Origin of the sequence: Oceanicaulis sp. UBA2681 (genome assembly GCF_002354675.1) — a bacterium.
Lineage (GTDB): Bacteria > Pseudomonadota > Alphaproteobacteria > Caulobacterales > Maricaulaceae > Oceanicaulis > Oceanicaulis alexandrii.
Genome location: NZ_DEMB01000008.1, coordinates 169,295 through 211,005 on the forward strand (window position 1 = coordinate 169,295; position 41,711 = coordinate 211,005).

The window sequence follows — 41,711 nt, forward strand, 5'->3', positions numbered from 1 at the left end:
ATCTCCGGTCCCTCCGGCTCGGGCAAGGAATTGATCGCTCGTCTGATCCACACCCAGTCCACCCGGGCCGATGGTCCCTTTATTCCGGTCTCGGCGGCGATGATGGCGCCTGAACGGGTTGAAGCGGAGCTGTTCGGCGCGGAATCTGAAAGCGGTGTTGAGCGCGTCGGCTTTCTTGAACAGGCCCATGGTGGGACGCTTTTCCTCGATGAGGTCGGCGACATGCCGATCGCGACCCAGGCCAAACTGCTGCGCATGCTGGTCGAGCAGCGCTTTCGCCGGATTGGCGGCGCTCAGGATGTCCAGGTCAATGTGCGCGTTCTGTCCTCCACGGCGCGGGATCTGCAAGGCATGATCGAGCAGGGGCAGTTCCGCGAAGACTTGTTTCACCGTTTGGCGGTCGTGCCGCTGGACGTGCCGTCTCTGTCCCAGCGGCGAGAAGACATTCCGCTTCTGGTCAATCACTTCCTCGAGCGTCTGACGGCGATGTCAGGCCTGCCCATGCGCAAGATCGGCGAGGACGCCATGGCGGCGCTGCAGGCGCATGACTGGCCGGGCAATGTGCGTCAACTGCGCAATAACGTCGAACGCCTGCTTATTCTCGCCACCGGATCGCCCGATGAGCCTGTGACGCTGGATTCCCTGCCGTCTGAAGTGGCGGGACGCGCGACCAGCGCAGAGACCGGTCTCGACGCCGAGCGCATGATCGCCTTGCCCTTGCGCGATGCGCGTGAGAATTTCGAGCGTGAATATCTCAAGGCGCAGATCAACCGGTTTGGCGGCAATATCTCGCGCACGGCCAATTTCATCGGCATGGAACGCTCAGCGCTCCATCGCAAGCTGAAGACTCTGGGCGTAGCGAGTTTGAACCGCAAAGGTGATGACGTCGATACAGAGGACGCTGGCTAGAGGCCGGCTGAAATCATCTCATGAAAGCTGTTGTGTGTGGGGCCGGCCGTGTGGGTTACGGCATCGCCAGAGAGCTCGCCTCCGAAGGCAACGCCGTCACCGTCGTGGATTGGTCTCGTGAACTGATCGACAAGGTCACCACCGATCTCGATGTGCGCGGCGTGGTGGGCCATGGCTCACACCCCGATGTCCTGGATCGCGCCGGCATCCGGGATGCGGATTTGCTGGTGGCGGTGACGTATTCTGACGAGACCAACATGGTCGCCTGTCAGGTGGCGCACTCACTGTTCAACACCCCGACGCGTATCGCGAGGGTGAGAGCGCAGAGCTATCTTGATAAACGCTGGGGAGATCTCTTTTCGATGGGCGCCTTGCCGATCGATGTGACGATTTCCCCTGAGCTTGAGGTCAGCCGCTCGATCTTGCAGCGGCTCGAGACGCCAGGCGCCTTCGCAACCGCGCCTTTCGCCAATAGCCGCGTTCAGGTGTTGGGCCTGCGCGTGGACGAGCAATCGCCTGTCGCCGCCAGCACGCGCGCACAGATGGCGGAGCTGTTCCCTGATCTGGGCTTCGACATTGTCGGCGTACAGCGTGACCAGACCCTCTTCATTCCTCAGGACGATGATCCGTTGATGCCGGGCGACAGCATTTATGTCAGCCTGGCCGCTGGGCATGTGAAGCGGGCTCTGGACGTGTTTGGCCGCGCTGCGCCACGGGCTCGCCGGGTGGTGATCGTCGGCGCGGGTAATATCGGGCTTTATGTGGCCAAGGCGCTCGAACGCGTCGGCGGCGTTCGGGTGAGGTTGATCGAGAATGACAAGGCCCAGGCTGAACAAGCCGCTGACGCGCTGCGCCGAACAGTGGTGCTGCATGGTGATGGTCTCGACCGGGACGTGCTGCGAGAAGCTGGCGTTGAAGACGCTGAATTGGCGCTGTGTCTGACCAATGACGACAAGGTGAACTTGCTCAGCGGGGTCATGGCCAAGAAAGAAGGCGCGGCGCGCTCGCTGTGTCTGGTGAACAATCAGGCGTTCCATCCCGTCCAGGAAGCGCTGGACGTAGACGTGATGATCGACCCCCGCGCGGTCACCGTCTCCACCATCCTGCAGCATATCCGGCGTGGACGGATCACGGGTCTTCAGACCATGGGCGACGGCATGGCTGAAGCTCTGGAAGGGGTCACCCTGTCCACATCGCCTCTGGTGGGACAAAATCTCAGCACGCTTGAGCCGCCAGAAGGTGTGGCGATCTGCGCCATGGTGCGCGGGGACCGCGTTTATTTCCGTAGGGACTCCGTTGTCATTCAGGAAAATGACCGCGTGATCTTTTTCGCGCTGAAGGCTTCAGTGCCGAAGGTGGAGCAATTGTTCCGCGTCAGCCTGGAATATTTCTAGGTCCATGAAATGGTCGCCACGCTTCTTTCGCGCTCTGGCCTGGTGCATGATTTTCATCAGCCTGGCCGCTCTGCCCTTCATCTTGTTCGCAGGGCTTGAAGGACGAGGGGATATAGCGCGCGGCTTTACCGTGACGGTGGCTTCGGGCGCGTTTATCGGCGGCATCGTTCTCGCCGGGACCGGGCAGGTCAATCGCCCGGCCGGCGCCAGCGCCGCCTTGCGGCTGGCGTTTTTTGGTTGGGTTCTGGTGCCTCTGCTGGCGGCGCCGCCGCTGATCGCCGCGACAGGCTCCATGTCGTCAGGAATCTTCGAAGCCTACTCGGCTTTGACCACCACGGGCGCGATTATAAAAAGCCCGGAAGAGGCGGGCGTTTCAATCACGCTATGGCGGTGTGTTTTGGCCTGGCTGGGCGGATTGGGAAGCCTGGTTCTGGCTGCGACTGTGTTTGCAGCGCTCGATCGCCGCGGGGTCGGCTTGCGCCGGACTTACCTGCTGACGGTCGAGCACTCTGACCTGTTCACAAATTTCGGACGCGCGCTTCGACGGTTCGGCGCGATCTATGTGGGTGTGACCCTGGCGGGCTTTGTGCTGCTGATGCTGCTCGGCACGGATCCGTTTGATAGCCTGTGCCTGGCGCTGTCAGGCATCGCCACAGCCGGGCTGGCTCCACAATCTGGGGCGCTCGATGTCTGGTTATCGCCCGCCGCCCAGGGCGTTCTTGCGCTTTTGTGCCTGATGGGCGCCTGGAACATGGCGGTGCAATATGATCTGGCGTCGCGCCGCCGGATCAGCCGAGGGACAGGCGAATTGCGCGCCATGTTGGTGCTGGGGCTGGGGGCGGCGCTTTATGCGGCTGTGACAATCGATATCTCCCACGCATGGGCGTCCGGCCTCGATATGCTGTTCGCCATCACCACCACGGGATACCAGACGGCGTCGCAACCGGTTTTGCCCCTGACCTTGCTGGTTCTTCTCGCCATGGCGGGCGGCTCGACGATCTCGACGTCTGGCGGAATAAAAATGCCGCGCATTCTGCTGCTTCTGAGACGCGCGGGCGGTGAGCTGTCCAGCCTCAGCCATCCGTCTGCGGCCGTGCGCACCCGCTTTATCGGCAGGCCAGTCAGCGATTCGGCTCTGACGGGTGTCTGGGTGTATGCGCTGGCCTATCCGGCGGCTTTAGGTCTTGGGGCGGTCGCTCTTGGGATGACCGGCGCAAGCTTTCATGACAGCTGGGCGGTGTCGGCGGCTTCACTGGTCAATGCGGGCCCCCTGGCAGGCGTTGATTTTGCTGCGCTTTCCCCTGCCACGCTTGCGGTTTCCGCCGCCATCATGGTGCTGGGGCGCCTTGAAGTTCTGGCCGCAGCGGCCGCCATTTACGTGATTTTCGCCCGCGACTGACTGAGGCCCCTGCGGGCAAGTCGGTTGCAGCCGGGCCAAGGTATGTTTACCTAGCTTTTGGGGGCGCACGGACTGCGCCGGGAACTTTTGTGCGATAAGGCCAATGTCTAACGATAAGAAACAAAACCTGCAGGACGTTTTTCTCAACACCGTTCGCAAGGGCAAGACTCCGCTCACCATCTTTCTCGTCAATGGCGTGAAGCTTCAGGGTGTTGTGACCTGGTTTGACAATTTTTGCGTGCTGTTGCGCCGCGAAGGTCAGATTCAGCTTGTCTACAAGCACGCTATTTCCACCATCATGCCAAGCCAGCCCGTCCAGCTTTTCGACAAGGACGAGGCTGAAGGAGACGCCGAGGATTGATCGACCGAAAGCCCGCGCCGCAAACCGCTCTCATCCTGTCTCCGCAATATCCGGGGACGGACGCCAACCGCGCTCAGGCGCGTCTGGAAGAGGCCATCGGGCTGGCGCAAGCTCTGGATCTGGTCACCGCTGAAGCGCGTATCGAGCCCTTGCGTCGTGTTGAAGCCGGCGGGTTCTTCGGCTCGGGTAAGATCGAACAGATCGCCGAGCGTGTTGAGGAGCTTGAGGTCACGGTCGTTATTGTTGACGCCGCCCTCAGCCCTATTCAGCAACGCAATCTCGAAAAGAAGCTCAACGCCAAGGTCATTGACCGGACCGGTCTGATCCTGGAAATCTTTGGTCTGCGCGCGCAGACCCGCGAAGGGCGCTTGCAGGTCGAGCTGGCGCGTCTGGCGTATGAACGCTCGCGTCTTGTACGCACCTGGACCCACCTTGAGCGTCAGCGCGGCGGTCGCGGCTTTCTGGCCGGGCCGGGTGAAACCCAGATCGAGACCGACCGTCGCCTGCTGGCGGACAAGATGGCCAAGCTCCGTCGGGAGCTCGACGAGGTCAAACGCACGCGCAAGCTGCATCGCAAGAAGCGTCTGGCCGCCCCTTGGCCGACGGTCGCGCTGGTTGGCTACACCAATGCGGGCAAATCCACATTGTTTAACCTGCTGTCCAACGCGCAGGTTCTGGCCAAGGACATGCCTTTCGCAACGCTCGACCCGACCGTGCGCGGGGTGAAGCTGCCTTCGGGCCGGCGTGTGCTTATGAGCGACACTGTGGGCTTCATCACAGATCTTCCGACCGAGTTGATCGCCGCATTCCGGGCGACGCTGGAAGAGGTCATCGAGGCGGATGTGCTGATCCATGTGCGCGACATGGCGGATCCTGACCATGAGGGGCGCAAGGCGGATGTGGAAGAAGTACTGGCCGCCCTTGGCGCCGGAGCCGAGGCGGACCAGCCTGTAATCGAAGCCTGGAATAAATCGGATCAGCTCCCCTTGGAGGACCAGGAAGAGCTGGTCTGGCGCGCCAAACTTCCCAAGTCGCAAGACGCACCTGTCTGTATCGTGACCTCGGCGGTGACGGGGCTGGGCGTTGACGCCTTGCTCGACCAGGTCGAGCTGGCGCTTTCAGTGAATGATGTGGCGCTGAGGTTGGAGTTCGGCCCTTCAGACGCAGAAGCGCTCGCTTTCGTGCACCGCCACGGCGCGATCTTGTCAGAACAGACGGATACGCAGACGGGGAGAGTGAGCGTTCACGCCCGGTTGAGCGTCGCCGATGCGGGCCGTTTGCGTCAGCGCTATGGCGCGCTTGACGGACTGGAAACGCCTGCCGAGTGAAGCGCCTATTCGGTGGTTTTCACTTCAAGCCAGAGGCTTTCCATCGTCTCAAGATCCGCTTCCTGAACAGATGAGCCTTGCGTGCTCAGCCGGGTTTCGATGGCGCGAAAACGCCTGTCAAATTTGGCGTTGGTCCCGCGCAGCGCGGTTTCCGGATCGATCTTGAGCTTACGTGCAAGATTGGCGATCGCAAAGAGCACATCCCCGATCTCTTCTTGAATATGGTCAGGATCACGCTCTTCGATCGCCTCTTTGACCTCATTGATTTCTTCTTCGATCTTGTCGAAAACCGAGCTCAGATCAGGCCAGTCAAACCCGACACGGGCCGCGCGTTTTGACAGCTTTTCGGCTCGGAGGAGTGCGGGCAGCGCGGTTGGAAGGTTGGCCAGTACAGACGTGTCGGTCTTGCCGCTTCTGGCGCGTTCTTCCGCTTTGACAGCTTCCCACGCCTGTATCTGGGCCTGAGCGTCTCTGGGGTCCGCGCCGGCGAATACATGCGGGTGGCGTCGCAGCATCTTCTCACTGATTGAATCCGCCACGTCTTCAAAGCGGAACTCGCCGGCTTCTTCCGCCATCTGGCTGTGAAAGACGACCTGAAACAGGAGGTCGCCCAGCTCGTCCCTCAGGTCCGCCATGTCCTGGCGCTCAATGGCGTCGGCGACTTCATAGGCTTCTTCAATCGTATAGGGAGCGATGGTTTCGAAGCTTTGCTCCACATCCCACGGGCATCCGCCATCGGGATCCCGAAGCCGATCCATGATGGCTAGCAGTCGGTCTAGAGCGCTTGTCTGGTTTGAATTGATCGCTTCACGGTTTCGATGAGGAAAGCCGTTCGTCGTGGTCGGTGTGTGGGTCATGGACGCCTTCAAGGGAGGTTTCTGGCCCGGTGTTCCGGGAAGTTTGGGGAGCGGAATTCGTGCGCGAGAGCGGAATGTTTTGATGGTTTAATGTTTATTCAACGGCGCAAACGACTCTGAGCGCGTTCACTGGTTGTGTTCGTTGCAGGTCTGTTTGTTCTCATGTCCGTTTCATTGCGCACCAGGATATTGGTGTTGGTGGTCACAGTCACCGTATCGGTGGCTATGGTTGTCGGCTTCGCCAATTTCATTCAAGCACGATCAATGAGCCGTGCTGCGGCTGAGGCTGAATTATACGCTGAAGCGAGAGCGATTTCTGCACATCTGGAAAGCGCGTTTCAGATCGCGAATGATCATGCATTCATCCTCAGAAACACCCCTCCCATTGATGGCATGATCCGGGCGCAGGCGAATGGCGGCGTCGATCCATACGACGGCAGTTTGTATGAGACCTGGCGTGAACGGCTCGAAGCGATTTTCACTTCGCACCTTCAGGTTCAGAGCGAGTACACCCAATTACGATTCATAGGATTGGCGGATCAGGGACGTGAAATTGTCCGCGTGGACCGGATGAATGGTGAGATCCGCGTTGTTCCCCGGTCAGCGCTTCAGCGCAAAAGTGACGAATTCTACTTTCAAGCCGCACTCTCAACGAGACCATCCTCGACCTACACCTCTCCAATAACCGTCAATAGAGAGCAGGGGGCGCCAGCTCCTGATCAGGTGCCCACAGTCCGCACGGTTCTTCCCGTCGCGAGGCCCGATGGCCAACTTTATGGAATGCTGGTGATCAATGCCGACATTCGCATCGTCCTTGAGAATGCGCTGGCGGCCGCAACGCCCACCTATGACGTATACATCTCGGATTCCTACAACAATTACATTCATTACAGCCCATCCGACGGGATCATGAACTCGCAGTTTTCTTTCGAAGAGGGGTTCGATCCGCCTGAGCTTCTCAGTCGGGATGGCGATGACCTCTTTGATGCGGAGGGGGTCACATATGCTTCTTATAGATTTCAGACGGGCCAAGATGGTCAAGGAATCGATTTCCGCGTCTTGATCGGCGAACCCACGCATGAACTGATGATCGGGGCGTACGCCATTCGCCAACAATCCATTTTACTCGCTGTCAGCCTGGTTGTGCTGACGGCGATCGGCTCCTTGTTGTTTGTGACCAGTCTGACACGTCCACTGGGACAGTTGACCGATGCGGTTCGCAGTTATGGTCAAAACCGCACCCCGATGGATCTGGACGTTAGCGATAATGATGAAATCGGCGAACTCGGGCGGGCTTTCTGCGACATGATCCGGGCGTTGGAAGAGAATGAGCTGACCGCCAACACATTTGAAAATATCATTGATGGACTGATCCTGATCACGCCGGACGGCGCCATTCAGGCGATGAACCCCGCCGCGAGCTTCATGTTCGGTTACGCTGAAAACGAGCTGGTCGGGCAAGATGTTTCAGTGCTGCTTCCTGACGGCGCGAGCCTGGAACGTGACGGCGCTTTCAAACAGATTCCCTGCTTCATAGATCATCATCTTGTGGGAGAGACGTTTGAGGCTGTCGCCAAACAGAAAAACTCCACGCCTCTGCATGTGGAGCTGACGCTTAGCGAAGTGCAGAAGCCTGACACATTGCTGTTCAGTCTGCTGATGCGCGATATCAGCGCGCGAAAGCAGATGGAGGTGATGAAGGATGAGTTTGTTTCAACTGTGAACCATGAGCTGAGGACGCCTCTGACATCCATGCTCGGTTCCCTCAGTTTGCTGAAAAAGCGGCTCGAGACAAAGCTTAACGATGACGACAAGGCCTCGATGCTTTTGAACATGGCGCAGCGCAGCTGCGATCGCCTGACTCTTCTGGTCAACGATATCCTGGATCTTGAGAAGATCGCCGCCGGAAAACTTGAATACCGCATGCAGATCATCCCGTGCGATGATCTGGTACAGGATGTGGTTGAGAGCCATCGCATGCTTGGCGAAGAGCATGGCGTGACGTTCAAGCTGGATCTGCAGGCGGATGATCCGCCGGTGCGGCTTGACGTTTCGCGCTTCAACCAGGCGCTTGTGAATCTATTGTCGAACGCAGCCAAATACTCGCCGAACGGCGAGGTGGTCACTGTTTCGACGCAAAACATGGCCGGTCAGAGCATTCGCATCTCTGTGTCTGATAATGGACCCGGCATTCCTGAAGATTTTCAGTCTCGCCTGTTTGACCGGTTCTCCCAGGCGGATAGCTCCACCACCCGCCGCGTCGGCGGAAACGGGTTGGGGCTGAACATCACCAAAACTCTCATCGAGGCTTTTGATGGCGAGGTCAGTTTCGACACGACTGTTGGGGTAGGGACCGTCTTTCACATCACATTGCCGATCGCCTCCCCGGAGGCCGCGCAATCCCCAGATGAGATGGATGAGAATTTCGTAAAGCTCTATCAGGGCATAGGTTAAGGCATACAGGCAATGGTTGAGCTTGAACGCATATGTTGTGTCGAAGACGATTTCGACATCCGGACCATACTTGATCTCTCTCTGAGCGATATTGGCGGGTATCAGGTTGAACTGTTCGAGGACGGACCGAGCGCACTGAAAGGTCTGCCCGCGATCCAGCCTCAACTGATCATGCTCGACATGATGATGCCCGGAATGAATGGTCTAGAGGTCCTTGGCGCGCTTCGCCAGAGCGAGCAGTTTGCGCAAACGCCTGTGGTGTTCATGACGGCTAAGGCGCAATCCCATGAACTGGACTCTTATATCAGCGCCGGTGCGCAATCGGTGATCGTCAAGCCTTTTGACCCGATGACTTTACCCGATCAGGTGGAAGATATCTGGAAGGAGCTCGAGGCCGCGAACCTCTAATGTGATCTTTGGTGTTGCTGCGCAATCCGTGCAATCGCGCGCATCACCACAGCGCGATTAAAGGGTTTGACCAGGACATGGTTCGCGCCATTGCGAATGACCGTATGAATCTTTTCAGCGTTGTTTTCAGCGGTCAGAAAAATGACCGGTGTCTGGGCGTTGACCGGCGTGGCGCCTGAGCGGATTTGCCGGAGCAGAGACAAGCCGTCCACGGGCTCCATATGCCAATCGGAAATGAGAAGTGTCGGAGTGAAGCTGCGCATCGCGTCCAGCGCTTCCTGACCGGAATTGGCCATACAAATATCGCCTACGCCAATGTCGGACAGAAGTTCACGGACCAGGTTGCGCACAGAAATATCATCTTCAACAAACAGAACGCGTTGCGAATTCAGCAACTGCCTGAGGGCGGCTGCGTCGGCGTCTCCCAGTGTTTGCTGGGCCGGGTTCTCAAAACTCTGCAGGAGTTTGGATTGCTCGGGGGCCACAGTTCGGCGCAGTTTGGCGACCTTTGAGAGATCCAGATAAATACGCTCCATCAATTGGGGCGTGACGTCTTTCTTGGATTCCAGCAGTCGTTGCGTATTTTGCTCGAGTTTGAAAAATGCTGCGCCAATGCTTGGGAATCCCATGCAATAGGCGGCGCCTTTGAGGCGGTGGCTTTCCTCATGCAGTTTTTTCAAGTTGCGCTTCAGCTGGAACTGGGAGGCTTTTTCATCGCCTATGATACGAGTCAGACTCACCAGCTGGTCTGGAAACTTTGTGCAAAACTGTTCAACAACACGTCTTGGATTTGCGGCAGGCATACATGTCTCCACCTTTTTCAGTGAAACGTAAGCCAATGTTCTATTTTAAAGGTTACACACAATGACGAGTTATGTCTTCAAGGCGCGTGACAGCACGCCATGCAGACGTTGCGCATCAAAGGGTTTGAGCAGATAGCCGTCAGGCCGGTACAGGCCTGCGCGTTCTATGGCTTGTTTCGAGGAGGGGACCGTCATGAAGATGAAGGGCGTCTCTTTCGGGGGGCGCAACCCGCCAGACCTGAGCTTTCTCAACAGATCCAGGCCAGTATCGCCTTCCAGCTGCCAGTCGCAAATGATCGCGTCTACATGATGCTCTGCGAGATGGTCCGCCGCATCCTTCGCGCACGTTTCACATGCGATATCAGCGTAGCCTTCTTGCTTGAGATACAGTTGCGCCAGCCCGTGCAGGGCAACGTCATCATCGACAAAAAGAATACGCTTGTGATCATCGCGGTCCACCAGCGGAGTGTGCTCGGTTTCGACCGGATGCGGCTCATAACCCAAAGTATCCAGCAGGCTGGCTTGCTGCATCATGTCCGCGATCAGGCCGGGTAGCCGGGTCTGGTCCATGACAGGGAGCGTAGCGCTTTGCGCAGAGACATGGCTGAGCGCGACTTCTTCGATCAATTCAAAATTGCGGGCCATAGCGGGAAAGCCGAACGAACCGTAAGAGCCCATAAGGCGATGAGAGAGCTGGGCGATATCGGTGAGGAGCTCGTGTGAGGTCTCGCTTTCACAGGCGCGTTCCAGCCGTTCATGAAGCGCCTGAATGTCTTCATGCGCCCGGCTCAAAAAGGCTCGGCGCAGTTCAGAGATTTGGGTGGATGATGTCATGCGCGCCTCCAGACCCGGTAAACCTGACCGAAAGTGTCGAGGGTCATCTGCAAATATCAAGATAATGATTTTGCTTAACACCCGGTTTGGCACTCGGGAGGTGTGCATTTCCGACAACTGTGAGGCGTTTATAAATGTGCGCCTGACCCTGGCGAAAGCCATTACCGACGAGTCCGCATAATATTCCAAAAATAACGGGAGCGTTTTTTGATCGATAATGATGCATCTACTGCGGGCTGAAGATTTGGGATCAGTTGTTGTCAGCCCTCTTTTGAAGAGTGCGTAGCTACGTTGAGCCAGTGTTTAGCGTATATTCTACCTTAGGGTGCGGGGTCTCAAATATTCAGCTTCTCGTGGCTCTAGAAAACGACCAGTATCAAGACCTTGAATAGTGTCGAGGACGAAATGATGGCCGGATTGCTGGAGCACGGAAGTCTGAAATTTCTCGACCTGTTGAGTGATGACGTCAAAGCGGCTCTGGAATCCGTTGAGCGCAGACTGACTTTTGAAGATGGTCAGATGATTTATTCAGCTGGAGATGACGACCAACGCCTGATGATTGTCCGCTCCGGGGCGGTCAAGATGGGCCGGATCAGTCCCGAAGGGCTGGAAACGATACTGGCTGTTTTTGGTGAAGGGCATTTCATCGGCCTCATGAGCGTCATGGTGGGCCGAAAACGCGAGCAGAACGCTGTGGCCGTAGGCAAAACCGTCATCGGCTATATTCAGCATTCAGAGTTCAATGCTCTGATGGACGTCTACCCGGAAATCGCCCGAGCGGCTTTACCCGCGACCCTGAGTCGCCTGAAAGCGACTCTGAACATGGTGGACGACCTGCGGAGATTGCCTCTGGCTGCCTACACGGCCGTGTTCCTGCACGGCATGCTGGAGTCGGCGGAAGTTCCGGGTGTCATTCCCTGGAGCCAGTCAGATCTGGCGGTAGCCATTGGCGCCTCACGGGTGTCGATCGGAAAGGCGCTCAAGCAACTTGAGGCGGATGGACTGATCACTCTGAAATACAGGGCGATTGAAGTGACCGATGCTACGGCTCTGGCTGACTGGATTGACGCAGCCAGAGCCGAGCATCTTTCGTCCTGACCCCTCAGGATTACTGATCTGAGGCGGGTATCAGAGGCGGCAAGGCGAGTTCCCCGTCGTACAGGGACTGGGTGGTTTCCGGTTTGGGTGAGTAAATCCGGAAAGTGACCCGGAACGGGCGACCTTCGGGAGAGGGGAGCCAGTTGGAGTCCAGTTCCCCGCCCGGCGCTTCAGGCTGGATATAGAGATCCAGCGAACCGTCGTCGTTAAACTGGAGGTTATGACGACTGCCGATGGAGTACCGGTCGATGGGGTTGTCGACCAGAAGGAAAGTCTCGCCATCGTACATGGTCACCGACCAGAACCCGAGTGAAGTGATCTCGGGCAGATCCTCGGGTTCGAAATGCATCCTGTAGGACTCACTGCCATCAAGCGGCGCGTTCTCTGAGTCAAAAAAGGTGTAGAAGTAGATCGCCTCTTCAGGATCGTTGCCCAAAAGCCCGACCAGAGAAATCGCGGCGCGGGCCGCATAATCGAAAACTATGTCATCAGCATAGCGCGCCGTATCCCAACCCGTCGGGAAACGCTGGCCTCGATTGCGGCGCAGATATTCCATCACCGCCGGGCCGTCTTCGATCGCGCGCAGGATGCCGGCGCGGGTGTCCGGGTCCAGGGCGTCGGGATCAAACCCCTGACCGGGCTCCAGACCCAGGCGCCACAGCGTGGCGTTCATCGCCGCATGCTGCGGAGGGGGCGGGTTTTCAGCCAGTAGAACGGCCATCTGATGAAAATGTGCGAATGGGCCTTCAAAAGTCTCTCGCTCGACAGGGGCGGGGATGGCGGGTTCCACTTCTGTCGGGCCATTGTTCCAGGCTGAAAGCGGGGTGAGGGACATCTGGTTCTGATATCCGCGTACAGTGGCGAGATCGGTTTCGTTGCGTTGAACGGCCAGACGAATAGCCAGGGCGCCTGACGGAGTGTCGATATCAACCCGTTGGACGCCATCAGGCAGCTCGCCTTCCCAATCAGGTCCGACAAACGCCAGGTGCGCCCCTTCACCCCCATTCACGCGTGGGGAGTAGTGATAGGTCTGGTTTTCCATATAGGCGTTGACCGACTGCACGACGGCGTAGCGATCCTGGATCTCGGGCATGTCGAGAATGATCGGTTCGGCTCGAAGGTCGAGAGATACGCCCGTATAGACCGTGTCATTATTGGGGCTGTAGGGCATGTCGCTGTTGGCGTTCGCCAGCCAGTTCATGTGCCCGAGCCGGTTGATGGGGGCGATCGGACCGCGGGTCTGAGCTTCTCTCAGGTTTTCCCGACGCAACCGTTCGCGCTCCCAGATGAAAAGCGGATAGGTGTACAGATAAGCCTGAATGGCGAGGCTGTATGCCAGCGCTTCGCGGCCTTCTGCGTCCACTTCGCTTGTCACGACGGTTTGGGGCGCGGTTTGGGCCTGAGCGGCGACGGGCGTGAGTCCCAAGCCGAGTATCGAGATGGCCGTTAGGAGTGCTTGTTTCATCATGAGTTTTCGAGCCTCTGGCTTAGAATGTGGTGGACAGGCGGACGCCAAACGTACGGGGCGCACCTGTGTTGCAGCGGATGAACGTCCCGCCAGTGGAGGCGTTGTTCAGACCCAGCTGACCGCTCAGCGGCTGGTAGAAGCTGACGCCGCAATAGCCTTCATCAGTGAGGTTTTCGCCATAGACGGCGACATTGAAACGGTCGTTGGGAGCGCTGAGCGTCAGGCGGGCTGACACCAGCGCATAACCGTCTTGCAGGACCTGTGGATTGTTATCGATTACGCCCCCGACGAACTGTTCGCCCACATAGTTGGCGCCAGCCGTCGCGCGCCAGCCCCATTGGGCGACTTCGCCATCGACGGTCACGAACAGATTGCCAGTCCATTCCGGAGCGAAATGGTTCTTGCCTCCGGTCAGGTCCTGAACGCGACGATTGCCGCCAACCGGACCGCAACCGGGAATGTCAGGGCTGGCGGCTGAACAGCCGGGCAGGGCCTGAGCGCCGGTGAAGGAGGTGAACTCGGAGTCCAGATACGCAACCCCGCCGGTCACTTCGATATTGCTGGCGATCAGCAGCGCGCCATCAAGTTCGAACCCCTGGTGAACCAGAGTGCCGGCGTTCCGGGTGATGAAGCTTGAACCGTCAAAGCTGCGGGACTGGAAGTCCTCAAGCTCGGTCCGGTAGGCGGTCAGCGCCAGATCCATGCGGTTGTCGAGAAAGCTTCCCTTGAAACCCAGCTCGAAATTGTCCGCAGTTTCACTGTCAAAGGTGCGCTCCTCAGCAGTCAGGCGTTCTGCGCCGCCGCCTGAGTTGAACCCGCCAGATTTGTACCCGGTGCTATAGGACGCAAACACGGTGTGGTCCGGGCTGACAGTATAACTCAGCGCCACGCGCAAGGTCGGCGTCTCGTCCGAGAAGTCGAGCTGGGTGTCTGCGGGGGCCCTGAAGGCGCGCGCAGACAGCGGGTTGGCCGCCAGCTGCAGGAAGCGTCCCTCACGTTCGTCTGACGTGTACCGCGCTCCGAGCTGAAGCGTCAGCTCGTCTGTTAGCAGGTATTCGCCTTGAGCGTAGACCGCCAGGCTGTCCGAGCTTTGCGTCATGCGCAGATCAGACGCTTCCGCTTGAGGGCTGTTCAGGCAGGGCGCGCGAAGCGGGGCGGGCGCGAGCACCATGCAGGTTCGGGGCGTGAAGGACAGAACCTCGCTAAACGCGGCGTCTTCATGGGAGGCGTAAAGCCCGGCCACAAAGCTGAACCGGCCATCCATCAGATCGTCTGGAGAAACCAGACGCAGTTCATGGGACCAGCTTTCACTGTGCAATCCGGCGATGCGGCCGGTCAGAGGCATGGTGAGAAAGAAGATGTCTTCATCGTATTGCTGGTTCTCGTAGTCGCGCCATCCGCTGATGAGCCCGAGCGAGTAACCATTATCGAGATCATAGTTGAACGTGCTCGACAGGCCCCATTGGACATCAGACAGGTCACCCCCAACGATGTGGCTTACCCGGTGATCATACGGATCATCCAGTTCGGGCAGGTTTCCGGCGCCCAGAAACCCGGTCAGGATCGCGCGTCCCACCGGGGTCAGCGTATCTCCGAGGGCCTCCGCCGCACTCGCGCCGTCGCCAGACAGACGCGTGTGATCCAGTCGAACCGACCAGCTGAGACGGGGCGTAAGATCGATATCCGCGCTCAGGCGCGCCGCGACGGTTTCGTCGCCGCCAAAACTGGAGCCGTCCGGAATGGACTCGCCATAGCCGTCAAACTCTGAGGCCTGAGCCGCAAAACGCAGGCGAACCGCGTCGTTCACAGGAAGGTCCACAGCCGCTTCTATCTGTTGATGGCCATAGTCGCCGAATTCGAGGGAAGCGGTCCCATGAAACTCCTCACCTGGCGCCCGTGAGGTGAGGATTACGCCGCCAGAGGTGGCGTTCCTGCCAAACAGCGTGCCTTGCGGCCCGCGGACGACCTCGACGCTGCCGATATCAAGAAATGAAGCGTAGAGAATGGAGGGGCGAGGAATGTACACGCCATCAAGGAAGAACGCAGTGCTTTGGTCCGCCGCCGTGTTGCCGGCCGTCCCGATGCCGCGAACAACGATGCGGGTGTTGGCGGCGGCAGCCCCGCGGGTAGCGTAGAAGTTTGGAACGGTGCGTCCCAGGTCCATGGCGTTCGTGATGTTGCGCTCTTCCAGGTCTTCGCCGCTCACCGCGACGATGGAAAGCGGCACGTCCTGAATGTTCTCCTCGCGCTTTTGAGCAGTGACAGTGATCACATCCCGGACGACTGCCGGGTCAGTCTCTTGTGCGAGCGCAGGCGCCCCCGCACTTATGAGCGCGGCAAGCGCCGAGCCTCCAAGCCAGATGGCTTTCATGATGTTTCCTCCAGGTATTTTTTGTTTTTTATTTTGATTGGTTCCGGCTCATCGCGTCGGGCACGGGAACAGCGCTTCGACCTGATTGGTCTGCAGATACTGGGTGCGCGGCATGTAGGGGCCGAGGATCGTCTCCAGGTCATCCTGGCGGTCTACGCGTTCGATGGAATTGTCGAAATCGTCCGCGCCTAGCATGTGACGGATCTGGACAACGGTGACGTCCTCATCGAACATGCCGTCGCCATCATCGGCCATCGGCAGCCAGCTCAAGCCGCATTCCGGGCGTGCATTGCGAGGGCGATCTTCTTCACGGCTCACGATGACGGTGAAGAAGCCGCGCGGATCTAGAGGAATTTCTTCATCGAACAGGCAGTCATTGACGCGCGTATTGACGAAGCTCTGGTTGGAGCAGATGGACCAGTATCGTAGCTGGCCTTCGCCCATCGTTTCGTCGCCCTGATAGGTGTTGGGCGTTGTCGGCGCCTTGGCGCGGACCATGAAGACCGGCCCATGCTTTCGATTGACGATCGTCCGGATGTAGAAATTGTCCGGATTGGGATAGAAGCCGCCCTCAGATCGACGCGCATCTTCGTTGATCTGGCCGGTATAGATCCCGAGCAGGCTTTCACGATCGAGCTGGATGTACCAGTCCGCAGGAGATCGCGCCGGCCAGGTGTCGGGGCGGTTCGGTTGCGTGATCAGGGCGCGATACTGAGCCGCCGTGATGCTGGCGGCTCCTGCCGCCATGACAGCCGGTTGCAGGGTCCGAAGCGCCTCGCAGGCTTGCTCGCCGCGAAGTATGTCTCCGGAGGGCAGGGTCAGGACAGGTTGGGGCAGGGCTGCGCCGCCATCAGGCGCGGCGCCGCCGTCAGGCAGGTATATCCGGTACAGAATGGTTTGAGGTCCGCCCGGTTGATCCGCGGGAGCATGGAGGATGCTGGTCGGGCCCTCAGCACTGCGCGAACCGATATCCCGCAAGGTTTCCGGGGGCGCGTTGAGCACCTCCACCGTGTAGCGGTTTGTTTCTTCGGAACGTGTGGCGCCTTCAAGAAACGGATTGTCGCCCTGTTCGGGTTCGATCAGAAAGTCAGGAAGGGACTCAATGGGTTGGCCCGAAGCAGTGTAGGATACGAAAGACATGTATCGGCTGGCGGGAAAGGCGCCTTCCAGCGTGAGTTGTGCGCCGTCGGGAATGCTGAAAACGCCCGCCCAGTAAAAGACATTGGCATCAGGGTAGGCCATGTTGATGTATGGGTCCGCCCCGAACGGACCCCGTCGCCAGAAACAATCCCGGGGACCGGGAATAATGCTGGTGTCGACATCTGTCTGGGCGCTAGCAGTCTGCGGTGAGACTGCCTGACTATCAGTGCATGCGGCGCCCAGCATCGTGAGTGCGAGTATCGCGCCATAGCCTTTAAGAGACATGGCTTTCCTCCCCATGGTGTTGCGGGAGGCTTGTCCTCCCTGCGTGTTGATCCGAGAGGAAAGAGCAAGTCGTTCTTTGAGACTGCTAACTTGTTTGCATTTCAGAATGTGCTGGGCCGTGAAAGGCTGGCTGTCGTGTCAGAGCGGGGCAAGGTTGAACGACTGGCTGATAAGCCTGGGCGGGTACCGGGCCTGATCGCCGCAACGCCCTCGTCCAACTGCTTGAAGACTCCCGGATAGGGCTTGTCGAGCCGGTCCGACACGCGAATCCAGGTCTTTGCTACGCTTGTGTTGGCCAGAAACCTTCGTGCGGTTGCAGTGCATTGCGCACTGCAGGAGAGGGTTAGTCCGCCGGGGCGATCAGCGTCAGTTCCATCTGCCGGCCGTCCAGGAAGCGGACCTCCCGGCCGTCGAAGAAGGCGTCTTCCTCGGTGCGGAAATCCACTACCTGGCCACCCCATTCGGGCACGGCGCTGTAGGAGGTCAGCTCGATTGACCAGGCGGTGTTCTCATTGATCAGTCCCGCGCCGCGCGGATCTGCGTCCTGGTTGTCCCAGAAGCCGATGGCCGGGCCCGCGCCATGACCGTGCGTGCCGATTGGGTGGGAATAGATCGAAGGGTCGAGCCCTTCGCTGATCGCTTCGGCGCGCGCACGCGCCAGAACGTCATTGCCGCTCAGCCCCGTTTGGAAGTGCGACATCAGAATGTCCTGGACGCGGTTGCTGGCGGCGAGGCCTTGCTGCAGGCCTTCGGGCGCTTCGGTCTCGCCGGGCTTGAGCACGTAGGCCAGGTGCTGGGTGTCGGTGCTGAGGCGCAGATAGGTGATCCCGAAATCGGTCCAGAGCAGATCGCCCGGCATGATCACGGTGTCGCCGCGCAGCATCGTCTCGGTTCCCTCGCGCTGGATCCCCACAGACGGGTGGAACCAGGGCGTCAGGCCCAGGCGGGACAATTCCTCGCGATACCACCAGACCACGTCATCGGCGGTGGTCTCGCCCGGCGTGATCACCACGCGTGAGAAAGCGCGGTCGATCAGGGCGTGGGCGATGCGCACTATGCCGGGATAGATCTCCACCTCTGACGGGGTGCGAGTTTCCAGCCAGCGTATGGCCAGCGTTTCGCCGGAAATGATCCGGTCTTGATAGGTGGCGGGCAGGGCGGCGATCATGGCCCGGTGTTGGCTCAGCGTCATGCCGTCTCCGAAGGCGGTCAGATCGGAAAAGTTGATGGCGATGTTGGCCGGGTCGCGCTCAGCGATGATGTTGGCCACGGCCTGCCACTGGTTGGGTTCTTCGTCGGGATTCCAGGACGGCTCGAAGAGGCCGGCGAGCCCATAGCGGCTCACCGTCAACCGCTCGACGGGCTGCCCGTCACCGGGATCAAAGAAGATGAGGATGGTGCGCCGGCGGGCGGCCATGCTGCGTGCGTCCAGCATGCTGTTTACGACGGGTTCCTCGAAATACTCCCGCGCCATGAGCACCCACATGGATACGCCCTGTTCGCGCATGATCTGCGGGATGATCGTGTCCAGCCGCTCTTGCAGAATGCGGTCGATAACCACGGCCCGGTCACGCAGCGGCAGAATGGTCGGAAGTGCGGGCAGGGCCTGTTCTGTCTCGCTCATGGGAAGAATGGGGGGAGACAAGGTCTGCGCTGACGCGCGCACATCCGCTGTGAGCTGCGAAAGCATCGCCGTTAGAGCGACTGCCAGGATGGTCTTCAAACGTGTCATGTCTCGCCCTTCTGGTCTTCGCAGCAAACCGTTCAGGGCGTGCCGTCACCCCAGCGCCAAATCGTGACCCGATTTTCAAACGGGCTTGGTCGGCATTCAACCCGCATCAGTCTCAGCTGAGTCAAATCGGTTCGGGGAGTATGGTTCATGCGGCGAACAGATCGAGCAAAAAGCTTGGCTGCCTAAACGTCTAAATGACGCATAAGATATATTATGAGAAATTGGGCATGCTGTTATTAGGCGCGTGACGCTTCGATGATGCCGCCCTCAGATAAGGAGAGCGTGACTTCCAGGCCGTCATAGGCTGGCCTGACGCCTTTTGGCAGGCGCTGTGAAAGCGCTTTGTAATCGAGATCGATGTGAAGATTGGTCAGGATGCCCAGAGTTGGTTTGATATGGGCAAGCCAGTCGAGCGCCTGGCTGACATGAGCGTGGCTGGGATGGGGTTTGTCCCGCAAGGCGTCAACGATCCAAACGCTGGCGCCGCTTAACGCAGCCATCGCATTGGCGTCCAGGCCGTTGACGTCCGGCGTGTAAGCCAGCGGGCCGATGCGCACGCCGCTGCAAGGTTCGCGGCCATGGACCACATCAAAAAGTGAGAGCTCGATATCGCCGCCAGGTCCTGACACGATGGCGAGTTCACCGGGATCGAGCGCCCGGTCAAGCATCAGGGGCGGATAGCCCGATCCGTCCGGAGTTTCAAAAATATAGTCAAAGCGCGCTCGCAAGAGCCGACGTGTCTGAGGACTCATCATGGCGACAAGCTGCGCGCCGCGGCGATAGACAAAAGCGCGAACATCATCAATGCCATGCGCCTGATCCGCATGCGTATGCGTATAGACGACGCCGTCCAGTGAACTGACACGGGCTTCGAGCATTTGGTGGCGCAGATCAGGCGACGTATCGATCAGCAGCCGTGTGACTTCGCCCGTCTTCAAGGCGTTCCGGGTTTCGGCGCGCTCAATCAGCAAGCTGCAGCGCATGCGTCGGTTTTTGGGGTTTTTCGGATCGCAATCACCCCAGTCGCCATCAATGCGCGGCACGCCGCCGGATGACCCGCAGCCCAATATGCGGGCGCGCAGAACGGGCCCGTCGCTCACGAGACCGAAATCCGGTCAAACAGTCTCAAGGCGGCTTGTGTCGTGCGCTCCGCGCCTTCCTCCACGCCCCAGCCCTTTACCTCGCACAGTTTCTCAAGAACATGCGGCAAGTAGCTCGGTTCATTGCGCCTTCCTCGATAAGGAACGGGAGCCAGATATGGACAATCAGTTTCAATGATGATGCGGTCTTCGGGCACGATCTCGCGAAACACGGCGCGGACATCCTCGGCTTTCTTGAAGGTGATGATGCCGGACGCAGAGAAATACGCGCCCAGGGCTGACGCACGTCGCGCCAACTCGGCCCCGCCGGTATAGCAATGAAGCAGCGGACGAAACGCCCCCTTCCCCATTTCCTCTTCCAGTAAATCCGCCATCTGCGTGTCCGCCTCCCGGCAGTGCAGGATGATCGGCAGATCCGCCCGCCGCGCCGCCTCGATATGGGCGCGCAATGACGGATACTGATCCTCGGCCGGGCTGTAATTATAGTGAAAATCCAGTCCCGTCTCGCCGATCGCAACCACTTTGGGGTGCTGCGCGATCTCCAAGAGCTGGTCCGCGGTGATGTCGGGGCGATCCTTGGCGTGGTGAGGGTGCGCGCCGATGGTGCAATAGACATCATTGTGTTTTTCGGCGATCGCTGCGACCTCTTCAAACTCGTGAAGCCGGCAACAGATCGCGATCATAGGCGACACGCCAGCCGCCCGGGCGGCGTCCAGAACCTGATCGAGATCCTCGGCGTATGCTTCGCCATGTACGTTAATATGAGTGTCGATCAGCATTGGGCGCCTTATTGGGTCCGAGCCGCATCCTGCATCAGGCCGAAGGCGGCGTAGAGTGTTTGTTTGGCGTCGAGATAGAGCGTTTCGCTTTCTCTCGCCAGACGGGTCAATTGATCGGCTGCATCCACCCACGCGCCGGCTTTGTCAGCCCCATCGCTCTCAAGCGCCATGGCGCGCGCCCGGTTCTGGGCGTTCGCGATCAGAAAATCGAGGGTGATCGGCTTGATTTGCTCGCCCCCCTTGCGGCTCGCGGCTGCGGTGATCTGGGCGATCGCGCCTCGATCCAGCCGCGGCAGACCTTCAAGCGCGGTATCAATTGTCGCCTTGATGGACGGCGCGTCAGTTTCTGCGAGCGCCAAGGCGCGTCCGGGCGCGCCATTGGCCAGCGCCGCTGCCCGTTGGGCGTCATCAGCGTTCATGGCGTGGGTTTCTATCAGCCATTGCGTCGTGGCTTCGATGCTGGGCGCGCGCAAGATCAGACGGCGGCAGCGAGAGCGTATCGTCGGCAGCAGCCGTCCGGGCGTGTTGACGATGAGAATGAGAATGCCGCGTTTGGGCGGCTCTTCAAGAGTCTTCAGCAAGGCGTTGGCGGAGTTGGTGTTTAGTTCATCGGCGCTATCAACGATGCAGACCCGCCAACCCTTCCCGCTCGCGCTTTTGGAGAAAAACTCCGGCGCGCGCCGTGCTTCCTCGACCGGAATTTCACCCTTCACCTTGCCCGTCTTGTCATTATAGGGGCGGCGGATCAGCAAGAAGTCCGGATGCGAGAGCGCTTCAAGCCGACGACAGACCGGATCGTCAGGGGCGCTGGCCAATCCGCTTGCACCCTGGGCTTGCGCGCCCAACAGGCGACGGGCCAAGCGGTAGGCGAAGCTGGCCTTGCCCACGCCTTTGGGGCCAGAAACCATCCAGGCATGGTGCATTCGGCCGCTGTCGATCGCAGCTTGCGCCTCTTCCAGCGCCGCGTCCTGACCAAAAAGGTCATACACCCGTCTGGGATGAGGCAGCCCCCCTTCCCGGTCCGCTTCAGGCCTTTCGTCATCACTCACGCAGGGACCTCCAGACGGTCCTGAATGACCATCATCGCGCGCTCAAAGACGATGTCGGGGCTTTGAGCCCCATCCAGGATCACACAGCGGTCAGGTTCGGCGTTTGCGATCTCAAGAAACGCCTGACGCAGAGCATGGTGAAAGGCGCCGGGCTGACGTTCAAACCGCGTCGCCTCTTCGCCGCGCGTTCGGGTGCGCTCGAGCCCCTGCTCAGGGTCGAGATCGACCATGAAGGTCAGATCCGGTCCAAAGCCGTCAAGACAGGCGGCGTCGATCTGGGCGATGCGCTCAGCGGCGAGTCCGCCTGCTGCGCCTTGGTAGGCGCGTGTTGAGTCCGAAAACCGGTCGCAGATGACCCATTTTCCAGAATCCAGGGCCGGTTTGATCAGGCGTTCCACATGGTCCGCGCGCGCCGCGTAGAGCAGCAAGGTTTCCGCCAGCGGCGACCAGCGTCCCGTCTCGCCCTCCACCAGCAAATGGCGCAGCGCCTCCGCATTGGGCGTGCCGCCGGGCTCGCGGGTGATCAGGGTTTCGAAGCCCCGAGCCTGAAGGCCGGCCGCGAGCGCTTTGGCGAGCGTGGTCTTGCCAGCGCCCTCGCCGCCTTCAAGCGTGATGAAGCGTCCTTGCGTCATGCCGGCTAGCCGCCGCGAATGAGGCGCGCGAAGGCTGCGCCTGCTCGCCCAAGCGCTCCTTTGCGGGCCACGGACTGAGCCGCTTCGACCGGTACGCTCAGTTCGCGGCCATCAGGCAAACTCACTTCAAGATGACCCACGAGGTCACCTTCCTGAACCGGGGCGTTCAGCGGCCCCTCATAAACCAGCTCGGCTGTGACGCCGTCACGATCGCGACGGTGCAGGCCAAAGGACAAAGCCTCTGAGGCACGCAGCTCGACGGACGGTTCCAGCCCGAGATAGATGTCGGCGCGGCCCAGAACCTCGCCCGCAGCCACCAGGTCTATAGTCGAGAATTCAGAGAAAGCGGCGCGCATCAGGCGCTCGGACTCGTCGGCGCGGTCCCGATTGGAGTCCATGCCGTTGAACACCACGATCCGGCGTTCGCCATCGCGCTCCGCCGAGGCGACCAGCCCATAACCGGATTCTTCTGTGTGGCCGGTTTTCAGGCCATCAGCGCCTTCAAACACGCCGAGCAACGGGTTGCGGTTGAATTGACGGATGCCGTTATAGGTGAACTCACTTTCCGCATAGATGTCATAGTATTGCGGGTATTCGGTGATGATGTGGCGGGCCAGTCGGGCCAGGTCGAGCGCGGAAATTCTGTGCTCGGGATCAGGCCAGCCCGTCGCGTTGGCGAAGCTGGCGCTATCGAGCCCCAGCTCGTGCGCGCGTTCGGTCATCATCTGGGCGAAATTCTCTTCGGTGCCGCCAAGCGCCTCTGCGACCACGATGCAGGCGTCATTGCCGGACTGGACGATGATGCCGCGGATCAGGTCGCCCACCGCTGCGCGTGAGTTCACTTCCAGAAACATCGTGGATGAGCCAGACGCCGCCCCGCCCCGGCGCCAGGCGTTTTCGCTCACTGGCAGGGTCGTCTCCAGCGTCAGGCGTCCGTCTTCGAGCGCTTCAAACACCATCAAGGCGGTCATCAGCTTGGACATGCTGGCGGGCGGCATGGGCGTGTCGCCATTCTTGGAGAACAGCATGTCCCCGGTCTCATGATCCAGGATCACCGCATGTGAGGCGCGTGTATCGAACGCGCTCTGGGCCAGCGCTGTTGCGGGCGTCAGGCTCAGGGTGATCAGGGCGAACAGGCAAAGCAGTCGACGCATGAGTGGAGTCCCGGGTTGGCGGTTGCAGCGGAATCGGTGAGCGAGTGACGACACCCTAGCCTTCATCGGAACCAGGCTGAAGCGTATCACCCAGATTTTGGGTGTTTACCGGATTGTGGGCGCCTGGCGGCCCGATGTCCGGGTCAAAGAAGACGGGCGGCGCTTCGCGATCCTCGGGGTCGGCGGGGCCGAGCCCTTCCACGCGCACTTCAGCCAGCCCGTCATCTTCAAAGCCCAAGGCCTGAGCGGCGGCATGGCTGAGGTCGATCAGGCGACCGTCGATATAGGGACCGCGATCATTGACTCGTACGATAATGCTCTTGCCGGTGTCCAGCCGTGTCACGCGGGCGCGACTGGGCAGGCGCATGGTCCTATGGGCGGCGGTCAGAAGCGAGGAGTCGAACACCTCGCCATTGGCGGTCTGTCGGCCTTCAAAGCCCGGGCCGTACCAGCTGGCGACGCCAGTCTGCACGCTTTGCGGAGCAAGGGCCTGATTGGCGTCAGGGAGTGAGGACGGCGCGTGTTGTGCGACGGGCGCTGGCGCGAAGTCCGGCCGCGTTTGTGGCGCAGGCTGGCCTGAACATGCCGATAGCGCCAAAGCGCTGACAAGCCAAAGACATTGAAAGGTCCGTGTGCGGAGATGTGCGTGCATGAGCTGACCCTGAATGCTGACACCAGTCTAATTCATGGTCAGTGTGGCGAAAGTGCGCAACACACGAGGCCTGAATGCAGCAAGGGCCGCGATCACAGATCGCAGCCCTCGCCGTGTTCAGATGCAGATGCGTGACTAGCCGTTGGCGAGATCGAACCGATCCAGCTGCATGACTTTCACCCAGGCGTCTACAAAGTCGCTCACGAAGCGCTCTTCCGCACCGTCAAACGCATACACTTCCACGACAGCGCGCAGTTCTGCGTTGGAGCCGTAGACAAGATCCGCTTCGGTGGCGGTCCATTTCAGATCGCCGCTCTGACGGTCACGGCCTTCAAAGACGTATTCCGCATCTGTGGCGTTCCAGACGGTGTTCATGTCCAGCAGGTTGACGAAGAAGTCATTGCTGAGCACGCCTGGCTGGTGTGTCAGCACGCCATGCTCCGCACCGCCGGTATTGGCGTCCAGAGCGCGCAGGCCGCCCAGAAGCACCGTCATTTCGGGCACGGTCAGGGACAGCGTATCCGCCCGGTCTACCATCAGTTCTGACGGCGACCGGCGGTTCGCGGGATCATAGTAATTGCGGAACGCGTCGGCCCGAGGTTCGAGATAGCTGAACGCGTCGGCATCCGTCTGGGCCTGGGACGCATCGGTGCGGCCCGGTTCAAACGGAACCGTAATGTCATGACCGGCCTGTGAAGCCGCGCGTTCAATACCCGCAGCGCCGCCCAGCACGATCAGGTCTGCGAGTGAGACGCGGACATCATCGGCCTGGGCGTCATTGAAGTCGGATTGCACGCTTTCAAGCACGGACAAGACACGCTCGATCTCTTCGGGATTGTTGACCGCCCAATTGCGTTGCGGGTCCAGACGCAGACGCGCGCCATTCGCGCCGCCGCGCATGTCGGTGTCGCGATAGGAGGACGCCGCCGCCCACGCGGAGCGGACCAGCTCGGCATTGGTCAGGTCTGTGTCCAGAATGGCGTCCTTGAGCGCGGCGATATCGCCTGCACTGATCAAGGCGTGATCCACGCTCGGCACCGGATCTTGCCAAAGCAGTTCCACATCCGGGACATCTGCGCCCAGATAGCGGGCGCTCGGCCCCATATCCCGATGAGTGAGTTTGAACCAGGCGCGCGCAAAGGCGTCTTCAAACTCTTCCGGGTTCTCCAGAAAGCGCGTGGTGATCTCGCGATACGCCGGATCGACTTTCAACGCGAGGTCGGTCGTGAACATGATCGGGGTTTCAAATTCGTCCGGATTATGGGCGTCCGGAACGATCATCGCCTCTTCCGCATTCGCCGGAACCCACTGAATGGCGCCGGCCGGACTGCGGCTCTGAACCCATTCAAAGTTATAAAGGTTTTCCAGATACTGCATGGTCCACATGGTGGGGGCGGCGCTCCAGGCGCCTTCCAGGCCCGAGGTCACGGTGTCTGCGCCATTGCCGGTTCCGCATGAATTGTCCCAGCCCAGGCCCTGGGCTTCGACGCCATTGGCGGCTGGCTCCGGTCCCGTGCATTCCTCAGGGCTGTGAGCGCCGTGCGCCTTGCCGAAGGTGTGGCCGCCTGCGATCAGCGCCGCGGTTTCCTCGTCATTCATCGCCATGCGCCCGAAAGTATCGCGGATGGCGTCAGCGGCCAGTTGCGGGTCGGGAACGCCATTCGGGCCTTCAGGATTCACATAGATCAGCCCCATCATGGAGGCGGCGAGCGGACGCTCGAGCTGACCTTCCTCCGAGTAGCGTTCTTCGTTGCCAAGCCATTCTTGTTCGGCGCCCCAATAGACAAGCTCGGCCTGCCAGTCGTCTTCACGGCCGCCTGCGAAGCCAAGCGTGTCAAATCCCATGTCTTCCATGGCGACGGTGCCCGCCAGGATCATCAGATCAGCCCAGGAAATGTTCTCGCCATACTTCTGCTTGACCGGCCAGAGCAGGCGTCGCGCCCGATCCAGGTTTGCGTTGTCTGGCCAGCTGTTGAGCGGCTCAAAGCGCTGTTGGCCGCCACCGGCGCCGCCACGCCCGTCAAAGGTGCGATAGGTGCCCGCGCTGTGCCAGGCCATGCGGATGAAGAACGGGCCGTAATGCCCCCAGTCAGCCGGCCACCAGTCCTGGGACGTGGTCATCAGCTCGCGTAGATCCGACTTGACGGCGTCAAGGTCCAGAGACTGGAAGGCAGCGGCGTAGTCAAAATCCTCGCCGAGCGGATTGGAGCGGGTGGTCTCGTTCTGTCGCAATTGCGTCAGGTCCAGTTGTTCCGGCCACCAGGCGGAGTTGGGACGCGGCTGTTGAACGCCATGGCCCATGGAGGCGTGCGGATAGTCACGAGCCTGCATGCTCTCGGGAGCCGGTTCATTCACCTCAGACTGGATTCGCGTGCCGGGGAAGCTGGCGCACGCCGAAACGCTCAGCGCAATGAAAGCGCTAGAGGCGAGCAGAACCCCTTTGTTAAACAGCGTCATATTGAAGTCTCCCTGTGTAAAGAATGACACGCAAAATCAAGTCCAGATGATCGATTGCGCACTATGGGCGTGTTGAGACGGCCCAAAAATAGCTGACACCATAGTGCATGCTCGATCTCTGACAGATTTGTGCGTTTTATATTACAGGAAATACAGGGTCTGCCTCAAATTCGTCAAAATGATTGCTTTGATGGCTGCGATTAAAACTTTTTATGGGGCGCCGCAGCATTTGCTGCATGATTTACTGCACGGCGCTCCTGCGCCAGCTTGTGTCCAGACCCCGTCGCAGGCTAGAAACTGTGTGACGGAGGGGTGGCAGAGTGGTCGATTGCGGCGGTCTTGAAAACCGTTGAGCCGCGAGGTTCCGGGGGTTCGAATCCCTCCCCCTCCGCCACATTTTCCCGTTCAGGACCTTTTGTCTCACCATCGCTTCTGCGGGTTGCGAGGCCCTCTTGATCGAGACAATCTCCGATTCTGTTGCGGTTGATCAGCCAATGAGGACGAGCCGTGTCCCGCCTGCATACTCATGCCGAACATCACCTTGTCTCTCGTGTGGGCTGGCTGCGTGCGGCGGTTCTGGGCGCCAATGACGGTATCGTCTCGACCGCCAGCCTGATCGTCGGGGTCAGCGCAGCGTCTGCGGCGACCTCAGATGTAGTGATCGCCGGTGTCGCAGGACTGGTCGCAGGCGCCATGTCCATGGCGGCGGGTGAATATGTCTCCGTCAGCTCTCAGTCAGATACGGAAAACGCCGACCTCGCGCGTGAGCGCGAAGAATTGTCGACGCAACCCGAATTTGAACGCGAGGAACTGGCCGAAATCTATATGAAGCGTGGGCTCGATCCTGATCTGGCGCGCAAGGTCGCTGATCAGCTGATGGCGAAAGACGCTCTGGGCGCCCATGCGCGCGACGAGCTGGGAATCTCTGAAATCAGTACGGCCCGCCCCATCCAGGCGGCTTTCACTTCGGCTGCGACTTTTGCCGTTGGCGCAGCTTTGCCCCTGTTGATGGTTTTTCTGATGCCGTCCCAGTGGTTAGCGGCGGGCGTGTCTGCCGCATCACTGGTCTTTCTGGCGCTTTTGGGCGGAGTCGGCGCACGCGTGGGCGGCGCCAATGTCACCAAGGCCGCTGTCCGTGTCACATTCTGGGGCGCGCTGGCGATGGCGTTGACCGCCGGGATCGGGTCCTTGTTCGGCGCTGTGGTCTGAACGCAGAGACGGGCGGACTCAATGCGCCTTAGAACTGGCTTTCAAAGCTGGCTTGCGCCGCTGCATAGGCGCTGGCCCAGGCCCATTGAAAATTATAGCCGCCCAGCCAGCCCGTCACATCCACGCATTCGCCGATGAAATAGAGCCCCGGACATTGACGGCTTTCCATCGTCTTCGATGACAGGCCCGCCGTATCAACGCCGCCGAGCGTGACTTCAGCGGTGCGATACCCTTCGGTGCCGGCCGGTTTCAAACGCCAGTGCGACAGGGCGTCAGACAGCGCTTCAAGGTCGGCATGGGAGACATCAGCCAGACGTGACCAGTCCGGCAATTGACCGCTTTGGTCCAGATGCTCGACCAGACGCTTGGGCAAGATTGCTTCGAGCGCCTTGCCCAGGGATTTCATGGGCATGTCTTTTTTCAGGGCTTTCAGGCGTTCCGCGCCCTTCCCGCCCGCGAACAGATCGATCTCGATCTCCTCACCCGGACGCCAATAGGACGACACCTGCAAGATCGCAGGGCCTGACAATCCGCGATGGGTGAACAGCATCCCTTCTTGAAACGCACCGTCGCCAGCGCTGGCGACAACCGGGGTGGAAACCCCGGCCAGGCTGGCGAATTCGGCTTTGGCCTCGCCTTCAAATGTCAGCGGCACAAGCGCGGGTTCAGGCGTGATGAGTTCATGTCCGAACTGACGCGCCAGATCATAGGCGAAGCCGGTCGCGCCGATCTTGGGGATGGACAGGCCGCCGGTTGCGACCACCAGCCGGCGAGCCTGTACGCGGCCGTCTGACGTGGTCAGCTCAAACAGATCATCATTTTTGACGACGTCCGAGATCTCGACACCGAGCTTCAGGACCGCGCCTACATTGCGCATTTCATCGAGCAGCATTGTGATGATCGCGCCCGATTTCTGATCGCAGAACAGCTGACCCAATGTCTTCTCGTGCCAGCTCAGGCCATGGCGCTCCATCAGCGCCAGGAAATCGGTCGGCGTATACCGGGCCAAAGCCGATTTGGCGAAATGAGGATTGGCCGACAGAAAGTTGGCCGCTCGGGTTCCCAGATTGGTGAAATTGCAGCGCCCGCCGCCTGAAATGCGGATCTTTTCGGCGGGTTTTTGCGAATGGTCGAGCACCAGAACGGACAGTCCAAGAGCGCCAGCCTGCCCGGCGTAGAACAGCCCGGCGGCGCCGCCGCCCAGAACCACAGCGTCATAAAGGGGAGAAGGTCGGGTCATACGCAGTGCGATGGCGCATTCAGACGGTTCGCGCAAGACGCAAGCCTGCAATGAAAGTCTTGCTTCTGGCTCTGGTTTTCCTTCATGCGGCGCTCTGACTGGGTTAGACTCTACCCACTTTAAGACGCAAAGAAGGACTTGATGATGCGCCGCCCTGCCCGTTTCGGACTTCGCGCGCTGGCGCTGTCCCTGATTATGTTAGGGGCGCTGGTCTGGGGCGCAGACGGCTTGGCGCGTCAGGCGGAAGTGGATCAGGCGCGTGTGATGAGCGCCGAGATCATCGGACCGATTGGTCCGGCGACGTCCGCCTATATCCAGCGCGCCATAACACTCGCGGGTCAGGAAAACGCACAGGCCCTGATTGTGGAAATGGACACTCCGGGCGGTCTGGACACTTCCATGCGCGACATCAATCGCGCCATTCTGTCCAGTGAGACGCCGGTCATTGTCTTCGTTCACCCTTCCGGCGCGCGGGCGACCAGCGCAGGCGTCTATATCCTCTACGCCAGCCATCTCGCCGGCATGGCGCCCGGCACCTCCCTGGGGGCGGCGACGCCTGTTCAACTGGGCGGTTTGCCGGGCGGTGATCCGGCCCCGGCCCCCGAAGGAACCGATCCCGCGCTTGAACGCGCTGCTGAAGGCGCAGGGGAAGAGACAGGCTCAACACCGCAAAACGCGACTGGAAACGCGCAAGCCTTGCGCAACAAGGCCGTCAATGACGCCGTGGCGTATGTCCGGTCACTGGCAGAACTGCGCGGTCGCAATGCGGACTGGGCGGAACGTGCGGTGCGCGAGGGCATAAGCGCGACGGCGGATGAGGCTCTGACGCTAGGCGTTATTGAAATCCGGGCAGATAATTTGTCAGACCTGCTCGCGCAGGCGGACGGCCAGCTCGTATCTCTGGGGTCTGGGGAGGAGCGCATCCTGTCGGTCGCTGAGGCGCAGCTCATCCGGATCGAGAAAACCGCCGCCGAAGACATTCTCTCGGTGATCACAGATCCCAATATCGCGTTCTTGCTCGTAAACCTGGGCTTTGTCGGCCTTCTGGTGTCTTTCTATAACGGGCTTGAGCCTGTCACGGCGATTGCCGGCGTGATGTGCCTGATCGTCGGATTTTACGCTCTGAACACCCTGCCCGTGAACTATGCTGGCGCTGCCCTGGTGGTGCTGGGGCTCGCCCTTTTGGTGTCTGAAGCCTTTTTCGCGTCTTCAGGTCTATTGGCGCTGGGTGGGCTGGCTGCGTTCGTTCTGGGCGCTTTGATGCTGATCGAGACAGACGCGCCCGCCTTTCGTATTGACTGGCGATTGATCGCCGTCATGGCCGTGGTGCTGGGCGGGACGTTGTTTGCGATGCTGAGCTATGGCCTTGCCGCCCAGGCCCGCAAAGTTACCACAGGCGGTAAAAGCCTCATTGGCGCTCAGGGGCATGTGCTTGAATGGTCGGGACAGTCCGGCTTTGTGCAGGTTCAGGGCGAGCGCTGGAAAGCGGTGGCTAAGACGGCGCTGAATCCAGGTGACGCCATCGTGGTCACAAAGCTGGTCGGACTGACCCTTTATGTGAAGGCGAACGGATGAAGCCTCAGCAAGCAATCGAACCCGCCGCTCAACTGACGCAAGACGGAGTATTGAACATGGCTGAACTCGGCGTGAATCTCGGCGTTTGGATCGCCCTGGCGTTTGTCGCCTTCGGTGTGATTTCCTCAGCGCTGAAAATCCTGCGCGAATACGAGCGGGCGGTGATCTACACGCTTGGCCGCTATACCGGAACCTCCGGGCCGGGGCTGATCATCCTGATCCCCTTCATTCAGCAAATGGTGCGGGTGGATATCCGGACCGTGGCTGAAGACGTGCCCAGCCAGGATGTGATCAGCCAGGACAATGTCTCGGTGAAAGTGAATGCGGTGCTCTATTACCGCATTATTGATCCGGCCAAGGCGATCAACCAGGTCGAGGATTATCGCATGGCCACCAGCCAGCTCGCCCAGACCACGCTTCGTTCAGTCCTGGGCAAGCATGAGCTTGATGAAATGCTGGCCGAGCGCGACAAGCTCAACTCTGACATCCAGCAAATCCTCGATGACCAGACCGAAGCCTGGGGCATCAAGGTCGCCAATGTCGAGATCAAGCATGTGGATCTGGACTCTTCCATGATCCGGGCGATTGCGCGGCAGGCCGAGGCTGAGCGCGAACGGCGCGCCAAGATCATTTCAGCAGAGGGCGAACAGCAAGCCTCCATCAAACTCGCGGAAGCCGCACAAGTGCTGTCATCCCAGGACGGCGCTTTGCAGCTTCGCTATCTGGGCACGCTGACGGAAATCAGCAGCGAAGGCACGCAAACCATCGTCTTCCCCATGCCGATCGATCTCTTGGGCCAACTGTCAAACGCTCCGATCCCGACGAAACCGGACGCATCTGAAGCGTAAGCCTGAGCTTGCGGTCAGCGGCAGGCTCGCTAGTTTCGAGCCGAGTCAGCAAGAAAGACCACGCCCATGACCGCTTATGTCATCAACCCGCCGGTTGAAACACTTATTCCGGTGGAAGGCGGCGGTCAGTTTCCTGTCCGGCGGATTTACTGCGTCGGTCGAAACTATGCAGATCACGCACGTGAAATGGGCGCTGATCCTGATCGTGAAGCGCCCTTCTTTTTCTCCAAACCCCGCGATGCGGTGACCAGCCGCAGCGAAGTCGCCTACCCGCCCGCGACTGAAGACCTTCATCATGAGGTGGAGCTTGTTCTGGCGCTTGGAGCCGGCGGCGCGGATCTGAGCCCGGAACGCGCGAAGATGATGGTCTATGGCGCGGCGGTCGGCGTGGACCTGACACGTCGAGACCTTCAGGCCGCCGCCAAGAAGCAGGGACGTCCCTGGGACGCGTCGAAAGGCTTTGACCAGTCGGCGCCCATCGGCCTGATCCGTCCGGGGCACTCTCCGTCCGAAGGTCCTATAACGCTCAGCGTGAACGGTGAAACCCGGCAAACGGGCGATCTGGCGCAGATGATCTGGTCCAGCGCTGAAGTGATCTCACATCTGTCGAGCCTGTTTCGCCTGGAGCCGGGCGATCTCATCTATACCGGCACGCCCGCCGGTGTGGGGCCTGTTGAAAGAGGCGATCAGATCGAGGCCTCCATTACGGATCTGCCGCCCCTGCGCTTTAGCCTAATCTAGACAGCCATACCGGGCGAGCGGACTGACCGCGCAGCAGTTTGCGGCTGTGGCGAAGATGAGCCCTCTTGGCTTGCCCGGCTGGCTCAGCCTGTCTACATGCGGGGCGATGTGGCGGCGAACGGAACCGGTATGAGCGATCAGTTCAAGACATCTGTCGACCTTCAGGGCGAGGATATCCATTGGGATCCTGATGCGGGGCTGTCCTATGGCCGGTATCTGGGTCTGGATCAGGTGCTCAGCGCACAGACGCCGCTGACCGATGAACATGACGAGATGATGTTCATCATCATCCATCAGGCGTCTGAGCTTTGGCTCAAACTGTGCCTGCATGAGCTCAACGGCGCTCTCTCCCATCTGCAGAACGATGAAGTCCGGCCAGCGATGAAGATGCTGGCGCGCATCGCGCGCATCCAGGAGCAACTGACTCAGTCCTGGTCGGTGCTCTCCACCATGACGCCGGCCGATTACCTGAAGTTTCGCGATGCGCTGGGCCAAAGTTCAGGCTTTCAGAGCCACCAGTACCGCATCCTCGAATACCGCCTGGGCAACAAGAATGCGGCGCTGGCGCGCGTGTTCGCCAACGAGCCTGAAGCGCACGCCGCCGTCACCGCTGCGCTCAATGCGCCGTCGCTTTACGATGAAACGCTGAAGCTCGCCGCCCGTCAGGGCGCAGCGCTGCCCGAGGACGTGATCGAGCGTGACTGGTCGAAAGCGTATGAGCCGAACGCCCAGGTCGAAGCGATGTGGCGAGAGGTTTACCTCGACACCGCGAAATGGTGGGAACTCTACGAATTCGCCGAAAAGCTCGTCGATCTGGAACAGAAATTCCAGCAATGGCGCTTCAACCATATGAAGACCGTCGAGCGCATCATCGGCTTCCGGCGCGGCACCGGCGGGTCCGGCGGCGTCAGCTATCTCGTCAAGGCGCTCGACCTGCGCCTGTTCCCTGAACTCTGGACCGTTCGCACACAGCTTTAATTCCGCCTCGGGAGTCTTTCATGCGCAGCTTTTACATCTTCATCAAATGCGAGCTGGGCCGCACCTATGACGTGGCGTCCGCCATTGTCGATACGGTCAGCGAGACCCGTCAGGTGCATTCGGTGTCTGGCGAATTTGATCTGCTCGCCCAGTTCGCTGTCGATGACGGCGCGGATATTGGCCGCTTCGTGAACAAGTCGGTGCAGACCATTGACGGGGTGAAAGACACCCAGACCCTGATCTGTTTCAACGCCTTTACGCCTGATCGCGGTCAGGGCCTGGATTAAACAATGCATTTTGGCGTTTTCGACCTGTTCAAGATCGGCGTCGGCCCGTCGAGCTCTCACACTGTGGGGCCGATGAAGGCGGCGCGCCTCTTTCTAGAGCGCGTTGATGAAGAGCATGGCTTGTCGAGCGTCAAACGCGTGCAGGCGGAAGCCTATGGCTCGCTGGCGCTGACGGGCTCCGGCCACGCGACGGACAAGGCGATCCTGTGGGGGCTGGAAGGCGTGACGCCCGAAGGTGCGGATCCTGACGCTCTGCCCTCGCGTATCGACCGCATCAAGGCTGAAAAGACGCTGAAACTGCTCGATACGCATGAGATCGATTTCAACTGGGATGCTGATCTGATTTTTAACGGATCCAAGCGTCTGCCGTTTCACTCCAACGCCATGAAATTCATCGCCTTTGACGCATCTGGCGACGCTTTGCGCGAGGAAATCTGGTACTCGATCGGCGGCGGGTTCGTGATTGACGAGGCGGAAGCGGGGCGTAATTCCGCCGCGGAAGCGCTGAAGGGCGAGCCCTATCCGTTTAATTCCTGTGATGAACTGCTGGAAATCTGTGACCGCGAAGGCCTGACCATTCCTGAGTTGATGATGGCCAATGAAACCGCCTTCCGAGAGGAGAGCGAGGTTCGCGGCTGGATCACCAGCGTCACTCAAACCATGGAAGACTGCATCGAACGCGGCGTGCGCCAGCGCGGGGAATTGCCCGGCGGGCTGAACGTCAAACGCCGCGCGCCCCTAATGCGCGACAAGCTGATGGCGGAAGCGGCGCGGGCGGAGACCGACCCCCTCGCCTCGATGGAATGGGTCAATCTGTGGGCCATGGCGGTGAATGAAGAAAACGCCGCCGGCGGCAAGGTCGTCACCGCGCCGACCAATGGCGCGGCGGGCATCATCCCGGCTGTGCTGCGCTATTACGACCGTCACCATCGCCGCTCCAACGATCCTGACGCGATTGCGCGCTTCTTCCTGACCTCAGCCGCCATTGGCGCGCTCTATAAGCAAAACGCGTCCATTTCGGGCGCCGAAGCGGGCTGTCAGGGCGAAGTGGGCGTCGCTTGTTCCATGGCCGCAGGTGGACTGGCCGCCGCTTTGGGCGGCACGAACCGTCAGATCGAGAACGCCGCCGAGATCGCCATGGAGCATAATCTGGGCCTCACCTGCGATCCCGTGGGCGGGCTGGTGCAGATCCCTTGCATCGAGCGCAACGCCATCGGCGCGATCAAGGCGATCAACGCGGCGCGCCTGGCGCTGATGAGCGAGGATGCGGACTACAAGGTGAGCCTTGATCAGGTGATCGAGACCATGGCCCAGACCGCCGCCGACATGAACGACAAATACAAAGAGACCTCCACGGGCGGTCTCGCGGTAAACGTGCCGGTGTGCTAAGTCAGAGTGACGGATGATATAGAAAACCCCGGAGCATCTGCCCCGGGGTTTTTTACTTCAGCACCACTCATGCCGCTTAAGCCGCCAGCCCCTCAGCGACCGAGTACTTGGCTTCGGTCTTTTCCGCGATGTCTTCGAGCGTCACGCCGTCCGCCAGCTCCACGAGCTTCAAGCCGTCCTCGACCACGTCGAACACGCCCAGCGTGGTGATGACGCGATCCACGCAGCCCTGACCAGTCAGCGGTAGGGAGCATTCCTTCAAGAGCTTGCTTTCGCCCGCCTTGTTGGTGTGGTCCATGATCACCACGACGCGCTGCACGCCGGCGACCAGATCCATCGCGCCGCCCATGCCCTTGACCATTTTGCCCGGGATCATCCAGTTGGCGATATCGCCGTTCTCGGCCACTTCCATCGCACCCAGAATGGACAGATTGATGTGTCCGCCGCGGATCATGCCGAAGCTGTCCGCCGAGCTGAAATAGCTCGTCTGCGGCAGCTCGGTGATGGTCTGCTTGCCGGCGTTGATGAGGTCAGGATCCACCTCGTCCTCAGTCGGGAACGGGCCCATGCCCAGCATGCCGTTCTCTGACTGCAAGGTCACGTCCATGCCGTCTGGGATGAAATTCGCCACCAGAGTCGGAATGCCGATGCCCAGATTGACGTAGAAACCGTCCTGCAGCTCTTTGGCGGCGCGTTCAGCCAGTTGTTCTCTCGTCCAAGCCATGTGTGAGATCCTCCTGCTTACGCGCGCACGGTGCGCTGCTCGATGCGCTTTTCGAACGTGCCCTGAACAAGGCGCTGAACGAAAATGCCCGGCGTGTGAATGTGGTCGGCGTCAAGCTCGCCGTTCTCGACGATTTCCTCGACCTCGGCGATGGTCACCTTGCCGGCGGTCGCCATCATCGGGTTGAAGTTGCGCGCGGTCTTGCGGAAGACGAGATTGCCCGCCTTGTCCGCTTTCCAGGCCTTCACGATGGAGATGTCAGCCACAAGGCCGGTTTCCATGATGTAGGTCTCGCCGTCAAAATCCTTGTGCTCCTTGCCTTCCGCGACCAGCGTGCCGACGCCGGTCTTGGTGTAAAAGCCCGGAATGCCGGCGCCGCCTGCACGGATGCGCTCGGCCAGCGTGCCCTGGGGATTGAATTCCAGCTCCAGCTCGCCGTTCAGATACTGTTTCTCGAAGGTCTTGTTCTCACCCACATAGGAGGAGACCATCTTCTTGATCTGGCGGGTGTGCAGCAGCAGACCCAGGCCGAAATCATCAACGCCCGCATTATTGGAGATCACCGTCAGGTCCTGGGCGTTGCTGTCGCGCAGCGCCAGAATGAGGTTTTCCGGAATGCCGCACAGCCCGAAGCCGCCCGCCATCACGGTCATGCCGTCAAAAGTCAGCCCGTCGAGGGCCGTTTTTGCATCTGGGTAGACTTTGTCCGCCACCGTGCGGTCTCCTTCCCTGAGTTTTTCAACGATCGTTTAATTTGGGTTCGCGTTATAGCCCATATCGCTCTTGAGGCTAGTGCTTTTCCTCCGGCGCCGGTTTTTGATCAGGGTGGGCTTCACCTCTGTGACGATCAATCTCGACGGCGAGCGCCCCGCCGAAAAACACGGCGTAGGCTGACCAGTAGACCCATAACAGAAACACGATCAGCGTGCCTAGCGGGCCGTAGGTGCTGGGATTGACGATGGTCGCCACGTACAGCGTGAAGCCTTTGGACGCGATCAACCACAAAGTCGCGCCGGCGCCGGCGCCGATCAGCGAAGCGGGCCAGCTGGTCTCTCCGGCGCGCTGCATCACGAAGCGATAGAGCAGCGTCAGAGCCGCCAGCATGGCGAGATAGGAGATCGACCATTCATTGATCAGGCTGGCCCCGAAATCCGCGGCTTCGCTGCCCAGCAGGCGCAAGGCGGGACGGATCATGTTGGGGATGGTCAGGATCGCCAGATTGGCCAGGACCAGCAAGGCCCCGCCGGCGATCACAGCCCCCATGGCCAACAGGTTGAAATGCAGGATATTGCGCAGATCGCCCCGCCGCGCGATTTGATTGAGGCCTGCGATCATGGCCTTGGCCCCGCGCGCTGCGGCGAACCAGGCGATGAACAAAGCCACGGCGCCTTGCAAGGTCAGCGACGCGTTCGACGTTCCGGCGAGTTCAGACAGCTGAGTGGTCAGGAAGGTGTTGGCCGAGGGCGGCAAAACGTCAGTCACTTCAAGTCGCGCGACCTGATTGACGGCGTCATCAGCTGAAAACCACAAGCCATATATGGACGCCGCCACCAGGACGGCAGGCACAAGCGCCAGAAGACCGAAAAACCCCGCGCCGCCCGCAAACAGCATCACTTCGCGGGCCATCATGCGGTCTATGGCCCGAATAGTGATCTTGATCGCCGGGATGTCCCAAGCGCGGCGGATCAGGGATTTGATTTTGACCAGCGGCATAGCGCCCAGCGTTCAAACCTGTTCGAGCATAAAGACACCGAAGGCCGTACGCCCGCGATTTGCGTCTGTTTAGCGCCTATTGCAGCGCTGTGTCAGCCTAAACCCCCGGCGTTTTTCAGCGTGCCGATCTCGGCGTCGGAAAAACCCCAGTCGCGCAGGACGTCTTCGGTATGCTCGCCGGGCTTGGGCGCAGCGCCTTGAATGGCGCCGGGCGTACGAGAGAAGCGTGGAGCGGGCGCCGCCTGACGCACGCCCTCGACCTCAACAAACACGCCTCTGGCTTTCATATGGGGATGCTCTGTCGCGTGCCCGGAATCGAGAACCGGAGCGAAACAGCAATCCGTGCCGTCCAGAAGCGCCGTCCAGTGTGATTGCGGCTCGGCTTTGAACGTCTCTTCAAACACTTGCCGCATGGCTGGCCAAGTTTTGGCGTCATATTGCGCCTGCATGGCGGGATGGTCTGACAGGTCCAGCTTGTCGATCAACAGCTGGAAGAATTCCGCCTCCAGCGCGCCGATCGAGACAAAAGCGCCGTCCGCACAGGGATACACATCATAAAACGGTGCGCCGCCATCGAGCAGGTTTTCGCCACGCGGCTGGTTCCATAATCCCATGGCGTCCAGCTGATGCACCGCGCCCATCAAATGCGCAGCGCCATCCACGATCGCCGCATCGACGACCTGCCCCTCACCGGTTGCTCGCGCATGATGCAAGGCCGACAGAACCCCGACGGCGAGATACATCGAACCGCCGCCGAAATCGCCAACCACATTGACGGGAGGAACCGGTTTGTCTTTGGGGCCAATGGCGTCGAGCGCGCCGGTCAGAGCGATATAATTGAGGTCATGACCCGCGGCATGGGCGAGCGGGCCGTGCTGCCCCCACCCCGTCATGCGTCCATAGACCAGCGCCGGATTGGCTTTCAACGCCACTTCCGGTCCCAGCCCCAGGCGCTCCATCACACCCGGGCGATAGCCTTCGAGGATGATGTCGGCGTTTTTGATCAGCTTCAGACAGGCTTTGACCGCGTCGGGACTTTTGAGATTAAACGCCGCCGATCGCCGACCGCGCGCCAGGATTTCAGCCGGACCGCCGCCGCCAGCATGCGGGCGGTCAATCCGGATGACCTCTGCGCCCAGGTCGCTGAGGAGCATGGCGCAAAAGGGCGCAGGCCCTAATCCGACAAATTCCAGGACTTTAACGCCACGCAAAGGGCCTTGTGCTTTTGTATCGGTCGGCATGTTGCTGAATCGCTTTGTGACAATTTCAGGAATCAAAGTTTTGACACTGAACTCAGAACGACACAATCTTGCTGCCTCGGGTCGAGGGGGGCAGACGGGGCGGATGTTTTCCATAGCAGTCATTGGCGATGACGCCGCTGCGCGAGAAACCGCAGAGCTATTGGCTCAAATGGGGTTTCTGGTCGCAACTCATATTGAGCCTGGGTGCGAAGCCGTCGTGAGTTTTGGCGCTGTTGACGCCGACCTGCCTTCGGAAACCCTGCATCTGGCGATTGGCGAGCATGACTGCGCCCAACCGGATGCACGACTTCCCAAGAACGCTCATCCCATCCAGATCGCTTCGCGTTTGCGCGCCCTGTCCCGCCTTAAAGTGCTGGAACATACGGCGCAGCTGAGACTGCAAAGCGCCCTAGAGGCGGGGTATCAGCCCGCACCGGTGCCTGTGAATGCTGATGACTCGACGGTTTTGTTCGTCGGCGCGCCCGGCCCGTCTTTCATGCGGCTGCAGTTTGCGATGTCCAAAGCGGGCATTCAGACCATCGCCGCTTTTTCGACCTTCAACGCCTTTGATTACCTGCATGAACGTACGTTTGACGCGGTGATCCTGAACACCCGCCCAGAACCCGGGCTGGCGCATACCGTCTGCTCGGCCATGCGGCGCAATACGCGGCTCTATCATACGCCTGCTATCTTGCTGACCGCCGAGACCGACTATGCGGGCGCGGATGAAGCGTTCGCCCGTGGCGCATCCGACATTCTTTCCGACGCCGCCAGCAATGATGAAATGCGCGACCGTGTGATGGCGCTGGCGTCTGAACGCCGCCGCCGCCGCTTGGCCAAAGCGCGGCTGGAAGCGTGCCGCCTGCCCAGCCTGCTCGATGAAACCTCCGACCTCTACAATGAACGTTTCGGCCGTATTCATCTGCAAAGCCTGATGGATCAGTCTGCAGCGCGGCTAGAGCCGCTCAGCCTGATCATGTTGACCGTCAGCGCGCCACAGGAAGCGGGCATGAACGGCTTCGCAAAGGCGTCCGACCAGTTCGCCGGCATGTTGCGCCATTGCGTGCGCGCCGAGGACTTTGTCGTGCGCCTGGGTCAGGACCGCTTCATTATCGCCCTCCCCAAAACGCCCAAGGTCGAAGCGACGATGGTGTCCAATCGCGTCTCCGCCATCGCAGAATGCACGGCCTATGAAGGCGCAGATCCGCTCAAGCCCTTCCGGCTCGAGTTGAGCCCCTCTATCGAGGAAGCCGCCGGTGAAACCAGCGCTGAAGCTCTGATTGACCAGATGGTGCGCCGCTCGAACGTGTTGCCGTTCAGTTCCGCCAGAACCGGCTAGGCCGCTTCCTTGGCCCGACGCGCTGCGTCGGCCACCGGCGCCAGAAGCCGGAGCGCGCCTTTGAGGCGATCCATGGGATCGGGGAAATCTCCCTTGAGCACCAGCGTGTTGTCTGGCCGAAGCTTGTAATCGGCCGGGCGCTTGGTCATGAGTTCGATAAGCGCCGCCGGATCGCCGAATCCGTGCTCGCGGAAGGTTGCGACCGCACCCTTGGGACCAGCATCGAGCTTTGCCACATTCGCACGCTTGCACAGAGCCTTAAGCGCCACAACTTGAAGCAGGCTCTCAACTTCATCAGGCAGCTTGCCGAAGCGGTCGATCAGCTCGGCCGCGAAGCCTTCGCGCTCTTGTTTGGTGTCCAGAGACGACAGGCGGCGATAAAGCGCCATGCGCACGTCCAAGTCGGGCACATACTCTTCCGGGATCAGCACCGCCGCGCCCACATTAATGGCGGGCGACCAGTCGCGCTCTTCCAGGCTGGAATCGCCCTGCAGGCTCGCCACGGCTTCTTCGAGCATGGACTGGTAAAGCTCCACGCCCACATCCTTGATGTGACCTGATTGCTCTTCGCCCAGAAGATTGCCGCCGCCGCGCAAATCGAGATCATGGCTCGCCAGGGTGAATCCGGCGCCGAGGCTGTCGAGTGATTGCAAAACCTTCAGGCGCTTGTCCGCTGTGGCGGTCAGCTTCTGATTGGCTGGCGTCGTCAGATAGGCGTAGGCGCGGGCCTTGGCGCGTCCGACCCGGCCACGCAGCTGATAGAGCGGCGCCAGGCCGAACATGTCGGCGCGGTGGATGATCATGGTGTTGGCGGTCGGGATGTCGATGCCGGACTCCACAATGGTGGTGGAGACCAGAACGTCGTACCGGCCTTCATAGAACGCCGTCATGATGTCTTCGAGCTGACTGCCGGACATCTGGCCGTGCGCGACCACGAAACTGACCTCGGGCACCTGTTCACGCAGGAACCGCGAGATCTCATCCAGATCTGTGATCCGCGGCGCCACATAATAGCTTTGGCCGCCGCGATAGCGTTCGCGCAGCAGGGCTTCACGCACGGTGACGCTGTCAAAGGGCGTCACATAGGTGCGCACCGCCAGACGGTCCACCGGCGGCGTGGCGATGATCGACAGGTCGCGAATGCCCGCCATGGACAGTTGCAAGGTCCGCGGGATCGGCGTTGCGGTCAGCGTCAGAACGTGGACGTCTGATTTGAGCTCCTTGAGCCGTTCCTTGTGCTTGACGCCAAAGCGCTGCTCTTCGTCGATCACCAGCAGACCCAGATCGGCGAACTTCACGGTCTTCGCCAGGAGTGCGTGGGTGCCGATGACGATCTCGCACGTGCCCTCCGCCAGCTCCTTGCGCGTGGCGGTCGCTTGTTTCGCGGGCACGAGGCGAGAGAGTTGCCGCACTTTCACCGGCCACCCCTTGAAGCGCTCTTCAAAGGTTTTGAAGTGCTGGCGCGCGAGCAAGGTGGTCGGCGCGACGATGGCGACCTGCCGTCCGCTCATGGCGGCGACAAACGCCGCGCGCAGGGCTACTTCCGTCTTGCCAAAGCCCACATCGCCGCAGATCAGGCGGTCCATGGGCCGACCCCGGGCGAAATCCGAGAAGACATCATCAATGGCGTGCAGCTGATCGTCGGTCTCCACATAGGGGAAGCGCGCCGCGAACTCGTCATAGAGCCCGCTGGGCGGGGTCAGCACTTCGGCGTCGCGCGCATTGCGGGTGGCGGCGATCTTGATCAGCTGATCGGCCATGTC

Annotated in this window: 36 protein-coding genes and 1 tRNA gene; 17 read left to right on the plus strand and 20 right to left on the minus strand. The window is 60.3% G+C overall.

The features are described 5' to 3' along the window. The 5 genes from B3M53_RS05985 to hflX all read left to right on the plus strand — a co-directional run. Window positions 1–909 (plus strand): sigma 54-interacting transcriptional regulator (locus B3M53_RS05985; protein ID WP_286799864.1); only part of this gene is annotated, 909 nt, incomplete at its 5' end. A 20-nt stretch (window positions 910–929) separates the two neighbouring features. Next, window positions 930–2,303 (plus strand): Trk system potassium transporter TrkA, encoded by a 1,374-nt coding sequence (gene trkA / locus B3M53_RS05990; RefSeq protein WP_022699509.1) that lies wholly within the window; start codon window positions 930–932, stop codon window positions 2,301–2,303. Window positions 2,304–2,349: 46 nt separating this feature from the next. Then, entirely contained in the window at window positions 2,350–3,702 is a 1,353-nt protein-coding gene (locus tag B3M53_RS05995; RefSeq protein WP_286799867.1) for a potassium transporter TrkG, read from the plus strand. A gap of 103 nt (window positions 3,703–3,805) precedes the next feature. Further along, window positions 3,806–4,063, plus strand: coding sequence for an RNA chaperone Hfq (gene hfq, locus B3M53_RS06000; protein ID WP_009800894.1), 258 nt, complete (start codon window positions 3,806–3,808; stop codon window positions 4,061–4,063). Further along, window positions 4,060–5,391, plus strand: a complete 1,332-nt coding sequence (hflX, locus tag B3M53_RS06005; protein ID WP_022699507.1) for a GTPase HflX — start codon at window positions 4,060–4,062, stop codon at window positions 5,389–5,391. The genes hfq and hflX overlap by 4 nt, the downstream gene beginning before the upstream one ends. A 5-nt stretch (window positions 5,392–5,396) precedes the next feature. Here the strand turns inward: hflX and mazG are convergent, their stop codons facing one another. Further along, window positions 5,397–6,248 carry a nucleoside triphosphate pyrophosphohydrolase gene (gene mazG / locus B3M53_RS06010; RefSeq protein ID WP_286799869.1) on the minus strand — a complete coding sequence of 284 codons (852 nt, stop codon included), beginning with the start codon at window positions 6,246–6,248 and terminating at the stop codon, window positions 5,397–5,399. 162 nt (window positions 6,249–6,410) lie between these two features. Between mazG and B3M53_RS06015 the strand changes: the two genes are divergently transcribed. Together B3M53_RS06015 and B3M53_RS06020 are read left to right on the plus strand one after the other, a co-directional pair. Continuing rightward, window positions 6,411–8,702, plus strand: a complete 2,292-nt coding sequence (locus B3M53_RS06015; protein WP_286799870.1) for an ATP-binding protein — start codon at window positions 6,411–6,413, stop codon at window positions 8,700–8,702. Window positions 8,703–8,714: 12 nt separating this feature from the next. After that, a complete protein-coding gene (locus B3M53_RS06020) occupies window positions 8,715–9,110 on the plus strand; it encodes a response regulator (protein ID WP_022699503.1) in 396 nt (131 codons plus the stop codon). Here the strand turns inward: B3M53_RS06020 and B3M53_RS06025 are convergent. Then, complete coding sequence (locus B3M53_RS06025; RefSeq protein WP_022699502.1) at window positions 9,107–9,913, minus strand: response regulator; 807 nt, start codon at window positions 9,911–9,913, stop codon at window positions 9,107–9,109. The genes B3M53_RS06020 and B3M53_RS06025 overlap by 4 nt on opposite strands. Before the next feature lie 69 nt (window positions 9,914–9,982). Next, window positions 9,983–10,747 (minus strand): response regulator, encoded by a 765-nt coding sequence (locus B3M53_RS06030; RefSeq protein ID WP_286799871.1) that lies wholly within the window; start codon window positions 10,745–10,747, stop codon window positions 9,983–9,985. A gap of 408 nt (window positions 10,748–11,155) precedes the next feature. On the opposite strand from B3M53_RS06030, the gene B3M53_RS06035 reads away from it, so the two are divergent. Then, window positions 11,156–11,845: a Crp/Fnr family transcriptional regulator gene (locus B3M53_RS06035; protein ID WP_022699499.1), complete on the plus strand. Its 690-nt coding sequence runs from the start codon at window positions 11,156–11,158 to the stop codon at window positions 11,843–11,845. Window positions 11,846–11,855: 10 nt separating this feature from the next. Here B3M53_RS06035 and B3M53_RS06040 read toward each other — a convergent pair whose 3' ends face one another. From B3M53_RS06040 to katG, 11 genes are all read right to left on the minus strand, one after another. Continuing rightward, a complete protein-coding gene (locus B3M53_RS06040; protein WP_286799873.1) occupies window positions 11,856–13,310 on the minus strand; it encodes a DUF1254 domain-containing protein in 1,455 nt (484 codons plus the stop codon). 22 nt (window positions 13,311–13,332) lie between these two features. Further along, window positions 13,333–15,684, minus strand: a complete 2,352-nt coding sequence (locus B3M53_RS06045; protein ID WP_022699497.1) for a TonB-dependent receptor — start codon at window positions 15,682–15,684, stop codon at window positions 13,333–13,335. Between the two features lie 48 nt (window positions 15,685–15,732). Then, window positions 15,733–16,926, minus strand: a complete 1,194-nt coding sequence (locus B3M53_RS06050; protein ID WP_286799874.1) for a hypothetical protein — start codon at window positions 16,924–16,926, stop codon at window positions 15,733–15,735. Between the two features lie 526 nt (window positions 16,927–17,452). Next, complete coding sequence (locus B3M53_RS06055; RefSeq protein WP_286799875.1) at window positions 17,453–18,841, minus strand: M24 family metallopeptidase; 1,389 nt, start codon at window positions 18,839–18,841, stop codon at window positions 17,453–17,455. A 236-nt stretch (window positions 18,842–19,077) separates the two neighbouring features. Continuing rightward, complete coding sequence (locus B3M53_RS06060; protein WP_273147014.1) at window positions 19,078–19,941, minus strand: MBL fold metallo-hydrolase; 864 nt, start codon at window positions 19,939–19,941, stop codon at window positions 19,078–19,080. Next, window positions 19,938–20,720, minus strand: coding sequence for a TatD family hydrolase (locus tag B3M53_RS06065; protein WP_286799878.1), 783 nt, complete (start codon window positions 20,718–20,720; stop codon window positions 19,938–19,940). The genes B3M53_RS06060 and B3M53_RS06065 overlap by 4 nt, the downstream gene beginning before the upstream one ends. 8 nt (window positions 20,721–20,728) lie before the next feature. Then, complete coding sequence (locus tag B3M53_RS06070; protein WP_286799880.1) at window positions 20,729–21,769, minus strand: DNA polymerase III subunit delta'; 1,041 nt, start codon at window positions 21,767–21,769, stop codon at window positions 20,729–20,731. Continuing rightward, a complete protein-coding gene (gene tmk, locus B3M53_RS06075) occupies window positions 21,766–22,401 on the minus strand; it encodes a dTMP kinase (RefSeq protein ID WP_273147009.1) in 636 nt (211 codons plus the stop codon). The genes B3M53_RS06070 and tmk overlap by 4 nt, the downstream gene beginning before the upstream one ends. Window positions 22,402–22,406: 5 nt before the next feature. Beyond that, window positions 22,407–23,555, minus strand: coding sequence for a D-alanyl-D-alanine carboxypeptidase family protein (locus B3M53_RS06080; protein WP_199318897.1), 1,149 nt, complete (start codon window positions 23,553–23,555; stop codon window positions 22,407–22,409). 55 nt (window positions 23,556–23,610) lie between these two features. Then, entirely contained in the window at window positions 23,611–24,027 is a 417-nt protein-coding gene (locus B3M53_RS06085) for a septal ring lytic transglycosylase RlpA family protein (protein ID WP_273147005.1), read from the minus strand. A 315-nt stretch (window positions 24,028–24,342) separates the two neighbouring features. Next, window positions 24,343–26,658 carry a catalase/peroxidase HPI gene (katG, locus tag B3M53_RS06090; protein ID WP_414690708.1) on the minus strand — a complete coding sequence of 772 codons (2,316 nt, stop codon included), beginning with the start codon at window positions 26,656–26,658 and terminating at the stop codon, window positions 24,343–24,345. Between the two features lie 312 nt (window positions 26,659–26,970). Between katG and B3M53_RS06095 the strand changes: the two genes are divergently transcribed. Together B3M53_RS06095 and B3M53_RS06100 are read left to right on the plus strand one after the other, a co-directional pair. Continuing rightward, window positions 26,971–27,058 (plus strand) — tRNA-Ser (locus B3M53_RS06095). A gap of 113 nt (window positions 27,059–27,171) precedes the next feature. After that, entirely contained in the window at window positions 27,172–27,873 is a 702-nt protein-coding gene (locus B3M53_RS06100; RefSeq protein WP_022699487.1) for a VIT1/CCC1 transporter family protein, read from the plus strand. 28 nt (window positions 27,874–27,901) lie between these two features. Here B3M53_RS06100 and B3M53_RS06105 read toward each other — a convergent pair whose 3' ends face one another. Then, the gene (locus tag B3M53_RS06105; RefSeq protein WP_286799889.1) at window positions 27,902–29,113 is read right to left on the minus strand and encodes an NAD(P)/FAD-dependent oxidoreductase; all 1,212 of its coding nucleotides are present in this window, start codon (window positions 29,111–29,113) and stop codon (window positions 27,902–27,904) included. A 141-nt stretch (window positions 29,114–29,254) separates the two neighbouring features. Between B3M53_RS06105 and B3M53_RS06110 the strand changes: the two genes are divergently transcribed. The 6 genes from B3M53_RS06110 (at window position 29,255) to B3M53_RS06135 (ending at window position 34,931) form a co-directional block, all read left to right on the plus strand. Beyond that, window positions 29,255–30,688, plus strand: a complete 1,434-nt coding sequence (locus B3M53_RS06110; RefSeq protein ID WP_286799891.1) for an NfeD family protein — start codon at window positions 29,255–29,257, stop codon at window positions 30,686–30,688. 56 nt (window positions 30,689–30,744) lie between these two features. Next, complete coding sequence (locus B3M53_RS06115; RefSeq protein ID WP_349678825.1) at window positions 30,745–31,536, plus strand: slipin family protein; 792 nt, start codon at window positions 30,745–30,747, stop codon at window positions 31,534–31,536. A gap of 66 nt (window positions 31,537–31,602) precedes the next feature. Further along, window positions 31,603–32,277: a fumarylacetoacetate hydrolase family protein gene (locus B3M53_RS06120; protein WP_286799896.1), complete on the plus strand. Its 675-nt coding sequence runs from the start codon at window positions 31,603–31,605 to the stop codon at window positions 32,275–32,277. A gap of 129 nt (window positions 32,278–32,406) precedes the next feature. Next, the gene (gene kynA, locus B3M53_RS06125) at window positions 32,407–33,255 is read left to right on the plus strand and encodes a tryptophan 2,3-dioxygenase (protein ID WP_273147862.1); all 849 of its coding nucleotides are present in this window, start codon (window positions 32,407–32,409) and stop codon (window positions 33,253–33,255) included. 20 nt (window positions 33,256–33,275) lie between these two features. Continuing rightward, the gene (locus B3M53_RS06130; protein WP_022699481.1) at window positions 33,276–33,542 is read left to right on the plus strand and encodes an Lrp/AsnC ligand binding domain-containing protein; all 267 of its coding nucleotides are present in this window, start codon (window positions 33,276–33,278) and stop codon (window positions 33,540–33,542) included. 3 nt (window positions 33,543–33,545) lie between these two features. Next, window positions 33,546–34,931 (plus strand): L-serine ammonia-lyase, encoded by a 1,386-nt coding sequence (locus B3M53_RS06135; RefSeq protein WP_273147865.1) that lies wholly within the window; start codon window positions 33,546–33,548, stop codon window positions 34,929–34,931. 76 nt (window positions 34,932–35,007) lie between these two features. Here B3M53_RS06135 and B3M53_RS06140 read toward each other — a convergent pair whose 3' ends face one another. From B3M53_RS06140 to B3M53_RS06155, 4 genes are all read right to left on the minus strand, one after another. Beyond that, window positions 35,008–35,655: a CoA transferase subunit B gene (locus B3M53_RS06140; protein WP_286799902.1), complete on the minus strand. Its 648-nt coding sequence runs from the start codon at window positions 35,653–35,655 to the stop codon at window positions 35,008–35,010. Between the two features lie 17 nt (window positions 35,656–35,672). Beyond that, window positions 35,673–36,368 (minus strand): CoA transferase subunit A, encoded by a 696-nt coding sequence (locus B3M53_RS06145; protein WP_160091705.1) that lies wholly within the window; start codon window positions 36,366–36,368, stop codon window positions 35,673–35,675. 76 nt (window positions 36,369–36,444) lie between these two features. After that, window positions 36,445–37,368, minus strand: a complete 924-nt coding sequence (locus tag B3M53_RS06150; RefSeq protein WP_286799905.1) for a YihY/virulence factor BrkB family protein — start codon at window positions 37,366–37,368, stop codon at window positions 36,445–36,447. A 92-nt stretch (window positions 37,369–37,460) separates the two neighbouring features. Next, entirely contained in the window at window positions 37,461–38,609 is a 1,149-nt protein-coding gene (locus B3M53_RS06155; protein WP_286799907.1) for a CaiB/BaiF CoA transferase family protein, read from the minus strand. Window positions 38,610–38,712: 103 nt separating this feature from the next. On the opposite strand from B3M53_RS06155, the gene B3M53_RS06160 reads away from it, so the two are divergent. Then, the gene (locus B3M53_RS06160) at window positions 38,713–39,948 is read left to right on the plus strand and encodes a diguanylate cyclase domain-containing protein (protein ID WP_286799909.1); all 1,236 of its coding nucleotides are present in this window, start codon (window positions 38,713–38,715) and stop codon (window positions 39,946–39,948) included. On the opposite strand, the gene B3M53_RS06165 is transcribed toward B3M53_RS06160, so the two are convergent. Further along, a partial coding sequence (locus B3M53_RS06165; protein ID WP_286799912.1) for a transcription-repair coupling factor occupies window positions 39,945–41,711 on the minus strand: 1,767 nt, incomplete at its 5' end. The genes B3M53_RS06160 and B3M53_RS06165 overlap by 4 nt on opposite strands.

Bases quoted from the DNA above. Each gene is read 5' to 3' on its own strand.
- trkA (WP_022699509.1), top strand. From the start codon at position 930: ATGAAAGCTGTTGTGTGTGGGGCCGGCCGTGTGGGTTACGGCATCGCC.
- B3M53_RS05995 (WP_286799867.1), top strand. From the start codon at position 2,350: ATGATTTTCATCAGCCTGGCCGCTCTGCCCTTCATCTTGTTCGCAGGG.
- hfq (WP_009800894.1), top strand. From the start codon at position 3,806: ATGTCTAACGATAAGAAACAAAACCTGCAGGACGTTTTTCTCAACACC.
- mazG (WP_286799869.1), bottom strand. From the start codon at position 6,248: ATGACCCACACACCGACCACGACGAACGGCTTTCCTCATCGAAACCGT.
- B3M53_RS06015 (WP_286799870.1), top strand. From the start codon at position 6,411: ATGTCCGTTTCATTGCGCACCAGGATATTGGTGTTGGTGGTCACAGTC.
- B3M53_RS06020 (WP_022699503.1), top strand. From the start codon at position 8,715: ATGGTTGAGCTTGAACGCATATGTTGTGTCGAAGACGATTTCGACATC.
- B3M53_RS06025 (WP_022699502.1), bottom strand. From the start codon at position 9,913: ATGCCTGCCGCAAATCCAAGACGTGTTGTTGAACAGTTTTGCACAAAG.
- B3M53_RS06030 (WP_286799871.1), bottom strand. From the start codon at position 10,747: ATGACATCATCCACCCAAATCTCTGAACTGCGCCGAGCCTTTTTGAGC.
- B3M53_RS06035 (WP_022699499.1), top strand. From the start codon at position 11,156: ATGGCCGGATTGCTGGAGCACGGAAGTCTGAAATTTCTCGACCTGTTG.
- B3M53_RS06040 (WP_286799873.1), bottom strand. From the start codon at position 13,310: ATGAAACAAGCACTCCTAACGGCCATCTCGATACTCGGCTTGGGACTC.
- B3M53_RS06045 (WP_022699497.1), bottom strand. From the start codon at position 15,684: ATGAAAGCCATCTGGCTTGGAGGCTCGGCGCTTGCCGCGCTCATAAGT.
- B3M53_RS06050 (WP_286799874.1), bottom strand. From the start codon at position 16,926: ATGGCCTACCCTGATGCCAATGTCTTTTACTGGGCGGGCGTTTTCAGC.
- B3M53_RS06055 (WP_286799875.1), bottom strand. From the start codon at position 18,841: ATGACACGTTTGAAGACCATCCTGGCAGTCGCTCTAACGGCGATGCTT.
- B3M53_RS06065 (WP_286799878.1), bottom strand. From the start codon at position 20,720: ATGCTGATCGACACTCATATTAACGTACATGGCGAAGCATACGCCGAG.
- tmk (WP_273147009.1), bottom strand. From the start codon at position 22,401: ATGACGCAAGGACGCTTCATCACGCTTGAAGGCGGCGAGGGCGCTGGC.
- B3M53_RS06080 (WP_199318897.1), bottom strand. From the start codon at position 23,555: ATGCGTCGACTGCTTTGCCTGTTCGCCCTGATCACCCTGAGCCTGACG.
- B3M53_RS06105 (WP_286799889.1), bottom strand. From the start codon at position 29,113: ATGACCCGACCTTCTCCCCTTTATGACGCTGTGGTTCTGGGCGGCGGC.
- B3M53_RS06110 (WP_286799891.1), top strand. From the start codon at position 29,255: ATGATGCGCCGCCCTGCCCGTTTCGGACTTCGCGCGCTGGCGCTGTCC.
- B3M53_RS06115 (WP_349678825.1), top strand. From the start codon at position 30,745: ATGGCTGAACTCGGCGTGAATCTCGGCGTTTGGATCGCCCTGGCGTTT.
- B3M53_RS06120 (WP_286799896.1), top strand. From the start codon at position 31,603: ATGACCGCTTATGTCATCAACCCGCCGGTTGAAACACTTATTCCGGTG.
- kynA (WP_273147862.1), top strand. From the start codon at position 32,407: ATGAGCGATCAGTTCAAGACATCTGTCGACCTTCAGGGCGAGGATATC.
- B3M53_RS06130 (WP_022699481.1), top strand. From the start codon at position 33,276: ATGCGCAGCTTTTACATCTTCATCAAATGCGAGCTGGGCCGCACCTAT.
- B3M53_RS06135 (WP_273147865.1), top strand. From the start codon at position 33,546: ATGCATTTTGGCGTTTTCGACCTGTTCAAGATCGGCGTCGGCCCGTCG.
- B3M53_RS06140 (WP_286799902.1), bottom strand. From the start codon at position 35,655: ATGGCTTGGACGAGAGAACAACTGGCTGAACGCGCCGCCAAAGAGCTG.
- B3M53_RS06150 (WP_286799905.1), bottom strand. From the start codon at position 37,368: ATGCCGCTGGTCAAAATCAAATCCCTGATCCGCCGCGCTTGGGACATC.
- B3M53_RS06155 (WP_286799907.1), bottom strand. From the start codon at position 38,609: ATGCCGACCGATACAAAAGCACAAGGCCCTTTGCGTGGCGTTAAAGTC.
- B3M53_RS06160 (WP_286799909.1), top strand. From the start codon at position 38,713: ATGTTTTCCATAGCAGTCATTGGCGATGACGCCGCTGCGCGAGAAACC.